The organism is Vibrio gelatinilyticus (assembly GCF_022836845.1).
Taxonomy (GTDB): Bacteria; Pseudomonadota; Gammaproteobacteria; order Enterobacterales; family Vibrionaceae; genus Vibrio; species Vibrio gelatinilyticus.
Genome location: NZ_JAJNNZ010000013.1, coordinates 1 through 56,858 on the forward strand (window position 1 = coordinate 1; position 56,858 = coordinate 56,858).

Genomic DNA, 56,858 nt, shown 5'->3' on the forward strand with positions numbered 1-56,858 from the left:
CGCCCCAGGGCGCTTTTTTTTTATTTTCTTGGTTGGTGTTCGTCTTCGGGGCTTTCTATAACACCGTGCTTTTTTTTCCATAGCTCCCAACGCTGGTACGCGAGCTCCTGCATATCAGTGTTTTTATCCGCTTCATCAATAATCTCTTGGCCGAGTAGATGCTCAAACACATCTTCGAGTGTAATGATCCCTTGAATTGTGCCGTATTCATCGACAATTAGGGCTATGTGCAGGCGGTTTGCCATCATTTTCTCAAACACCTTAGGTAACATCGAAGTGTTCAAAAAGACATGAATTGGGCGCATCACGGAGCCCAGCGACTTCTCTCCACACCCTTGCTGCTGCAGTCTAAATAACTCCAGGCGGTGGACAAAACCTAAGATGTTGTCTTTCTGCTGACTGTAAATCAGTGGCCTTGAGAACGGTGTATCACGGTGAGTTTTAAGAAATTCATTAATGGTCATTTCCGCCTCTACGCGAAACACGACCGGGCGTGGTGTCATCACATGGGTGACTGCAATCTGCTGTATGTCGATCACGTTGCGCAATAGCGTTGATTCACCTTCGGCAAACTCACCACTTTCTTTGGCAAGTAGGGCCATTGCTGACAGCTCATCGCGCATTTTAGGTGCTTGGTGCCCACGAGACATTCGTTTGGTGATTTGGTTAGAGAACCAAACAAAGGGCGTTAACAGCCACACCATCCAACGCAAGGTTGATGCTGAAATGGGTGCAAGTTGGCGCCAATATGTCGCACCGAGAGTTTTCGGAACAATCTCAGACAAAATCAGTATGGCTAGGGTAAGCACGGCAGAGAACACCCCTAACCATTGACTGCCGAATACTTTCGCAGCTTGTGCGCCAGCACTGGCAGCGCCAATTGTATGAGCGATGGTATTTAAGGTCAAAATAGAAGCCAGTGGGCGATCAATATCCGCTTTGAGTTTGGCTAATTTATTGGCTGCAGGGTGACCATTCTGTCTGAGCTGGGCTATGTAGCTTGGGGTGATACTTAATAATACAGCTTCCAGTACCGAACAGATAAAAGAAACGCCAATTGCGACCGTTATATAAACAGCTAAAAGAAACATTCGAGTCTCATTATGTACGCACATCAACCTAACTTTGCTCAATGTTTAGCCTGGGGCATTGTTGGTGAGTGCTGGTAATCAGTTCCAATGCTAACCGATTTGTCAGGCTTATCGGTTAGGTGGCGGTTCATTTATGAGAGCTAATGAGTCAAATTGCAAGCACTGAATTCTTTGAGTCATCGAACAAATTGTGAGTTGATGCTCATATTACGGTTAAAACTACGTCATTAGTAACAAAGATCTGCCACAAACCTTTGCCAGATGGGGGCTTTATGATTTAGAGTGAGCTGAATTCGATAACAAATGAGAAGGGAAACCTAATGAACAAGACCCAATTAATCGACTTTATTGCTGAGAAAGCAGATCTGTCTAAAGCGCAAGCTAAAGCTGCCCTAGAAGCAACTTTGTCTGGAGTTACTGAAGCGCTAACAGACGGCGACCAAGTTCAACTAATTGGTTTTGGTACATTCAAAGTGAACCATCGTGCGGCGCGCACTGGTCGCAACCCTAAAACGGGTGATGAAATCCAAATCGCAGCGGCAAATGTACCAGCATTCGTAGCAGGTAAAGCTCTAAAAGACGCAGTGAAATAATTGACTGGCGCCAGGGGAAACCTTGGCGCAGTTTCTATATGAAAAAGATTCTTACGTTAGCTCTAATAACACTGACTACTGTCGGTTGCTCTTCAACACCGTCACCAGCAGTGAGCCAGTTCTCAGAATACACGGGTGGGCAATCCCTTGGGGATGCAACCAGCTTCTACTGGCTAACGGAAAGGTTGACTCAACCAAGTCGGGCAGCTGACTACGTCGATATGAATGATTATGGATGGTACAAATCCGATTATCGATGGAGCAGTGGTAACCTGAGAGAGTTTGTCCGAGAAGGCGTTCAGAGCGACCTCGCTGGGGGATCCATTTCCTATAGAATTCATGTTCGCTTCAACAAAGATGGCGAAGCCATTTATCAACAGTACCGCAGAGATAGCAAGGTACTGCCAATCAAAAAAGAGCAGTTAGAAAACTATCAGCGCGAATCCGCGATGCTTGTTGAGAGAGTGAAAGAGCAGGATCGTTCTGGGCTCGAATTGATTCAGGGGCATTGGGATGGTGAGACGCTCGCGACCTGCACTGGCATCGATTTCCAGAAGATTAAGTTTGAACAAACCCTTCCTGACTTTGTTGTACAGAGATTATCGTCAGTAGAAAGTTATGTGGCATTTTTAGGCAGTACACGTTTGACTGGCGCTCGAGTAGAGCAGCTATTGATGCTATCGGATGGAACTACTGACTGTATCGAACGACCAAATCTCATCGAAAAATAAAAAAGGCGCTCATAGAGCGCCTTTTTGCTAGCCACCGAATTGTTAAGCAAACGGCTTTCTTTGTAATTTATTTCTGTTGCTCACGCGCAATAGCACGGTAGCCAATATCATTGCGGTGGAACATGCCATCCCAGCTGATTTTCTTGGTTAGCTCGTAAGCGCGAGCTTGAGCTTCAGAAACCGTATTACCCAGTGCCGTTGCACAAAGAACACGGCCGCCGTTAGTCACAACGTTACCATCTTTATCTGTCGTGCCTGCGTGGAAGACTTTCTCGCCTTCAACTTCTCTTGTTGGTAGGCCAGAAATAACGTCGCCCTTGTTGTAAGACGCTGGGTAGCCGCCAGCCGCAAGAACGATACCGATGGATGCACGAGGATCCCACTTCGACTCCACTTGATCTAGCTTCTTGTCGATGGCTGCTTGGCAAAGCTCAACCATGTCTGATTGCATGCGCATCATGATTGGCTGTGTCTCTGGGTCACCGAAACGGCAGTTGTATTCGATAACTTTAGGCGTACCATCTTTGTCGATCATTAGACCCGCGTATAGGAAACCTGTGTATGGGTTACCTTCTGAAGCCATACCGCGAACTGTTGGATAGATAACTTCTTCCATGATGCGGTTATGGATTTCTTGAGTCACTACTGGAGCAGGCGAGTAAGCGCCCATGCCACCTGTGTTCGGGCCTGTGTCCTTATCACCAACACGTTTGTGGTCTTGGCTCGTTGCCATTGGCAATACGTTTTCGCCATCAACCATCACGATGAAGCTGGCTTCTTCGCCGTCTAGGAACTCTTCAATAACCACGCGGCTACCAGCGTCGCCAAATGCGTTGCCAGCTAGCATGTCTTTGATTGCCTCTTCTGCCTCTTCTAGCGTCATCGCAACGATAACACCTTTTCCAGCAGCAAGACCGTCAGCCTTAACCACGATCGGAGCACCTTGCTCGCGAACGTATGCCAGTGCTGGCTCGATTTCAGTGAAGTTCGCGTAAGCGCCTGTTGGGATAGCGTGACGAGCAAGAAAGTCTTTGGTGAACGCTTTTGAGCCTTCTAGCTGAGCTGCAGCTTGAGTAGGACCAAAGATCGCTAGACCTGCTTCTTGGAATGCATCAACAACGCCAATCACAAGCGGTGCTTCAGGACCCACAATCGTTAGCTCAATGTTTTTCTCTTTGGCAAACGCAACCAGACCTTGAATGTCTTCAACGTCAATCGCAACGTTTTCTAGTTTAGGCTCAAGCGCAGATCCTGCGTTACCTGGTGCAACGAAAACAGTTTCAACATTTGGATTCTGAGCCACTTTCCAACCCAGAGCGTGCTCACGACCACCAGCACCAATAATTAGAACGTTCATTTAATAATCCTTTCAAAGTTTGGAGTACTCTAAGCAGTTGGTGTTGTAGCAAGGCTGTGCTTGAATTCATCCCGGGAGCATAGCTCTGCTATGTGACCGGGGTGAATGGGAGCGTTAACGCGGCTACAGCGCCAAATGCGACGAGTAATTAGTGACGGAAGTGGCGCATGCCTGTAAAGATCATCGCCATGCCGTGCTCGTCAGCCGCAGCGATAACTTCGTCATCACGCATAGAGCCACCTGGTTGGATAACGCACTTGATGCCAGCTTCTGCTGCCGCGTCAATGCCATCACGGAAAGGGAAGAACGCATCTGATGCCATGACGCAGCCTTCAACCTGTAGTCCTTCGTCAGCAGCTTTGATACCAGCAATTTTTGCAGAGTACACGCGGCTCATTTGACCAGCGCCTACGCCGATAGTCATGTCGCCTTTCGAGTAAACGATCGCATTTGATTTCACGTACTTAGCCACTTTCCAGCAGAATAGCGCATCTTTCAGCTCTTCTTCGGTCGGTTGACGCTTAGAAACTACTTTAAGGTCATCAAGTGATACCATGCCTTGGTCGCGGTCTTGAACCAGAAGACCACCGTTAACGCGCTTAATGTCAAAACCAGTTGTCTTAGTTGTCCACTCGCCACACTCTAGTAGGCGAACGTTTTTCTTAGCTGCAACCACTTCTACTGCTTCAGCTGAAACAGAAGGTGCGATGATCACTTCCACAAATTGACGCTCTACAATCGCTTTCGCTGTTTCTGCATCTAGCTCTTGGTTGAAGGCGATGATGCCGCCAAACGCTGACGTTGGGTCAGTTTTGTATGCGCGGTCATACGCTTCAAGAATGTCTTTACCTAGTGCAACACCACAAGGGTTAGCGTGCTTAACGATAACGCAAGCTGGCTCATCAAACTCTTTCACACACTCAAGCGCTGCGTCAGTGTCGGCGATGTTGTTGTAAGACAGGGCCTTACCTTGAATTTGGCGAGCTGTAGACACAGACGCTTCTTCTGGGTTTGCTTCTACGTAGAATGCAGCGTCTTGGTGGCTGTTTTCACCGTAGCGCATGTCTTGCTTTTTCTCGAACTGTTGGTTGAACGTACGAGGGAATTTAGACTCAGCATCGCCTTCTTTGTTCTCACCGTAAGATGGAACCATAGTGCCGAAGTAGTTAGCGATCATGCCGTCGTAAGATGCCGTGTGCTCGAACGCTGCGATAGCGAGGTCGAAACGTGTCTCTAGGGTTAGAGATTTCTCATTTGCGTCCATTTCTGCAATAACGCGGTCGTAGTCGTGTGCGTTTACAACGATAGTCACGTCTTTGTGGTTTTTCGCTGCAGAGCGAACCATTGTTGGCCCACCGATATCGATGTTCTCAACGGCGTCTTCTAAGGTGCAGCCTTCTTTTGCCACTGTTTCAGCAAATGGGTACAGGTTAACCACAACCATATCGATAGGATTGATACCGTGCGTTTGCATTACGTCATCGTCTTTCCCACGGCGGCCTAGAACGCCACCGTGAACTTTCGGGTGCAATGTTTTGACGCGGCCATCCATCATTTCAGGAAAGCCAGTGTAGTCAGATACTTCAGTGACAGAGATGCCTTTCTCAGCCAATAGGCGAGCAGTACCACCTGTTGATAGAATATCAACACCACGTTGTGCTAGCGCTTGGGCAAACTCAACAATACCAGTTTTGTCAGATACGCTGATAAGAGCGCGGCGAATAGGACGAGCGTTATTCATGCTTCGGTCTTCCTCAAAGTCACAGAGTTAAGGTTTAGGCTTTGCAGCCAGCCATGCCGGGCTTACTGCAGTTCAAAGAGTTTTACGAAAATGAAGCTAGCCACACATTTACCGTCAGTGCTATCTTCAACTTTGGAAAATCCTTTGAGCAAAAAAACAGCCAAATTGCCATTGGCGCGTATTCTAACCAATCTATTACAAAAAAGCTCGCGCAATCGTTTGGCATCGCAAAAAAAAGTGCAAAAAAAGGCTATCCAGGCACAAACTGTAACGAAGAGGTTAAATTGAAGGGTTATGTTTCAGATCGGTGAGTTAGCAAAGCGCTGCAAAGTTACGGCGGATACGTTGCGGTTTTATGAGAAAAACCAACTTATTAAACCAGCTGGAAGAAGTGAGTCCGGTTACCGCCTTTATGATGACCACAATCAAAAGCAAGTTCTGTTCATCCTGAAGGCGAAGTCTTTGGGGTTGAGCCTAGAGGAAATCAAAGAGCTGTTAGAAATCAAACTAGAAGCAACAGAACATAGCTGTGCTGAAGTGAAGTCGATCACCTCAGCGAAACTGGCTTCGATTGATGGCAAGCTCGCTGAGTTGACTAGGATCCGCAACGCGCTAAAGAAAATCAATGATGCTTGCTGTGGTCACGATAATGACGATGCTAGTCACTGTTCTATACTCGGAGCACTGGGCAGCGAGTAATGCGGTTCATATTGTGTTCGATTTGACCGTTGCTTGCTAAAAGCTAATCCCAGCTCTATTTTGTTATCGAGGTGAGATTAGCTTGAACTAATTAGTTCGCGACGTCTTTGTGCACTTTAAATGAGGCAAAACTGTCCACCATCTTCTGGCCGTCGTTGAGTAAGGACTCACTGGCTTTGGCAAGTTGCTGAGCCTGTGAAGTGGACTGTAAACCATGATCGGCTATTTGAGTGAGGTTGTGGCTAATTTCATTTGTCGCTTCTGTTTGTTGCGAGCTTGCTTGTGCTATTTGCTCATTGAGACCCAAAATATGACGAATTTGAGTATCGACTTCTGCCAAAGAGTGTTTGGCACTTGTAGCGCGCTCAAGAGTTGCGTCAGATTGAACTCTAGTCTGTGCCATGGACTGACTAACATCACTGGCTCGATTTTGTAATTTGGATATGATCTGCTCGATTTCATCAGTGCTGCTTTGAGTTCGCGTTGCTAAGGTGCGAACTTCATCGGCAACAACGGCAAAGCCTCGACCTTGTTCTCCAGCTCTTGCCGCTTCAATTGCTGCGTTTAAAGCTAATAGATTGGTTTGCTCAGCAACACCTCGAATAACATCAAGAACCGAACCTACGTGCTGGGTTTCGTCTGTCAATTTGTGGATATTGATTTCCGTTTCTGAGAGCTGCTCCGATAATGAGAGCATCAGCCCTGATGCTTCTTCAATGATTTTTGCACCTTGGATCCCATTGGCGCTCGCTTGCTTTGCAGCCTCTGCAGCGTAATGAGCTGAATTGGCCACTTCCTGATTGCTTGCATGCAGTTCGTTCATTGCACAGGCTACGGTGTCAACCGCTTGCTGCTGCTGCAGGGCTTTCCCTGAGCTATGTTGGGCGACTTTGTTAAGTTCTATGGCCGAATGGGTAATGCTTTCAGTGACGGGCTGTATCTCTTGAATTATCACTCGAAGCTTGTCAGTAAAGACATTAAATGCAGTGGCTATTTTACTCAGTTCGTCTTTGCCTTGTTCTGGGAGCCTGCGGCTAAGGTCACCCTCCCCACTGGCTATATCTTGTAAGGCCAGAAGAGTATTTTTGCACGGGCTGACGATACTGCGGCTTAATAGCGTGGCCATGGTCAGCATGAAGAGCAGACAAGCCGCGACTGTTAGTAGCGTTTGCTTAACTTCGGCCCATATCAGAGCGTTAATATCATCAACATAGACACCAGTCCCAAGTACCCAGCCCCAAGGCTGAAATACCTTAATATAAGAGAGCTTATCGACGGCCTTTTCACTGCCAGGTTTTGGCCACATGTAGTTGACGAAACCTTGACCTTCGCTTTGACCAAGTTCAACCATTTCAACAAAGAGCTTTTTCCCTGAGGGATCGCTAACTTGGCTAAGGTCTTGCCCATTCAGCGCTGGCTTCATTGGGTGCATTATCATCACAGGCGTGAGGTCATTAATCCAAAAATAGTCTGACTGTTCATAGCGAAGAGCCGAAACCGCGCCCTTAGCCGCAGACTGGGCATCCGATTCACTGAGCGCACCTGTGCTTTGTAATCGATAGTAGTGCTCAATCAAGCTATGGGTGTTTTCTACGAGGTGGCGCGTCTTGGTTTGTTTGGCGTTAATAAGATCGTTTTTATAATCACTGATAGTGACGAACAATGGTATCAGTGAGGCGGCAGTGACGACAAAAATAAGTAAAAATAAACGGGTTCGAATACTGGTATGGCGCAAAAATTTGGTATTCATCCTAAAACTCCCTTTGCATAGGCGAATAAAGCTTGAGTTATCTTGGGGTGGCATTTGTAGCTTCTGGTTATGAGTAAACCATACGGGATATGACAACGTAGGTCATTTTGTCGATGGTTAATCTTTGACCTGGATAGGGTTTTTGCAAGAGAAAATGAGGTGGTTGGAGGAGCTTAGGTGAAGGCTGTCCGGGTATAAAAAAGCCAGAGTGAAAACTCTGGCTTTTTCGCAAAAACAAATCAGAAATTGATTAGTTCATGCCGTATTTTTTTAGTTTCTTGCGAAGAGTACCGCGGTTGATACCCATCATAGTAGCTGCGCGAGTTTGGTTACCGCGAGTGTACTGCATGATGGTGTCTAGTAGTGGTTGTTCTACTTCAGCTAATACTAGCTCATACAACTCAGTGACGTCTTGACCATTCAACTGTGCAAGGTAGTTTTTAAGAGACGCTTTGACAGAGTCACGTAGTGGCTTCTGTGTGATTTGGTCTGAAGATGTTACTGTAGTAACTGTCAATGGTTCTGAAGTCAAATTCTGTTCGAACATAATCGGTTTAGCTCTTCTCGTAATTATGATGCAACGTTTTCAAAATAATCCTCTAGCGAATCAAGTTGCTCGTTTGCAACGTCGATAGCGTTAAAGGTACGGCGAAATTCACGGGCTTGTTCATGCTCTTTTAAATACCAGCCAACATGCTTACGCGCAATGCGTGGACCTAAATACTCACCATAAAACTGGTGAAGTGCTTGAACATGACCAAGCAAAATACCTTTCACCTCCTCGAGAGGAAGTTCGGGCATCAGGGTGCCGTTTTCCAAATAGTGTCGGATTTCATTAAAAATCCATGGCCGTCCTTGGGCCGGACGACCAATCATTAAAGCGTCTGCACCTGTATACTCCAGTACATATTTGGCTTTCTCTGGGCTGTCGATATCGCCGTTGGCAATGACCGGAATTGAGATCGCTTGTTTGACCGCTTTAATGCTGTCGTATTCTGCCTCGCCTTTGTACATGCAGGTTCTTGTTCGACCATGAAGGGCGAGAGCCTGAATGCCGCAGTCTTCGGCTAGTTTTGCAATTTGGACACAGTTTTTATTGTCTGTATCCCAACCAGTTCGGGTTTTTAATGTTACAGGAACATCTACTGCATCAACGACAGCCCGCAAGATATCTTCAATGATATTTGGGTACTTTAGCAGTGCAGAGCCCGCCAGCTTTTTATTTACTTTCTTTGCAGGACAACCCATGTTGATGTCGATGATTTGCGCACCGTTCTCTACACTAAATTGCGCCGCGTCAGCCATTAGCTTCGGATCGGCACCTGCGATTTGCACTGAGCGAATGCCCGATTCGCCTTCATGCACCATGCGTTGCTGTGACTTAGAGGTTTTCCATAGTTTAGGATTAGAGGACATCATTTCGCTGACCGCCATTCCTGCACCGTATCGAAGGCACAACTCACGAAAAGGTCTGTCCGTCACTCCAGCCATTGGCGCAACGATTAGATTATTCTTAAGTTGATAGTTTCCGATCTTCAAAACATCGCCACAGTAATACACAAGCAAGGGCGCGCATTTTACGCATTTTTTTGATGCGTGAAAAGACTAATATTTGAGCATTTACAATTTGTTTTCGTAAATTGCCTGTTTTTCAGTCAATTAGAAGTGAAAGTAATCTTTGTTTTAATAAAGTAGTGAGTTCTCTCACCACTTTATTAAGGGGGAGTGCACTACTTTTGACCAGAGATTCGACACCACTCTTGCTGTTCAGCAATCGGGGCTAGCGTGAATTCATCACGATAGTAGCTGGCCACGTCTTCTGCTTGAGTGTCTAACACACCAGACATCGCCAATTGACCACCAGGTTTTACCAAACCCTTAATAATACCAGACAGTTCACGTAGCGGCGCAGCGAGAATGTTGGCGACCACGACATCTGCGAGTAAGCCCTCAGGCTGATCTTGTGGTAAGTAGAGTTCAAGTTGCTCTGCAACTCCGTTACGCTCAGCATTGTCCTTTGAAGCGACCAAGGCTTGCGGATCGATGTCTATCCCTACGACCTTTTCAGCGCCGAGTTTAATGGCAGCGATGGCAAGGATACCTGAACCGCAACCAAAATCGATGACGATTTTACCGGAGAGGTCAATAGACTCAAGCCACTCTAGACACAGTGATGTGGTTGGGTGGGTTCCCGTGCCAAATGCCAGTCCAGGATCGAGCATGACGTTAATAGCATTAGGATCGGGAACATCACGCCAGCTTGGACAGATCCACAAGCGATCACCAAACTGCATAGGGTGGAAGTTGTCCATCCACTCGCGTTCCCAATCTTTGTCTTCAAGTTGCTCTACTTTGTAGGCAAAACCTTCGGCGAACAGGTTGCTGGCTTTAATTTGCTCAATCACTAAATTGGTATCCGCTTCAGCATCGTATAAGGCGACAACATCAATGTCTCCCCACAAACGGGTTTCCCCTGGAAGCGGTTCAAAGATTGGAGTGTCTTTCGCATCTAGGAAGGTGACTGATAAAGCGCCCGCTTCTTCCATTAGCATGTCACTAATTTGTTCCGCATTTTCTTTAGTGGCATTGAGTTTAATTTGTATCCAAGGCATGGCTTGTGACCCATTGGTGAATGAATTGCGCTGAGTGTAGCAGATTCGCAAAAAGAGAGCATAAAAAAAGCCCACGTAAGTGGGCTTAGTGTTATTGAGTAAGTGGCGTGCTATTACAAGCCAAGCTTTTTCTCTAGGTAGTGAATGTTGGCTCCACCGTGCTGGAAATTCTCATCGTTCATGATGGAGAGCTGTAGAGAAGTATTAACGCTGATACCCTCAACAATCATTTCACCCAATGCATTCTTCATACGAGCGATCGCCACATCACGGTTCTCACCGTAGGTGATGAGCTTACCAATCATAGAGTCATAGTGAGGTGGTACTGTGTAGCCAGTGTAAATGTGTGATTCCCAACGAACACCCATACCGCCAGGAGCGTGGAAACGTTGAATCTTACCTGGTGAAGGCAAGAAGCGAACTGGATCTTCTGCGTTGATACGACATTCGATTGAGTGACCGCTCAGCTTGATATCATCTTGAGTATAAGAAAGAGGTTGGCCCGCAGCAATGCGCAGCTGCTCTTTCACCAAGTCGATACCTGTCACCATCTCGGTAATGGTGTGTTCAACTTGAATACGAGTGTTCATTTCAATGAAGTAGAACTCACCATTCTCGTATAGGAACTCAAAAGTACCTGCACCACGGTAATCAATTTCGATACATGCACGAGTACAACGTTCACCGATGTACTTGCGCATTTCCTCTGTGATGCCTGGAGCTGGAGCTTCTTCTACCACTTTTTGGTGGCGACGTTGCATCGAGCAGTCACGCTCACCTAGGTGAATCGCATTACCCTGGCCGTCTGCCAGTACTTGAACCTCGATATGACGTGGGTTTTCTAGGAATTTTTCCATGTAAACCATGTCATTGTTGAAACACGCTTTTGCTTCTGCGCGCGTCATCGCAATGGCTTCAGTCAGTTCACTTTCAGAGCGCACCACACGCATACCACGACCACCACCGCCACCAGAGGCTTTAATGATAACTGGGTAGCCAATGCGTTTTGCGTGCGCTTTGTTTTTCGTTTCGTTGTCATCCAATGGACCGTCAGAACCAGGTACACATGGTACGCCAGCTTTTTTCATCGATGTGATAGCTGACACTTTGTCGCCCATCTTACGAATTGTTTCTGCTTTAGGACCAACGAAAATGAAACCACTTTGCTCTACTTGTTCAGCAAAATCGGCGTTTTCAGAAAGGAAACCGTAGCCTGGGTGAATCGCAACAGCACCTGTTACTTCCGCAGCGCTGATAATGCGAGGAATGTTTAGGTAGCTGTCGATCCCTCGAGCAGGACCGATACAAATGGTTTCGTCTGCAAGTAGCACGTGCTTAAGATCGCGGTCAGCTGTTGAGTGTACAGCGACGGTCTTAATGCCAAGCTCTTTACAAGCGCGCAGAATACGTAGTGCAATTTCACCACGGTTCGCGATTACTACTTTATCTAGCATAAGATCTGCTCCGCTTATTCGATAACAACAAGTGGTTGGTCGAACTCTACTGGCTGTCCGTCTTCAACTAGGATTGCAGTTACAACGCCTGATTTGTCTGCTTCAATTTTGTTCATCATTTTCATGGCTTCAACGATACATAGAGTATCACCAGCATTCACTTGTTGACCCACTTTTACAAATGGTTTGGCATCAGGGCTTGGTGCGCCATAGAAAGTCCCAACCATTGGCGAAAGTACTTGGTGACCAGTTGGCGTGACTTCCGCTTCTGGTGCAGCGGCTGGAGCCGCTGCTGGAGCTGCTGCTGGAGCTGCTACTGGAGCTGGCGCATATTGAACAGGTGCTGCAACTGGTGCTACACCGTGACGACTGATGCGCACTGACTCTTCACCTTCAGAGATTTCTAGCTCAGCAATACCTGATTCTTCTACCAATTCGATGAGTTTTTTGATTTTACGAATATCCATGTTTCTTTCTCTTTTATCTCGTGAGTAAGACAGCTGAGTGTTCAGCCGCAGAGTATTAAGTTTCTTTCAGAGCGCGAATGGCGGCTGAAAGGGCAAATTCATAACCTTGTGCGCCTAGCCCACATATCACCCCTTGCGCCTTATCAGACAGGTAAGAGTGATGACGGAAAGGTTCACGGGCATGAACATTTGATAAGTGAACTTCTATAAATGGAATGGATACGCCTAACAGCGCATCTCGAAGCGCCACACTGGTGTGGGTAAATGCTGCAGGATTGATGATGATAAAATCAATGTTTCCGTGTGCGGCATGGATAGCTTCGATAAGCTCATATTCACGGTTTGACTGAAGATGTGAAAGTTCGACTTGCTGTGCACTGGCGAGTTCTTTTAATGAATCAATAATTTGAGTCAAAGACGCTGAACCGTAATGTCCAGGCTCTCGCAACCCTAATAGGTTAAGGTTTGGTCCATTTAGAACTAGAATTCGTGACTTTGCTGCCATAATGCCGCCATCTTCGTTTAACGTGAAATATTTGCTGAATATTCCAAGTTTACATTCAAATCGGGCAGATTGAGAAGTCTAAAACTGGCCGATTATAGGAAATTGACCAAGATTATAGCTAATTCAAAACATTTAGCAGCAATTTACTGGTCTAATCACTACTAACTATCGTCTGGTTTTGTAACCAATAGCACATTTTGGACTAGAGCAAGCAAAATAGAGCAATAAAAAAAACCGCCAAATTGGCGGTTTTTATTCATTATCTGGTTGTTAAGCAAGCTCGGCTTTTTCGGCAATAAGCTTTTCGACCACGCTTGGATCTGCCAAGGTTGATGTGTCACCGAGGTTGCTGGTGTCACCTGTTGCTATCTTACGAAGGATACGACGCATGATTTTTCCTGAGCGCGTCTTCGGCAATGAATCAGTCCAGTGTAGAACATCTGGTGTTGCGATTGGGCCAATTTCTTTACGAACCCAATCTTTTACCTCTTTGTGCAGCTCAGCCGATGGGAACTCCCCATCATTGAGAGTGATATAAGCATAAATGGCTTGCCCTTTGATGTCATGAGGAATCCCTACGATAGCAGCCTCGGCGATTTTATCGAATGCAACCAGTGCTGATTCAATTTCAGCGGTACCCATACGGTGGCCGGAGACATTGAGAACATCGTCCACACGTCCGGTGATCCAGTAGTAGCCATCTTCATCGCGACGAGCACCATCACCGGTAAAGTACATGCCTTTAAAGGTAGAGAAGTAGGTTTGCTCAAAACGGTCATGATCGCCGTAAACCGTTCGCATTTGTCCTGGCCATGAATCAAGGATAACCAAATTACCTTCTGTCGCACCATCGACAATATTTCCCATATTATCGACAAGCGCTGGTTGCACGCCAAAGAATGGTCGGGTCGCAGATCCTGGTTTTAGTTCGGTTGCGCCTGGTAGGGGCGTAATTAAGATACCACCGGTCTCAGTTTGCCACCAAGTATCGACGATAGGAGACTTTTCATTACCAATTGTTTTGTAATACCACTCCCATGCTTCTGGGTTAATAGGTTCACCCACAGAACCCATGATACGTAAGCTATCTCGTGATGTGCCTTTTACAGCTTCGTCGCCTTTTGCCATCAGTGCGCGAATCGCAGTTGGAGCGGTATAAAGGATATTTACTTGGTGCTTATCGACGACTTCACTCATGCGGCTAGTGTTTGGATAGTTTGGCACACCCTCAAATAAGATGGTTTTAGCTCCGTTAGCCAGTGGTCCATAAACTAGGTAGGTATGGCCTGTGATCCAGCCTACATCGGCTGTACACCAGAAAGTTTCACCAGGCTGATAATCAAACACGTATTTGAACGTCATTGTCGCGTAGACAAGATATCCGCCAGTGGTGTGTAAAACGCCTTTCGGTTTTCCAGTTGAGCCTGAAGTGTAAAGAATAAACAGCGGATCTTCGGCTTTCATTTCTTCGGGTGGGCAATCGTCAGAGACATTCGCCGTTGCTTCATGCCACCATACATCACGGTGTTCATGCCAATCAACCTGGCCACCTGTACGTTGGAAGACGACCACTTTTGAAATAGTTTTCACTTCAGGGTTAGTGAGAGCTTCATCGACATTCTTTTTCAGAGGAACAGCGCGCCCGCCACGAACACCTTCATCAGCGGTGATGACGACTTTTGCGTCCGAGTCAATGATACGACCGGATAACGCTTCAGGAGAAAAACCACCAAAGACCACGGTGTGCACTGCGCCAATACGGGTACATGCTAGCATTGCAATCGCAGCTTCAGGGACCATTGGCATGTACAGGCAGACCACATCGCCTTTATTCACGCCTTGCTCTTTTAGAGCATTTGAGAATTTACACACTTCTTGGTGGAGCTGTTTGAAGGTCAGTGTTTTATCGTCAGCAGGGTCGTCACCTTCCCAGATAATGGCTACGTCGTCACCACGCGTTGCTAAGTGGCGATCAATACAGTTAGCAGAGACATTGAGCGTGCCATCTTCGAACCAACGAATGTCGACATGTCCGGTGTCAAATGAGGTACTTTTAACTTGGGTAAACGGTTTGATCCAGTCAACAATCTTACCGTGTTCACCCCAGAATGCTTCAGGATCAGAAACGGATTGTTGGTACATGGATAGGTAAGTCTCATTATCCGCATGTGTTGTCGTTTTAATATTATCTTTCACCGGATAAACATGAACTTCACTCATTGGTTCTCTCCTTGTTAGTGAGCTGATTTCCTTCTTGGGATGGAAATTCGTATGCCTATAACTCTCGGACAGATTGATGAATTGGGCAATTAGACTTTAGGCGTAGTGAGGTTTTATTATTTAAAATTAGATGGTTATAAGTTTGTTAGCCCGTGACATTGCTCGCATTTGGGAACGTTAGTATCTAATTCTGCGGTCTAAAGGGGGGAAGGTCGCCACGTGTTAGGCGCAGAAACACTAAGGCGGCGGCAATAGCGTCTTGTAGCGCATCGTGTTTGTCCTGTACCGGGATCTGCAAGTGATGACAAATGGCATCCAAGCTAAGATCAAAATAGCCGTTTGGTAGCTGCTTAAGCAGTTTGTCATTGTATATCTGACTGACTTCGATAAGCCGATTGGGCAGAGGGAAACCAAAATGTCTGCGTGTGGCCAGATCAAGAATTCGTTTATCATAACGTATGTGATAGCCCACGAGAGGCCGATTGCCGATAAACGCCAATAGCTGAGAGAGCGCCTCTTTTTCACTGATGCCATTTTGTAAATCTTGATGGCGGATCTTATGAATCTTTACTGAGTCAGAGTCTAGAGACTGCGGTGCTCTTAAACGTACCTCGAATGGTGCGCTGGTAATAATACGATTATCGATTATTTTGGTTGCTGCAATGGTAACCAGCTCGGCTCGTTGAGGGTCAAGGCTGGTGGTTTCGCAATCTAAAGAGACAAATTCGCCTGTTTGCGGAGCACAAAAGAGGGACTGATAGGCCGAACCTTTCAGTTTCATGTGCCAGAATTGCCGTATCAGAAAATTCATTGAATACTCCAAAGTAACATGGTCAATTAGTCTCGAATTTGATAGTGATAGCCGAGAAATTGTTTAAATTTCTTTACGACATGTAGGCTATGGCGCAACAGATCCCGCTCGGTGCGTTCGAGATGATTGAGGTCGATTTTATTAGAGCTGTTATGCATTGATAGCTGCTGCGATAAGCGTAGTTTGAAAAATAGCTTGAGAGCCTCGCTTAAGTTGTCCGCCGTTTCTGGTTCTAAGATGCGCTTGGCTTGGAGTTGTTTTATTCGCTCGAAGGTGTTTTTTTCACTAAGGGCATATTCCAATGACAGGGCTCGGATGCCGTGTACAATCGGAAAAATGCCTCCACCCTTAATATCTAAACCTTCTTTATTTCGTTTGACGTTGCCAAACAGTGTTAGCGGAATCGAAAACTGTAGAGCCGGACGGGTAAATTCTTGCAGTACCAGCATCTTGTTTTTCATCAACTGATGTAAGTGGTTACTGACCTCAACGAGTAAGTCTCGATTACCCGCTACAGCATGGGCATCTGCCATGATAGCGAGATCCATGACATGTTCTGGCTTCGCGCCCTGAATCCAACTCGTGACGGTGCTTTTCCATTGCTGTTGAGTCTTGACCCATTTGGGGTTATTGACCATGACTTTGCCTGGGCAGAGTGGGTAGCCGAGCTGCTGTAGCGTATGGGTCAGCTCATCCATCACGGTCTGGCAGTTTGGCCATTCAAGGCCGTCTTCAACAATCAGTGCGTTGTCCTGATCCGTTTTTAGAATTTGCTCTCCACGCCCCTCCGAACCCAGAACGATTAAGCAGCAGTGATCGTGAAGTGCGGGGGGAACGACTAACTCGAAGGCTTTTTCGATGATCTGCTCGTTGACAGCGGAGATCAGTTCCATAATAAAGCGGGTGCGAATGCCGTTACCCAGTAAGCTCTCGACTAAGTGTCTTTGTTTGTTGGAGGCGAGAGCCAACTCCTCAACACTGCTTGCTCTGGCAATACTTAGGGTGAGTACGTGCGAGTGAGTCGAGAACGCACTTAGGATCTGCGTCATATCAAGCATTCCTACCGCGTCTTTACCATCACACACCATCAAGCGCTTCATTCTGTTGCGCGTCATGGTAATCATGGCATTAAAGAGAAAATCACCGTCATCAATATGCAGTACCGGGAAGGTTGCAATCGTATTGATTGGAGTATCTAAAGGGTGGTTTTCTAGCATCACTGCGTGCAGCATATTGGTACGAGTGACGATGGCGTAAGGGTGTGCTGTTGGACTATCAAGCAAGCGAGGATCATCGTCTGAGAGCTTTACTAATGCGGAATCAAGCCCATTTTCTTTTAGTTGTAATGCAACCTCATTAAGAGGCTGCTCGGGCCTTAGGATCATCGGTGGATGATAGATGGAATGATCGACTTTGTTGAGAATAAACTCTGCCAGGTTTTGTTGTTGCTGAGCGGCGTCGATGAGAACCTGACGCTTCTTCAAGTTGTTGTTGAAGTAGGCGGCAAATTGGCCGTTGGCTTCATAAAGTTCAATAAACACAGCCTTGGGCAATAAATACGACAGGGTATCTTCTAGAGCGACGTACTGGTGGCGTACTTCGCCTTCAAACAGCGCCCGAACATCAAACATATCATCGTTGGCGTAGTGTGCGTAGATTTCAGAGCCATCGGCAGCGCGCTCTTCGACCGCACCGTTGATTAAGATGTGGAGATGCTCACAGCTTTTTTGAGGTTGTAGGATGACATCCTTATCACGGAAATAGGCAACGTCGAGAGAAGAGCGCAAATGATGCTGCTGTTTTTCGGTTAAACGATCAAAAGGCGGAGATTGCATGTTAAATTTGTCTGGCATCACCTTTCCTCTTGGCTAATGTTTACTCTATTAGTGTGACAAATTTCGCCATAACCTCCAGACGACTTTGGTCTAATCTCCACAGCCGCAACTCTAAAATAGGGAAAGCCAAGTACCTTAATTCTTCCCTTTTACCGAACGGTGAATAGATGCATAATTGGCGCGCTTTGTGAGTGTTCGAAGCGATTTGGCTTTTTTGCTTTTTTTATTAGGTTGTTGTCATGTTCAAACCGTCCCCATTTGGCTGGGTTTCTCAGTATTTTATTGGCTTTTTCTTTGCGTACGGTGTCTATTTACCGTTCTGGGCTCTGTGGTTCGAAGGTCAGGGTATCTCAGCGTCAGACGTGGGTTTGTTAATGGGACTTGGCTTTGCAACGCGTTGTGTGGCCAACCTAATTATCACACCGAGAATCCATCGAGTTGAAAGCTTATTACCCGCGCTGCGTTGGGCAACGCTCGCTTGTACTATTTTTATTGCTTGTCATTTGTTTGCCGGTGCGAACTTTGCGTTGCTGGCCTTGGTGACGGTGCTGTTCAATTTGAGTTTTGGCCCTGTGGTTCCTCTGTCAGATGCGATGGCAAACCACTACTCGGGCAAGCAGATGCTGGACTATGGTCGTACGCGCTTGTGGGGGTCGGTCGCATTTGTTGGTGGCTCAACTGCTGTGGGGTATCTTGCGGCGCAGTTTGGTGCCAATATGATCGTCTATACTGCGCTGGCAGGATTTATCTTGTCGATGTTGTTTGTGCTGCGCAACCCTAACCCAATGCCGATTTCTGACACCCATATCGCGACCCAGCGTCCCAAGCTGTCGCTGTTGCTGCGTGAATGGCCAGTGGTGAAATTTTTGGCTTTGATTGCGCTTATTCAGGGCAGTCACGCAGCCTACTACAGCTTTAGCTCCATCTATTGGAAGGAAGTCGGACATCCAGAGAGTTTGATCGGCTATTTGTGGAGTTTAGGGGTGATCGCAGAGGTTGCTGTGTTTGCATTTAGTAAACGCTGGTTTAATGGCTGGTCTTTGCGTTCGCTGTTCTTGATTTCTTCATTGGGTGTGATTGTCCGTTGGGCATTAACGGCGTCAACGACGGAAGTGTATGCGTTGGTTGTGATTCAATTGCTGCACGGTGTGACCTTTGCGATGGCGCATATCGCTGCAATTCAATACATCCAGAAATCGGATGCCAGTAAAATGGTGGCGCTCCAAGCGTTATATAATGCAATTCCTTTGGGCGCATTTATCGCATTGATGATGGCTCTGAGCGGGTGGGGTTATGAGTTGTGGGGGGCTAATATTTTTTGGGCAATGTCGATCATGGGTATCTTTGCTTTGTTTATCAAAGTGGAGCCTAGTTCGCGAGCACCAGTGTCTTCCGATGCAATTTCGGATCATGAAGCACAAAACTGAGGCACATGAATTGAGTTATTTAGTCATAGCCTTTTAAATATCATTATGAAAATAAAAGGATATGACTGATGCAAGGATGGATCGTAGTACCGGTTTCTCTCGCTTATCTTGGGATACTGTTCCTAATAGCTTGGTATGGCGATCGTCAGAAGCGCTGGTTATCTAATTGGCGCCCCTGGATCTACAGCTTATCCATTGCCGTTTACTGCACCTCCTGGACCTTTTATGGCACCGTAGGCCAAGCCAGTGTTAATCCCTGGGCATTTCTACCGATTTACTTAGCGCCCATTCTGGTTTTCACTTTGGGGTGGCGTGTCATAGCTCGCCTGATCATCATTGCCAAACGCGAACACATCACCTCGATTGCCGATTTTATTGCCGCGCGGTATGGCAAATCACAAGGGCTGGCGGTTGCGGTCACTCTGATAGCCGTTGCCGGTATTCTTCCCTATATTGCCTTGCAATTGCGCGGCATCACCATGGGTCTTGAGGTCGTTGCGCCGAATCTGGCAGTGGATTTTGGTTATCAGGAAAAGCACATCTCGTGGTTTGTGGTGGGTGCGTTAGCCATGTTTACCATGCTTTTTGGTACGCGGCATATCGACAATACCGAGCATCATCGAGGTATGATGATGGCGGTTGCTTTTGAGTCGATAGTCAAGCTGGTGGCGTTTCTGGTGGTTGGTGTCTTCATTTTGTACCTGGCCTGGCAAAGACCGGACATTCATCTTGTTGAGTTAGCACAGCAAACCTATCAATCTCCCAATATTGCGACGTTACTGATCCACACCGCTTTGACGATGATGGCGATTATTTGTTTACCTCGTCAGTTCCATACGATGGTGGTAGAGAATGAACGTGCGCAAGACCTACATACCGCTCGTTGGTTGTTTCCTATTTATTTGGTGTTGATGGGGCTATTTGTTCTTCCAATTGCATGGGTTGGCCAGGGCTTATTGATGGGAAGCTCGCCAGATACCTATGTTATCAGTATCCCTAAGTTTGCAGGAGCTAATGACATTGCCTTATTGGCTTTTCTAGGAGGGACATCTGCGGCCAGTGGAATGGTGATCGTATCGACCATTGCTTTAGCCATTATGGTCTCTAACGATTTGGTGATGCCACTGTTATTGCGTCGTATTAAGTTGGCACATCGTTCCCACCGTCATTTATCGGGCTTGTTATTAATTATTCGTCGTGCCCTTATTTGCCTATTACTGTTTGGTGCCTGGCTTTTCTATCAGGCGCTGGATTCTATTCATTCTCTGTCAGCTATCGGCTTTCTCTCATTTTCCGCCATTACACAATTTGCCCCCGCTTTGTTTGGTGGTATGTATTGGCGCCTTGGTAATCGCAAAGGGGTCTATGTTGGCTTACTGGTTGGTTTTACCATCTGGCTTGTTACCCTGATGAGTGAAACTGGGCTGTTAGCGGGTACTGCTGACAATAACTTCCTGTTGTGGGTGATCACGCCACCGGCTTTAATTGAAAATTGGCAAATCAACAGCTCTGATTGGGGAATGTTACTCAGTGTAGTGCTCAATGCGGTGAGCTTTGTTGTTATTTCATTGGCTACCCGGTCCAGTTTAACAGAGCGACTGCAGTCGGCTTCTTTTGTAGGCGCACCGCTTCCGGAAAGTGAAAACATCAGTTTGTATCAAAGTCGCGTCACGGTAGCAGAGCTGGAGATGTTGGCGTCAAGATTTGTGGGTAGAACTCGCGTGCGCAGTGCGTTTCGACATTACTGGAGTCAACAGAATCATCAAGCGTTACCCAACCAACAAGCGCCATCAGGGTTAATTCGTCATACTGAAAGAGTTCTCGCGGGTGTGTTTGGAGCGTCGTCCGCCAAACTGGTTTTGACCTCCGCTCTGCAGGGCCGCAATATGCAACTTGAAGAAGTAGCCACTATTGTTGATGAAGCCTCAGAGTTGTATCACTTCAGTCGAAGCTTACTACAAGGGGCTATTGAACATATTGGTCAGGGGATTGCTGTTGTCGATAAACAATTAAGGTTGGTGGCTTGGAATCGTCGCTACTTGGAGATGTTTACCTTCCCGACTGGTTTGATCCAGGTAGGTCGTCCGATAGCTGATGTCATTCGGCATAATGCAGAGTTGGGTTTATGTGGCCCGGGTGATCCCGACGAACACGTACGAAAACGTATTTATCATCTAGAGCAAGGCTCTCGACATACGTCTTCGCGAACGCGTTCAGACGGCAGCGTGATCGAAGTTCAGGGTAACCCCATGCCTGGTGGTGGCTTTGTGATGAGTTTTTCCGATATCACCGTGTTTCGTCAGGCTGAAACTGCCCTACGTGATGCTAACGAGATGCTTGAAGATCGCGTGATGGAAAGAACCCAAGAACTGGAGCAACTTAACCAGCGTTTGGTGTCCGCCACGCAAAAGTCAGAGTCAGAATCTCAGTCGAAGATGCGTTTTCTTGCCGCGGTTAGCCATGACTTAATGCAGCCACTTAATGCGGCTCGATTATTTGCATCGTCACTCTCAGAAGCCAGTCGAGATGATGAAACTTGTAAACTGTCTTCACACATCGAAAGCGCGCTGGGCGCAGCAGAAGAGCTTATCGGTGATCTGCTGGATATTTCGCGTTTGGAGTCAGGTAAACTGCAAGCCAATGTTAGGGGATTTGAGCTATCGGATGTGTTTGACAAATTGCAGGCCGAATTCAGTGCAATATCGATAGGACAACACATTCACTTTAAAGTGGTGAGCTCGTCACTGTTAGTAAACTCGGACCCCAAGCTTTTACGTCGAGTACTGCAAAATTTTCTTACCAATGCTTTTCGATATAACCCAGAAGGTACTGTATTGCTTGGAGCAAGAAGGGTGAAGGGGCAAGTGCGGATAGATGTCTGGGACAACGGGATTGGTATTCCAGATGATAAGCAAAAAGAAATTTTCAACGAGTTTACTCGAGTGGATCAAGCTCGAGCCGATCAAGGCCTTGGGCTCGGGTTGGCAATATCTCGTGGTATCGCACTTGTCTTAAATCACAAAATATCACTGCGTTCATGGCCAAACAAAGGCAGTGTATTCTCCATTACATTGGATAAAGCCGAGACCATCACGCCGTTACCTTCACCCGCCAAAATTACGGCTAACGAGTCTTTAAACCATCTCAAAGTGCTGTGTGTTGACAATGAAGCAGAGATTTTAGTTGGCATGGAAACATTGCTTAAGCGATGGGGGTGTGAGGTTAAGACTGCGCTCGGTTTGGTGGAAAGCCTCAAACACTTGGAGTCAGGCTGGGTGCCTGATGTGATCTTGTCAGATTACCGTCTCGACAATGGCCGAACAGGGCTGGAAGTTCTGCAGCAATTTCGATTGCGCTTGGGTGATTCTTTTGCTGGCGTCATCATCAGTGCTGACAGAACAGACTCTATGTTAGAAGGCATTAAATCTAATGGCTTCAAGTTTATTCCCAAGCCGATTAAACCGTTAAAACTGAGAGCGCTGTTAACTCGATAGCAGCGCATTAATACAGCGGCGAAGTTGCCGCTGTACGTCTTCATTCATCTTTACACAATATTACACAACTTGACGTCCCTTTACCGGCTAAGCGCTATTATCTCAGTATCAACTCTACGAACAACACCAATATTACAATCGCTTTTGATGAGAAGGTTCTATTGGCGAATATAAATACACTGTTAAAACATAAGGTTAATTTTTAAAGCAAAGAAATGCTTTGGATGAAATAAAACAACACTCTCGCGGGTCTATAATTACTAAGCAAACAGGTTTTTCATTACATATTGCTTGGCTGTGTCAACAACAATAATTGAAGGATACTACCGCGCTTAATGATAATGAGAATCTTTGTGATAGTCATTGGCTCTTTTATTTTTAAGGTAAGTAACACTGTTCGTAGTAGGGTCAGTAGGTAGAGCGTTGCAGTCGATGCGCTCATTATGTCAGGCATGTGCTGATGCACATATTGATGAGATGAAGATTATGAAAAAATTACTAACTATGGCAGCTATTCTGTCAGTCATGCCATTTTTGGCAAACGCAGACGTCAATAATATTTATGGTAACGGTGGCGTTGAAACCGCAGCTTTTGCAACCGAGGCTGAGGCAATATCTGCAGCCAATAATGAGATGGCGAAGATTAAAGACATGACGTCTGAGGATCTCGCTTATGTATTAAGAACACCTCATAAAAATTTACGTCATGATAGCCTCGAACTTGTCGGCACTGAAGTGAAAACTCGTGAGAAAAACGGTCAGTACACAGGCTTTGTCGATGTAGAGTATCGCTTTTCTCGTATCAATAAGTAGTGATTCTAGGGTGATCTCCTAACAAGCAGGCTCATGTAGCCTGCTTTTTTTGTATTTGAACCTTTTCGACAGATGTGCGTATTAAACGGTGATGTTGGAAGGGCGTGTTGCAATTTTTTACTCGCTGAAAATAAACGTGCGAAAGCACATCGTTATGAGAATAAAATTATGAAAAACAAAATCACTGTTTCAGCTTTACTGGCTCTGTTCCCCCTGACTGTGAATGCTTATGTCGATAACATTTATGGCAACGGCGGCGTCGAAACCCAAGCTTTTTCCACCGAAGCAGAAGCGATTTCTGCGGCTAATATAGAAATGGAGAACTTAAAAGAAATGAGTCCCGAAGAGCTTGCTTTTACGTTGAGAACGCCTCACAAAAACTTGAAATACAACAGCGTTGAGATTGTTGATACCGAAGTGAAAACCCGAGAAAAAGATGGTCAATTCAAAGGCTTTGTTGATGTCGAGTACCGCTTTGCACGTATCAACAAGTAGCACGGGGTTCGCTTCCCAGGAAACAGAAGTCAGAGTAAATGTTTAGAGCAGGCTTAAATCAAGCCTGCTCTATTTGTTTGGCTATATTGATGTCAGTGGAATGCGAGAGTCTATTGCTCTTTGTTTAGCAGCGTTTCGTAAGTCACGAAGATAGTTTGAGTATCACCGTAGTAATAGGTGTCATTGGCCTGGGCTGCAACTCTTAGCCAATTCTCGTCTGAGGTTGGGGCTGGTAATGTCAGGGTCCACTTGCGATCACTATCATCTAGACGTTGCATGTCTAGTGGTGTACCACTGTCTTGCAAATCTTCGACTAAAGAAAGCTTGATGCCTTGCAAAGGCAGCTTCGAGCTTAAGGTCAGGAGCAAATGCTCTTTAGTGACGCTTTCTGAACGAAATTGAATTTTGAATTCACCGTTTTCCATATCACACAAGCCACTAGTGTAACGGCAGTTGGACTTACTTAGGAGCTTATACGCTTCTCCTTTTTTGGCCGCATGAGGCTTTTCACTAAGGGCTAAGTCGGTGCCAAGGTACGCAAGAATCGAGAGAACGGGTGCGACGAGTAAAGCAACGATGAAGTGCTTATTTTTAAACATTTTGGCTTCCTTGCAGCTAAAGACGTTGTATAGATTAGTTAACTAATTGTAATAAGAGATAAAGTACATCATTGGGCAGAATAAAAAAGCCCCCGAAGGGGCTTTTGTGGTTCAGGTTAAAAATTAATGGTCAACGGCATCACCAGCGCCAACGGGTACACGAACGTGTTCAACAAGGTCTTTGACTTCTTGAGGTGTTTCTGCAGTTACGCGTGACACACCGAAAGCTACGACAAAGTTAAAGACTGCACCAATTGCACCGAATGCGTTTGGTTCAATACCTAGGAACCAATTACTGCCCCAGCTCTGTAAGAATTTCCAGTCAGCGACAAAGAGAATGCCTTTGTGCTGGAATACGTAGAACAACGTGATAGTGATACCTGCAACCATACCTGCGATAGCACCTTCTTTATTGATAGTCTTGCTGAAGATGCCCATCATCAACGCAGGGAAGATGGAAGAGGCGGCGAGACCAAAGGCAAGGGCAACGGTACCCGCGGCAAAGCCTGGTGGGTTGAGTCCCAAATACCCCGCAACACCGATCGCAACAGCCATGGATATCCGACTGGCGAGTAACTCCTTCTTCTCGGAAATATTTGGATTTATTACCCCTTTTATCAAGTCATGAGATATCGAGGATGAGATGGCTAATAGTAAACCTGCAGCGGTAGATAACGCCGCAGCTAGACCACCGGCAGCAACAAGTGCGATAACCCAGTTTGGTAATTTGGCAATCTCAGGGTTAGCCAGTACCATGATGTCACGGTCAACTTTTAGCTCGTTGGTTTCTTTGTTCGACGTGTACTGGATTTGACCGTCGCCATTGATGTCATCAAAGCCAAGCAGTCCTGTTTTTTCCCAGTTCTTAAACCAATCTGGTCGTTCGTCATAGGCTAGGTACTGACCTGGGCTTGGGTTCACCGTATCCATAAGGTTTAGGCGAGCCATCGCTGATACAGCAGGTGCTGTTGTATAAAGAATAGCAATGAACACTAGCGCCCAACCTGCAGATGTACGAGCATCGCGTACTTTTGGTACCGTAAAGAAACGGATGATTACATGCGGTAAACCTGCCGTACCAATCATTAATGACATGGTGTACACAAACATGTTTAAGGTGTCACCCCGAACTTGGGTGGTGTATTCGGTAAACCCGAGTTCGGTCACGACCTGATCGAGCCGGTCAAGCAGATAGACATCGGTTCCGACCATGGTACTCCCAAGACCGATTTGCGGTAGTGGGTGACCTGTTAATTGCAGAGAGATAAAGATTGCTGGAATAGTGTAAGCTAAAATGAGGACGCAATATTGAGCAATCTGCGTGTAGGTGATGCCTTTCATTCCGCCCATTACAGCGTAAATGAATACGATACACATACCAATAACAAGACCGGTTGAGTAGTCAACTTCCAGGAAGCGACCAAATGCTACGCCAACCCCTTTCATCTGGCCGATAACGTAAGTCACGGAAGCAATAATTAAACAAGCAACGGCTACAACACGCGCTGTCTTAGAATAAAAACGCTCACCTACAAACTCAGGTACCGTAAACTTACCAAACTTACGTAGGTAAGGTGCTAGAAGTAGGGCTAGTAGTACATAGCCACCCGTCCAACCCATTAGGAATACTGAACCGCCGTAACCCATAAAGGCGATCAGGCCTGCCATCGAAATAAACGAAGCGGCTGACATCCAGTCTGCTGCGGTTGCCATTCCATTTGCGATAGGGTGTACACCACCACCAGCAACATAGAACTCTTTGGTTGAACCAGCACGTGCCCAGATGGCGATACCGATATAAAGGAGGAATGTGGCACCTACAACAAGATAGGTGATAGTTTTCAAGTCCATCTGACGTGTTCCTTATTCGTCTACATTAAATTCGCGGTCGATCTGTCTCATTTTCCACGCGTAATAAAAAATGATGGCTAAAAATGCATAAATAGCCCCCTGTTGAGCAAACCAGAACCCGAGCTTATAACCGCCTATTTGAATTTGGTTCAGAACATCAACAAATAATATTCCGCAGCCGAACGATACTAAAAACCAGACTGCCAGAAGGCTGAGCATCAGTTTTACGTTCTTGTCCCAGTAGGCCTTGGCGCGATCTTCGCTTTCAAATGCCATTGCCGTCTCCTTATAATGAGTGTTGTTAACGAGTTGTTTCATTTATTACACTAGCAAGGAGTGGGTCAATGTTCATTGCAACTTTAGTCGAGCAAAATAAAACCTAAAACTGTTGAAAAATAAGGAAAGAGTAGGATTATGCATTTGAAGTGTGATGTTAATTCAATGTTAAATTAGCCAAAAGTCTAACGTCATTGCCACAATGGGCTGCCGCCTTCTCTTGCGAAGCCTGCTTTATTTGCACAGTTGTCACAAATTACCCACATTCATTCATGTGCTTTATGTTTTAATGGGGGTGACCTTTGCTGAATAGATAGGGGAGATCTAACTAGGTGGATGCAAACACGATTAATAGTCTATTTTTGACCGGTGCATTATTGGTTATCGTCAGTGTTCTTTTTAGTCAGGTATCAGCAAGACTCGGTGTCCCGATCTTAGTCATGTTTTTACTCGTTGGTATGCTGGCTGGAGAAGATGGACCTGGTGGTATCGATTTTGATAATTACTCCATTACTTACCTTGTCAGTAATTTGGCTTTAGCGATCATTTTGCTTGATGGTGGGATGCGTACTAGTGTAGCCAGTTTTCGTGTTGCATTTTGGCCCTCAATTACCCTTGCGACAATAGGCGTGGCGTGTACCACGACAATTACTGGGCTAATGGCCATGTGGTTGTTTGACTTAGAACTGCTGCAAGGGATCCTAGTTGGTGCCATTGTCGGCTCGACCGACGCAGCCGCTGTGTTTTCGTTGCTAAAAGGGCGACAGCTCAATGAGCGCGTAGGGGCGACCTTAGAAATAGAGTCTGGGACCAATGACCCTATGGCGGTCTTTTTAACCGTCACCCTGATCGCTGTACTCGGGAGCTCCACTGCTGAGTTGAGCGGTGTATTTTTACTAAAGAGCTTTCTGATGCAATTTGGCATCGGCACTATAGTAGGCCTTGCTGGTGGCTGGGGTCTATGGAAGGTTGTTAATCGTACCCAGCTGCATGAAGGACTCTATTCTATATTGGTGATAGGTGGTGGTATTGCCTTGCTAGCACTGGCTAATCATATTGGCGGCAGCGGTATCCTATCTATTTATTTGGTGGGGCTAATATTAGGTAATAAACCAACACGTTCACGTCATTCTATTCTTAGCGTGCTCGACGGCATGACCTGGCTAAGTCAAATTGTGATGTTTATTGTACTTGGACTGTTAGTCACACCTTCAAGTTTGATCGATATTATGTTTCCGGGCTTTGCCTTAGCGTTTGGTATGATCTTCTTCGCTAGGCCTATTGCCGTATGGCTTGGGCTATCATTGTTTAAGAGCTTTGGAGCTCGGGATAAGTGGTTCATCTCTTGGATAGGGCTCAGGGGTGCGGTGCCGATTATCCTCGCGGTATATCCAATGATGGCAGGACTGCCAAATTCACAACTTTACTTTAATATCGCCTTTTTTGTCGTGCTGGTCTCATTGATCGTCCAAGGGGGAACCCTGATGAAGGCCGCTGCAATGGCCAAAGTGGAGCTACCACCGAAACCTGAACCGGTTTCGCGCTCAGCTGTTGAGATTTTTCCGACCAGTGAGTGGGAGTTGTTTATTTACAAACTTAAGCCCGAAAAGTGGTGCGTTGGCGAGCCGCTGAAAAAGTTGAAAATGCCCGAAGGCACACGCATCGCTGCCCTGTTTCGACAAGATAAATTACTTCATCCATCCGGAAGCATGCAGTTGTGTGCCAATGATATCTTGTGCGTTCTGGGGCAAGCTCGCGATCTTGATGCGTTGAGCTTATTGTTTAGTGAAGCGCCTGAAGATGAATCTCTCGCTCGCTTCTTTGGTGATTTCTTTTTAGATATTGACGCTAAGCTTAGTGATATTTCGCTTTTTTATGGAATAGAATTTCACAGTATCCATGAAAATATGACTCTTGCTGATTTGGTTGAGCAGCAGTTGGGGGAGAAAGCGGTATTGGGTGATAGTTTTGAATGGCACGACCTACAATGGGTGGTAGCTGAAGTTGCAGAAAATAGAGTGACTAAGTTAGGACTGTGTTTACCGGAAAGTGAAGATAAAGATTAAGAGCGCGATGCTGGGCGCTCTAGTCTCACTCGTGATTATTCGTTGGCGTCATTGAGAAGTATTACCGCCTGGGTTCGGTTTTTAACCCCTAGCTTGCGAAAAATCGCCGTCATGTGGGCCTTAATCGTGGCTTCCGATACGTTGAGGTCATAGGCGATTTGCTTGTTGAGTAGACCGTCCGAAAGCATCCCTAGTACTTTATATTGTTGGGGCGTTAATGCCGCAATTCGCTCTGCTAGGTCGTGACTCTCGCTACTTTGAGAGAGAAGTTCCACAGGGAAATAGGGTTCGCCTTCTAATACCTGGCTGAGCGCTCCAATTAGGGCTCTCATGTCACTCGATTTTGGGATAAAGCCAAATGCCCCATGGGTCTTCACCTGAGATACAATGCTAGGCTCTTCACTAGCCGAAATAACGACGATCGGGATCTCGGGGTGGTCAGCTCGAAGATGGATAAGACCAGACATGCCATTGGCTCCGGGCATCTTGAGGTCCAACAAGATGAGATCGGGTTCTTCACTCTTTTCGAGCAAGTTAAGCAACGATTCCAAAGAGTCGGCTTCTAAGAGGTTTGCACCACTAAATGCCATGTGCACAGATTGAAACAAGGCATTGCGGAACAATGGGTGATCATCTGCGATAACGATGGTGTAGGTCGGTTCCATAACGGCTCTGCTTTTTACAGTATTGTTAACTAATATTATTGGTTCTATTGAGCCTTTCAACAACCCACTAGGCTTAAAAGTCTGAGGCGAATCGCCTTTTCTCTATTGCATCAAATTGTTTGATTGTAAATGACGTACAAAATCTTCAGCGGGTACGAAGCCTGTCAGGCGAGCTTGAGGTTGAGGTTCACCCTGACTATCCCAAAACTCGATAGTTGGAAGGCCAAGGACTCTCATGCTCTGCAACAGTTGAATGTCTTGAGGTTGGTTCTTCGTCACATCGGCTTGCAGTAATACAAATTTCTTTAGGATAGGTTCGACACTCTTATCGTGGAAAGTGTATTTCTCGAATTCTTTGCAGGCCACACACCAATCAGCATAGAAATCTAACATCACTGGTTTTCCGGCTTGTTTGGCCAGTACTAACTGTTGGTTAAGCTCCTCAATATTGTTGATGGCGATAAACTCAATGCGTGATTCCTTTATGACATTGTTTGCGCTGTCAGAAAACCAGTAATTGAGCGCCGGTTGCGCTGATGCCAATAATCCCAGTATCGCCACGATACCCACAAAACTTTGCTTCCAGCCACCAAACGGTAAGGTATTCTTTTGATGGTACAACCATCCAAAGGCCGTTAACCCCAACAGTGACCATAGTATTGTCGCCCAAAATTCAGGAATAATTCGTTCAAGCAAAAACAGTGGCGCAGCCAACAGCACGAATCCAAAAAGAACTTTCACGCGATTCATCCAGCCACCTGCTTTTGGCAGTAAGTGATTACCGAATACGGCGGCAGCAATGAGTGGGATCCCCATGCCGATAGCCAGTGAGTAGAGAGCCAGTCCACCGGTTAGCAAGTTGCCACTTTGCGCGACATACAAAAGCGCGCCAGAAAGCGGTGCCGTAGTGCACGGAGAGCATACTAGGCCAGAAATGGCTCCCATCAAAAACACCCCAAGCAAACTGCCCCCTTTTTGCTTATTGCTAAGGTTGTTGAGCCAAGTCTGTAATGAACTTGGTAGCTGAAGGGTAAACGCACCAAACATGGAAAGAGCGAGAGCGACAAACAATATGCTCAAAGACAACAATACATAAGGGTGTTGCATTGCCGCTTGAAATTGCATACCAGCAGAAGCGACGATCAGGCCTAACAAGGTGTAGGTTAATGCCATTCCTTGAACGTAAATGAATGATAAACCGAGAGCTTGTCTTTGAGTCCGCTTTCCGCCGCCGAGCACGATACTGGTCAAAATGGGGTACATCGGCAGCACGCAAGGGGTAAACGCAAGGCCAATACCGAGTATAAGAAACAGTAATGGTGTCCACCATGTTTCGTCGAGCTGATTGGCAAGGTCATTGCCACTGCTGTTCGATGTTGGCGCACTGATTGCTGGCTGTACGGTGCTTTCTGGAGAAGTGACTGTATTGCTAGGAGAGGAAGGATGAGTGAATGAAAACGGTGCGATATCAATAATGCGTGTTTCTGGTGGGTAGCAAAATCCAGCTTTAGCACAACCTTGATATTGAACGATAAGTCTCGCACCCGATTGATAGTCACTCAAAGGAACTTCAACAAAAAGAGGTTGGGTGTAAATGTTGACGTCGCCAAAAAACTCATCTTGATAAGGTGTACCGTCTTCCATCTGTATTTCGCCAAGTGACACATTCTCAGCGGATATCGAGATGCGTTCCTGATAGAGGTAGTATTGCTCTTTGACTTGCCAATCGATAAAGACTTTGTTGCCTTGCTGATAGTAATTGAGTGGGAAAGCTTCATCGACAGGTACAAATGTGTTGGCGCTGCTTGGCGTAAAGGCGCTGTTGGACTCAGCTTGGCCAAAGAGGGCGAAGCTAGACCAGGACATGAATGTTAACGAGAGAAGAACTAATTTTACTACGGTGCGCATCATTTTATTATCAGCTTTTGATCGAAAGAACCGGAACGTCCTAGTGAAACATCTAAGACTCATCTTAACCTAAGACAGGATGATGGGAAGTTTTGTTTCAATACAAACCAAAAAAAGAGCTGCTAAATCAGCAGCTCTTTGAGTTCAACACGGAAAGTCGCACGATGCTTATCCGATCAGTAGGCCACCGAAAGCAAAGCCCAATGCCACAGACGTCGAAATCGTCACCACGCCTGGAATAAAGAATGGGTGATTGAAAACGTAGCGGCCAATACGCGTTGAGCCCGTATCGTCCATCTCTACAGCAGCAAGTAGCGTTGGGTAGGTTGGTAGTACAAACAATGCACTGACTGCAGCAAACGATGCGACAGCGGTAAGAGGAGCGACGCCAATCGCCAGAGCAGCAGGCATGAGAGCAACCGTGGTAGCGCCTTGAGAATACAACAACATGGAAGCAAAGAAGAGTACCAGAGCGAGCATCCAAGGATAGTCAGACAATAAAGCGCCAGCGACATCTTTAATCTCATCAACATGAGAGTTGACGAAAGTAGAACCTAACCAAGCGACACCCAGTACGCAAACGCAAGCTGTCATACCAGATCGGAAAGTCGCGGCTGAAGGGATCTGTGATGCATCGATTTGCGTGACCATAGTGATTGCGGCGGCAGCGGCCAACATCACTGTCATGATCGCCTCATTACGACCCAGTGCTGGATTTTCGATTAAACCGATGGAACCTGAAATAGCCGCAGCGTAACAAACCACGAATGCGATCGCGCCTAGGAAAATATAGGTGGCCGTTTTCGCCGTCGGCAAGATCTCACGTTTTTGCTCGGTATTAAGTTTGATCAGCCCTTGCTCGAGGCGTTCTTGGTAGATTGGATCATCTGCCAATTCACGCCCCATAAAGTTGGCAACGAATGCTCCGACCATACAAGCAATAAAGGTAGTCGGGATGCACACGGCAAGTAGCGTTAAGTAATCAACACCCATAGGGGCTAGCATTGCTGCAAAGGCAACGACCGCCGCCGAAATAGGGGAGGCCGTAATCGCTATTTGAGACGCAACAACAGCGATTGAAAGCGGGCGAGATGGTCTAACGCCCTGGCCTTTAGCAACCTCTGCAATCACAGGCAGTGTCGAAAACGCCGTGTGGCCGGTTCCCGCCATCAGCGTCATAAAGAAGGTGACAATAGGGGCATAGAAAGTAATGCGCTCAGGGTGCTTACGCAAAAAGCTTTCTGCCACTTGCACCAACCAATCCATACCACCAGCGACCTGCATAGCAGCGATCGCGGTAATGACAGACATAATGATGAGAATCACATCAACAGGAATAAAGGCTTGGCTAGTTGGTACGCCCAAGCCCAGAGATAGAACAATGACCCCAGCACCACCGGCAAAGCCAATGCCAATTCCGCCAATACGTGCCCCAATAAAAATAAAGAGCAAAACGACAGCGAGCTCTATAGCTATCATAGTATTTCCTCGTAGAGTGTTTCGATTTTGTAAGCGTTGTAAGCTTACTCGTTAAAATAAGTCATGATTAAAATATTATTTTGCAAAACTGTTAACTCGTCATATAAATCACTAAAAAGGCTCCCTAGACGGGAGCCTTTTTAGTTTATTCGTAGCGCTTGGCTTTATACTGAGGTTTCATGAGATTGTCCACCGAGAATATGTCATCTAACTCACCTTCAGACAAAAGCCCTCTCTCAAGTACCACCTCTCGAACACTTTTCCCCGTTTCCGCGCATATCTTACCGACGACATCACCTTCATGATGGCCAATGTAGGGGTTGAGGTAAGTGACAATACCGATGGAGTTGAAGACATGGCCTTCACAAATTTCTTTATTAACAGTGATGCCATCAATACACTTATCGCGAAGGTTAATACAGGCGTTATTGAGAATCTCCATCGACTCAAACATGCTTTGAGCAATAACGGGTTCCATGACATTTAATTGCAGTTGCCCACCTTCTGCAGCGAAAGAGACAGTATTGTCATTCCCCAGTACTTTAAAACAAACCTGATTGACCACTTCAGGAACAACAGGGTTTACTTTTGCTGGCATGATAGACGAACCTGCTTGTAGCTCTGGTAAGTTAAGTTCATTTAGGCCTGCGCGAGGACCTGACGAAAGTAGCCGTAAGTCATTACAAATCTTGGACAGTTTAACCGCCAGGCGCTTGAGTGCGCCGTGCGTCATGACGTAAGCACCGCAGTCTGACGTTGCTTCAATCAAATCTTCAGCAGGTACGCAAGGTAAGCCTGTCACCTTTGCCAGATGCTTCACCGCCAGATCTTGGTAACCCTCAGCCGCATTCAAGCCTGTGCCAATTGCAGTTGCACCAAGGTTAACCTCTAACAAAAGTTTGGATGTGTAATCGAGGTTACGGATCTCTTCATTAAGAGTGACGGCCCAAGCGCGAAACTCCTGGCCCACCGTCATAGGAACAGCGTCTTGAAGCTGTGTTCTACCCATTTTAAGAACCGTCGAAAATTCTTGGCTTTTGGCCTCAAATGCCCCTTTTAGGTATTCGATTGATTCAACTAACTGACACACGCTGTTGTAAACCGCAATGCGAAAGCCTGTAGGGTAGGCGCAGTTGGTGGACTGACTTTTATTGACGTGATCGTTTGGGTTGATAAATTGGTATTGGCCTTTTTCCTTGCCCATTAGCTCAAGAGCGACATTGGCAATCACTTCATTGGTGTTCATGTTGACTGATGTGCCAGCACCGCCTTGAAAAACATCCGATGGGAATTGGTCCATGCATTTGCCCGTTTCTAAGATCACGTCACAAGCTTCAATTATGTACTTGGCGATATCTTTTGGTAGCACTCCCAACTCTCGGTTGGCTAAGGTGGCTGCTTTTTTTGTCATCACCATCCCTCGAATGAATTCAGGGACATCGGAAATAGTGCTGCTTGAAATATTGAAATTCTCGATAGCGCGTAAAGTATGAATGCCATAATACGCGTCTGCTGGAACATGACGTTGGCCTAATAGATCTTCTTCAATGCGTGTGGCTTGATTGGCTGCAATAGGTGCACAAGGGGGAGTAGCCATAGGTTGGATCCTTAGATAATTATTCTATTAAAAAACGATAATTCGGGGCCATATCTGCTTTAAGAATCCATTCGTCAGAATTATTGGCTAAATAGTGTGTCCTGACTTACAGGGTCTATATTACTGAAAGTAGCACATAAAAATAGTAGCCAGATCACTATTTTTAGCAAATCTTTACAAATTGCAATGGAGAATATCGGGAGAGTGATAGCGAGATAAAATGTGCTGCTATCTATTGTTTAGTAAATCAATATTGAGAGGTCAATTATCAATATGAGACAATCGTTTGAGCTTTTAACACTATTGAGCGTACACTGACAAAATCAGCTACTTATGGCCTTACCAAGAATGAATGTCGTTTGAGCCATCTGGAATTCGTGGCTTTCGATCAAGGAGGAACTGTGTTCCCTATATTATTGCTTCTATTTATTTTCGTACCAATTGTCGAAATTGGCCTTTTTATTCAAGTGGGTGGGTTTTTAGGATTGTGGCCTACTATCGCGTTGGTACTAGTTACCGCGTTTGTCGGAGCCTCTTTAGTGCGTAGTCAGGGGTTGCGTACGTTAATGACGGTACAACAACGTTTACAGCAAGGTGAAATGCCAGCACAGCAAATCTTAGAGGGTGTCATGCTGGCAGTGTCAGGCGTGCTCTTGTTGACTCCTGGATTTATGACGGATGCGCTCGGTATGCTGGTACTATTACCTGCTCCCCGTGCTGCTATTGCTCGTTACTTAATGAGTAAGGTTGTGGTCAGTAATATGTCTGGCAATTTCCAGAATCATCACTTCCACGGTCAAGATCCATTTCAACAAGACCCTTTTCAATCACATCAAGATAAAGGGGATACCTTTGAAGGTGAGTATGAGCGCAAAGATGGCAAAGACGATCACAACAAGCTTAACTAACTCGAGTTATTGATTATGCTGTCTCGCTTACGACTGTCTCGACGACGTTGGAATACGGTGCTTATTTTTGCGGTGATGGGCTTTATCCTAGTGATGTCAGCCCCATCGCTGATTAAGCAATATTTGCTTCCGGAAGAACAAGCGGCTAGCTCTTTTATTCTCGATCCTAAGCTACGAGTCACTCAGTTGCATTTACCAAAGGTTTCACTGACGCTGTCATCAACACAGTGGCGCAGTAATAAGGCTCTTGAGCTGGTAGGAGAAGAATTGGTTGCGCGCTGGGTGTCCCTAAAAGGAACATCAGTGTCGAATGAGCTTTTTAGTCGTTTAAAGCCAACCTTACCAGCACCGGTCACTATTGAGGTCTGGTATCAAGCGACGGAAGAGCCACAACGTATTACAGCGTATCAAACGAACGACTTCTGGTTGTTTTCCAGCTATGAAAAACAATGGGTAGCGGTGTCATTTGAGAGCAATTACCTGTTTCCCAATCCAAATTAGTAGTGAAGATATTATGCCTGAATTGCCTGAAGTAGAAGTCAGCCGCATGGGGATCTCACCTCACCTCATGCATCAAAAAATTGACAGAATTACCGTTCGCCAACGACAGTTGCGTTGGTTGATCCCCGATGAATTGCATCAATTAGAAGGGCAGGTGATTACTTCGGTGCGGCGCAGAGCGAAATATTTACTCATTGATACCGACGCAGGTACCGCCATTATTCATTTAGGCATGTCAGGCTCACTGCGTGTATTGGAAAATGCACCTGCAGCCGAAAAGCACGATCACGTTGACCTCATATTATCCAATGGCAAAGTGCTGCGATACAACGACCCGCGACGCTTCGGAGCCTGGTTGTGGTGTCCACCAGGGGAATCTCATCAAGTGATTGACAATTGTGGTCCCGAACCACTCAGTGATGATTTTGATGCCGATTGGATGGCGCAGCGTGCTCGTAATAAAAGTGTGGCGGTCAAAACCTTTATCATGAATAACGCCCATGTGGTCGGAGTGGGTAATATATACGCCAGTGAATCGCTTTTCTCGGCGCAAATTCATCCGAAAAAACCGGCGGGGCAATTGTCAGCAAAGCAGTGGCGTCGTTTGGTATCTGAAATCAAGCTGGTGCTGACTCGTGCGATTGAGCAAGGGGGCACGACGCTAAAGGATTTTTCGCAAGCCGACGGCAAGCCGGGGTACTTTGCTCAGGAACTGTTGGTTTATGGTCGGGCCGGAGAGCCGTGCAAGGTCTGTGGACAGGTTATCTCTGAGATGAAGATTGGCCAGCGCAATACCTTCTTTTGTGAAAAGTGTCAGGCCATATAGTGGTTTGGTTATAGCCATTAAAAAAAACGAGCACCTTGGCGCTCGTTTTTTTGTTATTGATAGATGCGCGAACCGTCTCGCTGTGTTTCGAGTAGATAGAGGTTCCACATGTATTGCTCTGGTTTGTCGTGCAGCAATTGTTCGATGGCGTGATTCATCGCTCGGGCATCTTGTTCCTCATCACCTGACGGAAACTGCTCCAATGCAGGCAAAATATGCACTTCGTAGCGGCAGGTTTTGTCATTGTAGGCCGGAAGTACGGGAACTACTTTGGATTTTGACAATCGCGCCATTTTTCCAAATCCTTTCAGGGTGGCTTTCTCTGTCGCAAAGAAAGGAACGAAGACGGAGTTTTGTGGCCCATGGTCTTCATCGGGTAACCAATAACCGATATAACCATCTTTGATCGCGCGAACAAACGGCTTGATCCCGGCACTACGTGCGAAAATACGGCCACCATATTGCATACGTTGTACATGCATCAGCCAGTCACCAATGGGGTTATTCTGAGGCTTCATAATGGTCGATACTTTATAACCTTGAGCTGCTAGCATCACCGCAGGATAATCTACAGCCCATGCGTGGGGCGCAAGAATGATCACATTTTCGCCAGCGTCGAGCAGTGGCAATAGATTGTTTTCCCCAATCATTACACCGCGTTTTTGGTTGTGTTTAGTCGAGCGAATTAAAAACTCAGAATAGCCGAGCATATACTGGGCAGCTTTGGCAAAGGTCTCTTCAACGATATGTTGGATTTCTTGCGGTGATTTCTCAGGAAAACACTTTTCTAGATTAACCCTTGCTCGACGAACAACACGACCATTTTTTTTGACAATAAACGTCGAGACATAACGTGCAAAGCTGTCGCGCCATTTTGGAGGCATGAATGCCAGTAATGCTGCAAATAAAATGCCTAGCCAAGTCCCCCAATGCTTCGGATGCAAAAAGGCCCATTGAAATTTTGGGTCATAAAGGTGCTTGTCGGTGTTGTTTTGGTTACTCATGGTGACCTACTAATAAGATTACTGGTAGCGGGAGTCAGTTAGTGCTTTGTCGGGAAGAGACTTGAAGCGCTTGTGTAACCACATCCACTGTTCGGGTGCGCGCAGTATAATCTGTTCTACGTATTTATTCATATACGCGGCTGCAGCTACCTCGTCTTTTTGAGGGTACTTGTCTTCGATGGACTGATCAGCAATGATTTCATACTTCCCTTCGGCGGTGCGGAACCCCGACCCCGGTACTATCGCGCATTTGCTGGTATACGCCAGAATACTGGTTCCTGTGGTAGTACAGGCTTGTTGCTCGGCGAAGAAAGGCACAAAAACTGACTTGTTGTGGCCATAGTCTTGATCCGGCAGGTAAAATAAGCGATGCCCTTTACGCATAACCCGGATCATCTGCTTGAGATCAGTACGGTAGATCAGCTGGTTACCATTGCGAGTACGGCCTCGGAATTGAATGAATTCATAAGCAGGGTTACTGTGTGGTCGATAAGCGCCATAGCCAGGTAATCCAAGGACCGCGAAAGCGCGTGCCGTGATCTCCAAATTGAGTGCGTGTACACAGCACAGCAATACCCCTTTGTTATCCGCTTGGTGCTGTTCGAGCGCAGACAAGTTTTTAGCCACGAGAATCTTTTTAAAGCGCCAGGTAGGCCAAAACCAGGTAATGCCAGTTTCAATCAGTGCCATGCCTGAGTTTTTAAAATTTTCTTCAACAAAAGCGTTATTGTCATCAGCGGATTTTTCTGGGAAACATAGCTCAAGGTTACGACGAGCGATATGGGCGCGTTTCTCACCAAATTTCATACCAAACTTACCGATGGAACGGCCAATTTTTAGAAGCGCTGGATAAGGCAGTAAATTGACAAGCAGAGCCAATAAACCAAAGCCAAGCCATACACCCCAGTATTTAGGATGAAGCAGGGAAACTGAAAACTGGGGTTTTAATTCTTTACTCATAATCTTTATTGAATTTGTGCACTCAGCAGTGCCCAATACTCTTCGAAGTTTGATGTGGGTTGATATTTAAAGTCAGAGCGGACGAATCGGTTTAAGCTGCCCTCCACTTGACCAAGTAACTGAGCCGCCAAGATCTTTTCATCCACAGGGAAAGATTTACCTTCGCGCAATTTACGCTCACGCAAGATTTGACGCAACGATGTCTCAATTCTTTCGTAGAGCTGATTGATTCGTTCTCGTAATCGTTCATTCTCAAACATGAGAGCGTGACCTGACAGTATACGACTGAGACCCGGATTTCGCTCGGAAAATGCCAAAATCAGATGAAGAACCATTTGAATACGCATTAGAGTGTCTTTTTCTTCATCGAGAATACGATTGATTCGAGACATGAGAGACTCTTCAATAAACTCGATAAGGCCTTCAAACATGCGTGCTTTGCTAGGGAAGTGGCGATAGAGCGCCGCTTCGGAAACTCCGACCTGTTTGGCCAGCTTCGCAGTAGTAATGCGAGATGTGCCTTCATTGGACTCAAGCATGTGTGCCAATGCTTGAAGTATTTCTTCTTTTCGGTTCGACTTTCTCGTGCCGGACATAAACGAGGTTCCTTGTGATTACAACCTACTCAAACGGGGGGAGTCAGCCTAGCGAGGCAGATGGACCCAACTGTGGGTCTCAGTGTACCTAACTCCCATGTTAGAGCGTAGCCAAACGGTATAAATGATTGACCTTGATTACAAATATTACCTATTACTTTACGGCATTTTTCTCTAATTGCTGCTGAATTTCAGACAAAATCTCATGGGCGAGCGCCGATTTACTTGCGGTGCCCAAAGGCAGACTTCCGTCAGGCCAATAAAGGGTAATCGCATTGTCATTGCTGTTAAAGCCAATAGTGGTATCGGAAACATCGTTGGCGCAAATCATATCAAGGTTCTTGTTAGCCAGTTTTCCTTTGGCATAGCTTTCGACATCTTGGGTCTCAGCAGCAAAGCCGACAGTAAAAGGCCGTCCTTCATCGAGTTTAGCGACAGTGGCAATGATGTCTGGGTTCTTCACCATGGTGATATTCATCACCTCGTGGCCAGCCATTTTTTTGATCTTCTGTTCGGCAATATTGGCGGGTTTGTAATCGGCCACGGCAGCACAACCAATAAAAATATCATGTTGTGTGACGTTAGCCATAACGACATCGAGCATCTCCTCAGCACTTTTTACTGAGAGAGTTTCCACGCCTTGTGGTGGTGTCAATGCCACAGGACCGGAGACGAGCGTAACACGAGCGCCCATTTTCTGGGCGACATTGGCTAATGCATACCCCATCTTACCAGAGCTGTGATTACTGATGTAACGCACCGGATCGATGGCTTCCTGGGTAGGGCCTGCGGTAATTAATATCGATTTACCCTGTAGCGCTTTTGGTTGAAAGTATTGCTCGCAACGAGCAACGAGATCCATGGGTTCGAGCATGCGACCTAAGCCAACATCGCCACAAGCTTGCTCACCTGAGGCTGGGCCCCAAATTAACATCCCTCTGCGGCGCAAAGTAGAGAGGTTCTCCTGGGTAGCAATATTGCGGTACATCTGTTGGTTCATTGCTGGTGCAATCGCAATAGGAGCCTCCGTAGCTAATAGCAGAGTGGTGAGCAGATCATTGCCCATACCAGCACTGGTTCTTGCAATAAGATCGGCGGTTGCTGGAGCAAGCAATACAAGGTCAGCCCACTTCGCGAGCTCAATATGCCCCATAGAGGCCTCTGCAGCAGGATCCAATAAACTGTCGGACACAGGTCGACCAGAGACGGCTTGCATTGTAAGTGGGGTGATAAACTCTTTCGCTGCTTTGGTCATTACGACTTGAACTTGAGCACCGCGCTCAGAAAGTCGGCGAGTGAGCTCTGCGCATTTATATGCGGCAATGCCACCACTGATCCCGAGCAAAATCTTTTTACCAGACAAGGTTTGCATGACAGATTCCTTCAATTTAGCTGCCGCTAAGATATCAAATGCGACCGCAACGCGCTAGGACAGGGCGAAAAGGTCCCGTTATTTAGCTAGTAATAAGCAGCGTTCTTACACAATCTTTTGCTTTGAGTCGTATTGTCGTCAACGCTGCTTGTGTCAATTGCGCTTTATTATCAGAAATAGATCTCCTATCAGCAACAGAGTGAATTCTTGTGTCTTTAAAGCAATTACCTACTGAATCTATGCCAAGAGAGAAACTGCTGCATCGCGGAGCTGAGTCGCTGAGTGATGCTGAATTATTGGCCATATTTCTACGCACCGGAACGCCAGGCATGAACGTAATCGCGTTGGCTGATATGTTAATTAAAGATTTTGGGTCGCTCAGAGCATTGTTCATGGCGTCGCAAGCGCAGTTTTGCCAGCATAAAGGGCTAGGCGTCGCAAAGTATGTTCAGTTACAAGCCGTACTAGAGATGTCGAGTCGATATTTGTCGGAAAGATTGCAACGAGGAGATTCGCTTACCAGCCCTATGTTGACCAAGCATTACCTGATGACCATGCTGAGGGACCGCCACCGTGAAGCTTTTTATGTACTATTTCTAGATAGCCAGCATCGGGTTATTCAAGATGAAGTCTTATTTGAAGGTACAATAGACGCTGCTAGCGTTTACCCAAGAGAGGTGGTTAAGCGAGCCCTGCATTACAATGCCGCGGCACTGATACTGGCACACAACCACCCGTCTGGTATCGCTGAACCTAGTCAGGCTGATCGCAGAATTACCCGACGCTTGCAAGAGGCGCTAAATCTAGTGGATATGAATGTGCTCGATCATTTTGTTGTGGGTGATGGTGAGGTTGTCTCGTTTGCGGAGCGGGGCTGGATTTAACCGTCTAGATAGATGAAAAGAACTTTTATAGTAATTACTCAAAGAGAAGACTTTTGTTTTGCGTTTTTTCTGCTATTATTCGCGCACTAAATTTGCAACTAATATCAGCTCAGTGCAAAAAAAGATCACCAAATCCTAAAAAAGGATCTGTTCGGGTCTTGAGCAATGCACATCAAGTTAGTATAATGCGCGACCTTTGATAGCCTTGTATGGGTTTTCCATAACGGTTCTTTACCTCTAAACTTGAGGTTCGGCCGCCAAGGTTGATATCGAGCTGAAACGATTTGGAGAGACATTCATGTCCCGAGTATGCCAAGTAACTGGTAAGCGTCCTGTAACGGGTAACAACCGTTCACACGCACGAAATGCTACTAAGCGTCGTTTTCTGCCGAACCTACAAACTCATCGTTTCTGGGTAGAAAGCGAAAAACGCTTTGTTAAACTACGTCTAACCGCTAAGGGTATGCGAATCATTGATAAGAAAGGCATCGATGCTGTTCTTGTTGATATCCGTGCTCGTGGCGAGAACGTATAAGAGGAATTAAGCAATGGCTAAAGGCATTCGTGAGAAAATTCGTCTAGTATCTTCTGCAGGTACTGGTCACTTCTACACTACTGACAAAAACAAGCGTAACATGCCAGGTAAATTTGAGATCAAGAAATTTGATCCAGTTGTTCGCCAGCACGTTATGTACAAAGAAGCTAAAATCAAGTAATTGATTGGTTTCTCTTTGTTATGTATTGAAAACCCAGCTTTTTAGCTGGGTTTTTTATTGCCTGAAATTCTGACTTTTTTTTAAACCGCCCCTGAAAAGTCAAACTGGCGCCACGCTTCATAGGCGATAATGGCTACCGCATTAGAAAGATTCAAGCTTCTTGCATCGGCCATCATTGGAATGCGGATCCGTTGTTCCATCGGCATGCTTTCGATCAGCTCAGCTGGCAGCCCACGAGTTTCTGGACCAAACAGCAATATATCCCCCTCTTGAAAACGCGCATCAGTATGATGTCCCGTGGTCTTTGTCGTGCAGGCAAAGATCCTCGCTTGCGGTTTGTGTTTAGCCATATAATCTAGGAAGGCCTGGTAATTGGCATGGCGCTTCACGCGTGCTAGATCGTGATAATCTAAACCCGCTCGGCGAACTTTCTTTTCTTCTAGATCAAAACCTAGAGGCTCAATTAGATGCAGGTTAGCCCCACAGTTGGCACATAGGCGAATAATATTACCAGTGTTGGGCGCGATTTCTGGCTCGTAGAGGGCGATATCAAACATAGGATAACTCTGACTTTGAAAATATGTCAGAGTATACCTGATGTTGATGTTAGGCGGATAACTTAGTCATTGGTTAATGGCAGAGAAATACTCATTTTCAATCCGCCTAAAGAGCTGCATGACGCAACGATTGTTCCACTATGTTGCAAAATAGCGCTTTGTGTTATGGCCAATCCTAGCCCGGTGCCACCAGAGTCACGATCTCTAGCGGTCGAAACACGATAAAATGGTCGAAAAATATCGTTGAGTTCAGTATCGGGGACACCGGGGCCATCGTCTTCGACGATAATATGGATGTGGCTTTGACTGCTACGCATGCTGACCTTAATTTGTTGACGACCATAATGGACGGCATTGCGCACAATATTCTCTACCGCACTCATCAATAATTGTGGGCTACCTGACACAAGCACCTCAGGGATTTTGGGGTAGTGAAGTACTTTTCCCAATTGCTCGGCTTCGAATTGAGCATCACTGAACACTTCTTCCCAAAGACTGGTCGCTGGTTGAGTTTCGCGATTGGCATGGCTGTTGGTACTCATTCGTGACAGTTCAAGTAATTCATTGATCATTTGTTCTAAACGTTGAGCTTCTGTATCTATTCGCTCAAGTTCACTACTGGCGCCTTGCTTGCGCGTTGCGAGCGCTGTGGCCATTCTTAATCTGGTCAGTGGCGAGCGTAACTCATGTGAAATATCCGATAGTAGTCGCTGCTGTCCGGAAACCATCTGGTTAACGGCTTTGACCATCTGATTGAAGCTAGCGCCGGCTTGACGAAATTCGGATGTGCCCTTCTCTAGGCTAGGATCTGGTGTAAATGCCCCTTTTGCGACACGTTTAGCGGCACGCTCTAATCGACGGGCTGGCTGGCTCAGCGCCCAGGCTAACCAGAGCAAAAATGGTGTGCTGACTATCATGACCACGAGCAGCAGCTGTAATGGTTTGTCGAACATTCTCAGTAAGAAAGGCGGCGGTTGGTTCCATCTGATAGCGACGTATAAATGCAAATTACGATTAGCGAGTTCAATAGGGACGGGACCAATTAGCATATATCGGCCGTAAAGGCGCTGCATTGGTTTGCTTGGTGACTCTACCGTGGTAATGAAATTTTTAAGCACCTTGGTTTTAAAGTCATGATGATTTTGCGTTTGTAATATGTTGCCTTCAACGTCGGTTAGGAACAGTCGCGGCAATTCTGAGTCTTTTGGTGAACTGGCGCGGCGTCGGTTGTTATTTTTAACGCCTTGTAACACTTGCTGTATGTCGTTACTGGCACCATAACGCTGCTCAAGATTGTCGCGCAGTTGATATATGCGATCGAGTTGCTCTCGTTGGGTCTCTCGCGCTACGCGAGGATCAAGGTGAGGAAGGGCGAGTACGGCGATCAGCACCACCAACATGGTGAACCAGAAGATAGCAAAAATGCGACCATACAAACTAGTAATGTTCGGGAACTTCATGATGCGTCCTTAACAAGCAAGTAGCCTCGTCCGCGTAACGTTTTGATTCTTGGTTTGTCATCACTGCGGGTTGGGAGCTTTTTACGCAAGTTAGATACGTGCATGTCAATGGCACGGTCAAATGCAGACAGCCTCTTGCCAAGAACATCAAGGCTGAGAGTTTCCTTGGTCAATGTTTCGCCAGGGTTCTCAATGAAATGCTGTAACAACGCTAACTCTGTAGTGGTGAGCTCGAGAAGTTGCCCCTGACAAAAGGCCTCCTGTCGGCCGGGATAAACCTGAATATCATCGTATTCAATGACGTCACTAGACGGTGTCGCTACAGTTTGAGTTCGACGCAGAATCGCTTTGATTCGAGCCAGTAATTCTCTATCACTGAATGGTTTAGGCAGGTAATCATCGGCGCCAAGCTCTAGACCAATCACTCGGTCTATCTCTTCTCCCTTAGCTGTCAACATAAGCACGGGAGTTTGCCAGTGTTCCCGCAGTTTCTTAAGAGTATCCATCCCGTTAAGTCTTGGCATCATGACATCGAGAAGTACAAGGTCAGTGTCGTCATTAAGAGCCTCTAAACCAGCAATACCATCATTGGCTTCAGAGACCGAAAAACCTTCATAACTGAGAATATCTTTAAGCAGTCCCGTTAGTTCGGTATCGTCATCGATAATCAAAATGTTTGCCATCTTCCAATGTCCTTTAACAAAATTTTAGTGCTGGTGGTAATAGTAAAGCGGACCGCTAGGAAAAAGGTGATCTTTACGATTCTTTACGCTCTCTGTACGTTGGTTTACCTTGTAATCGTTATTCTATTTTCAAGCGCTGTGCAGACAGCAATGACAAATGAATATAAGGGTCCAGATTATGAAATTAGCGAAAAAAGTGGTTATTGCAGCATTGGTTCTTCCGTTAACTGTCGCCACAGCGTCGGCATACGCTTTCGGCGGTGGTAAAGGTCATCACAAAGGTGACTTTGATCGTTGTGGTGGCCTAGACAAAAAAGTGTTTCGTCAGCTCGATTTAACCAGTGAACAACAAGTTCAACTTAAGCAGATGCGCGAATCAAGTCGTGAAGAAATGAAAGCACAATTCCAGAGCAACTTCGAGTCTAAGCGTGCTGAAATGCAAGCGAGCCACCAAAAAATGCAGGCGTTGGTACTAGCTGACACCTTTGATGCGCAAGCGGCTAATGAGCTGGCACAAGAGATGGTGGCACAACAAGCGGAAAGACGAGTCGGTATGCTTGAACAACGACACAAAATGTTGTCTATTTTAACCCCAGAGCAGAAAGTTAAATTGCAAGAACTGCAAGCTGAGCGAATGGATAATTGCCTGACTAAAATGCAGTCTCGCATGTCAAAATAATCGGTGTTTCTTATTCCTTATTTGAAGCGGCCTTGGCCGCTTTTTCTATTTTTCTCGACGGTTATGAGTATACTTGTCGTCAATTAGAAAAATTGTGCTGCTTAAACTATTAATAGGTTAGGTGAGCATTCATGAAATAAGACAAGGCAAAATGTCACGGAATATGAAGGACAACTACGCTAAATGGGTAACGGCTGCTGCTTGGACAGCGACGACCGTTGCAACGATACTACTTATCGCCAAGATGATTGTTTGGTGGGTCACAGGTTCGGTTAGCTTGCTGGCCTCAGTGTTTGACTCACTGCTTGATATCGCCGCCTCAGCCGTTAACTTGGTGGTTGTTCGTTACGCACTGCAGCCAGCAGACAAAGAGCACACCTTTGGCCATGGCAAGGCTGAGTCTTTGGCCGCTTTGGCTCAATCTATGTTCATCTCAGGTTCTGCTTGTTTCTTGATCCTAAATGGTATTGATCGCTTTTTCCGTCCTCACGAATTGAATTCTCCAGAGCTGGGGATCTATGTTAGTGGATTTGCATTGGTGGTGACCTCGGCGTTAGTCGCCTTTCAAAAGCATGTTGTTAGAAAAACCGGTAGCCAAGCCATTGCAGCAGACTCATTGCATTACCAAACAGATTTGTACATGAACGCGGCTATCATGGTTGCGCTAGGCTTAAGTTGGTATGGCATTGAACAAGCGGATTCCGTATTTGCAGTAGCTATCGGGATCTTTATTTTAGTGAGTGCATTCAAAATGGCTTATGACGCGGTGCAATCACTTCTTGATAGACAGTTACCCGAAGAGGAGCTCAGCAGGATCCGTATTCTTTGTTTAGAGGTCGAAGGTGTTCTTGGAGTGCATCAACTTCGAACTCGAATGTCTGGGCCAGTGCGTTTTATCCAACTTCATCTAGAGCTAGATGACAATATGTTATTGATTGATGCTCATCGCATTGCCGATGAAGCCGAAGATCGATTAATTGAAGCCTTTCCAAGAGCAGATGTATTGATTCATCAAGACCCTTACTCGGTTGTGTTAGTCGCTGAAAAGGAACAAAAACAGCAAGGTTGGTAGCTTGTGTTTACAATTTTGTTGAATAAAAGTAACAAAGCATCACCGTTATGGATTGTCTATTACGTTACTGCGTGATAAAAAAGTGCAATTCTGATGTGAATCAACGTAATAAAAGAGATAAACTGTAATACTCTTACATAAGTAAAAATAAATTACGTGATGGCGTGTGATGCTGCAGCCGTAAAGTCAGTACACAGGCTCACAAAAAATTTCGTATGATGCAAAATGCGCCATACTATGATTTATATATTTAGATTGCCAAATCGAGGGTAAACATGATTAAAAAAATCGGTGTTTTGACAAGCGGCGGTGACGCACCCGGTATGAATGCCGCAGTTCGTGGTGTTGTTCGTACTGCGTTGTCTGAAGGCTTAGAAGTTTACGGTGTATATGACGGCTACTTAGGCCTTTATGAAGATCGTATCGAAAAGCTCGAACGCTCCAGTGTTTCTGATGTGATTAACCGCGGTGGTACATTCCTTGGGTCCGCTCGTTTCCCTGAGTTTAAACAAGTGGAAGTTCGCGAAAAGGCGATTGAAAACCTACAAAAACATGGCATCGAAGCGCTTGTTGTTATTGGTGGTGATGGTTCGTACATGGGTGCGAAGAAATTGACTGAAATGGGTTACCCATGTATTGGTCTTCCAGGCACAATCGATAACGATATTGCGGGTACAGATTACACTATTGGTTATCTAACAGCCTTGAACACCGTCATTGATGCAATTGACCGTTTACGCGATACCTCATCGTCTCACCAGCGTATCTCGATTGTTGAGATCATGGGGCGTCACTGTGGTGACCTAACATTGATGTCTGCGATTGCGGGTGGTTGTGAATACATTATTACGCCTGAAACTGGCCTGAAAAAAGACGAGCTTATCGCAAGTATTCAAGCGGGTATCGATAAAGGTAAGAAGCACGCAATTATTGCCTTGACCGAGCTGATGATGGATGCTAATGAACTGGCAAAAGAAATCGAAGAAGCCACGGGCCGTGAAACACGTGCAACCGTTTTAGGCCATATTCAGCGTGGTGGTCGACCTACGGCGTTTGACCGAGTGCTAGCGTCACGTATGGGTAACTATGCCGTCCACCTACTAATTCAAGGTCAAGGTGGCCGCTGTGTTGGTATTCAAAAAGAAGAACTAGTGCACCACGATATTATCGATGCTATTGAAAACATGAAGCGTCCTGTTCGTGATGACCTGTTCAAAGTTGCAGAAGAGTTGTTCTAAAGAAAACGAACTTTCGAATACAGAGCTTGAATAAAGAAACCGCTGCCATTGCAGCGGTTTTTATTTGCCTTGATATTAGCGGTTCAAGCATAAAAAAAGCAGGATCATGAGAGCCTGCTTTTCAGTCTTTAGATAATCGATTACTTCGCTTTTGCTGCCGCAGCTGCTTTAGCGATAGCTGCGAAGCTTTTCGCGTCTAGAGCAGCACCACCAACGAGAGCACCGTCAATGTCTGGTTGTGAGAAGTATGCTTCAGCGTTTTCTGGCTTAACAGAACCACCGTATTGGATGATGACTTGCTCAGCAACAGCTGCGTCTTTGCTCGCGATTAGAGCACGGATAGAAGCGTGGATGCGCTGTGCATCTTCAGCTGTCGCTGCTTTACCAGTACCGATAGCCCAGATTGGCTCGTATGCGATGATCGCGCCGTTTAGTGCTTCAACGCCGTATGCGTCGATAACAGCGTTGATTTGACGTGCACATACCGCTTCAGTTTCACCTGCTTCGTTTTGAGCTTCAGATTCACCGATACAGAAAACTGGCTTAAGGCCATTTTCTTGTAGGAAAGCGAATTTCTTAGCGATAAACTCGTCAGATTCGTTGTGGTATTCACGACGCTCAGAGTGGCCGATGATGATGTGAGAAGCACCAAAGTCTTTTAGCATCTCTGGAGACATGTCGCCAGTGAATGCACCGCTGTTGTTTAGGTCTGTGTTTTGTGCACCAAGAATGATCTTGTTGCCGCCTTCAGCGATTACGCGTTCTGCTAGGTCGATGTATAGTGCAGGTGGAGCTACTGCCACGTCTACACCAGTTACGCCTTCAAGTTCAGCGTTTAGACCAGTTAGCAGTTCAGTTACCATTGCTTTGCTGCCGTTGAGTTTCCAGTTACCCATAACTACAGGTTGACGCATGAGATTTTCTCCAAAATCAATGAATGTAAAAAATAAACGAGATTACGAAAGAATATAACAGAATAATTCATCCAGATCATGATTGTCGTCATGTCTTTCTCGCTTCGTTATAAATGCTGGCCCAAGTCATTGACTTGTTGGGGCTCAAGTTACCAATAAATGACGTGACTTGACGGCCGAGCAGTGATCCAGTAAACAAAATAATAGTTTAATTCTCGGATTTTTCTTACGGACTTGCTATATGTTGTCCTTCACGAGCAAATGCTAGGAAATGGAAATGCCAAATTTAGTCATGGAGTACTCAAATCGCGTTGATGAGCGTTTGAATGTTCAAGGGTTGTTAGCAGAATTGCATCAGGTAACTCTGGACTCTGGTTTGTTTGATAGGTGTGCCGTTAAGTCTCGAGCCTTGCGATGTCACCATTGGCTCATAGGTGACTTTGCGGATAATGAAGACTTTGTTCACATTAGTTTTGAGCTATTATCAGGAAGAAGTGAAGAGCAAAAACGTGACCTGTCTCGTCGTTTGATGGATGTGTTACGCGACAAGGCCAGTCAAGTTAAGAGCTTAACCGTCAATGTCCGTGACATGGACAAAAGCAGTTTTCAGAAAATTATGAATTAGTATTTAGGTAAGCAATGTCGATAAAATCACTACTTTTTTCTTTTCAAGGCCGAGTGAATCGCAAAACATTCTGGATTTGGAATGTCTTGTACTATTTGGCGATCATGGTGTGTTCACAGGGCATCAACTTTTTGTATCCGTCGCTCGTACATGTTCTCCTTCCTATCATTTTATTGGGATTGCTCATCCCTGATTTAGCCATTACCGCCAAGCGCTGGCACGATAGAAATAAATCGACATGGTGGTTGCTACTTAATATTCCACTGGTCATCGGTCGCTTAAGCTTGCCAACATTTGATCCTGCCGTTGCGGCGCAACCGTCATTGCTGCAAAGTCTGATATCTATCTCAGCCTTGGGCTGTGGTTTATGGGTATTAGTTGAATGTGGCTTTATGAAAGGCTCTGAAGGAGAAAATCGTTTTGGTTCTGAGCCAAAGTAGCTTATTGGTTGGCGCGATGTTCAGCGCCAACTTTCTTTAGTAGGAAAACGGATCACTGTTGCATTTGTTGCTTGCTCATTTTCTTCTCCTCTCAGGGCCTGGGAGAACTTAACGATTTGACGGTGTAGCTCTTGGCGTAACAACACATTAGCGTGAATGGGGTTTTTGGCTTTACTCAGTACTCGATCTATATGAGTTTGTTGAGCTTCTAAGCGAGGTTTCATCTCTTCAGAGCTGGTGTCAATCAGTTGACGGCACAGCTCTTTCTTTAACGTATCAAACTGCTCTGGGTTATCGCTGGCCAGTATCATCAGTTCATCAAAAGAGGGTATGTCTAAACATGCCTGGTTTGCCGCTTGTCTGAATTGCTTCATGCTCATCTCCTCGCACCTGTTATGTTTAATGCCGGAAATACCGCGCATCAAATGTGCTCACAGGACTTAGCTTAGGAAGTGATATGGGGGATGAACAGTGTAAGGTGGGAAGAGTCTCAGCTATGAGACGGATTACCAACAATGAAACACATGGAAAGTACGGTGTTATTGAGCTGTGGTGATCTTGTAGCTGCAACGACGCTGGCCGCTGATGATGTGCTCTGTTCGTATAATGCTGTAGTTGCTGCCAAGCAGTGTTTTGAAAATAGTCAGTTCTGATTGGCACAGCATGTCACAACGTGTTGCTGCTTTGCATATCGGGCAGTGATTTTCGACGAGTGTATAGCCATCGCTATCAACAAATAACTCGGCAATATAGCCATCTCGTTCTCTGAGCATCACCAGTGCGTTTAATTTTTCTTCGATATTGGTGATTGCAGACAGTTGTTCTTGGTAAGCATCGAGAGTTCGCTCTGAACGAAGTAGGGCGACTTTATTAAGCCCGTCTTCGCCATACAGTTCTTCTATAGCATCGATGAACTGCACCGTTAAGTCGCCGTGTCTGTCAGCAAAGTGGCTATGCCCTTTCGCGGTGAGCGACCAATGGCGATTAGGGCGCCCGACTTTAACTTTTACATCTTCAAAGCGAAGCAATCCTTTGTCTTGTAGTTGCTGAAGATGCTGACGTGCCCCCATTGAGGTGATGTCCAACGCCGTTGCGATGCTTTTTGCGTTGGCAGAACCTTCTCGTTTGATGATTTGCAGAATCTGTTCCGTGGCTTTCATTGATCCGTCCATATTGGTTTCGGCTTTATTATGGCGGATGAGGTTAATAAAGCAAATTATTTACTTAGTTAAAGCCCATGGATAAAAAAAGCGCCGTATGAGACGGCGCTTTCCAATCAAATCGATATTAGAGAATGATATCTCTAACTTCGGGATCTTTACGCTCTAGGTAGTGGATCGACTTAATGCGACGAATAGTGCGACAACGACCACGAATGAGTAATGTTTCGGTGGTGGCGATATTGCCTTGACGGGTAATGCCCTCGAGCAGGTCGCCCTTAGTGATCCCTGTTGCTGAAAACACCACGTTATCACTTTGCGCCATGTCTTCCATACGTAATACCACGTTGACCTCAACGCCCATTTCTTTACAACGTTGCAGCTCCAATTCGCCGTGTGCACGGTTTTCGTCGCTATCGCCTTTCACTTGATGGCGAGGCAGTAAGCGACCGTGCATGTCGCCATCCAGTGCGCGTATAACCGCTGCTGATACCACACCTTCTGGAGCGCCACCGATGCAGTACATCGCATCCACTTCGCTATCTGGCATGCAGGTAAGTATTGAGGCTGCTACATCACCATCTGGTACTGCAAAGACTCGTACACCCATAGCTTGCATTTCGGCAATCACGGCGTCGTGACGTGGTTTTGCGAGAGTGGTCACTACTAAGGTATCGATTGATTTACCGAGTGCAGCTGCAATGTTTTCCAAATTTTCTTTTAGTGGGCGGTGCAGGTCAATAACCCCCTTAGCTCCGGGCCCAACAACTAGCTTTTCCATATACATGTCAGGTGCTTTCAGAAAGCTGCCTTTTTCACCTGCCGCGAGTACAGCTAATGCATTTGACTGACCCATAGCGGTCATACGGGTGCCTTCGATTGGGTCGACAGCGATATCAACGCAGTCGCCACCTAAACCTACATTCTCGCCAATATACAGCATCGGTGCATCGTCGATTTCACCTTCGCCAATCACGATCTCACCACTGATGTCCGTTTTGTTCAGTAGGCTGCGCATGACTTCAACAGCTGCATTATCGGCAGCATTTTTGTCACCTCGGCCAAGCCATTTATAGCCGGCCAATGCGGCACCTTCAGTTACTCGTGAAAAGGCCATTGCTAAATCGCGTTTCATACTGACTCCATAGGAAGAAAATGAGGAAAAGTTAACGGCGCGAATTCTAGCATATTCTAAAGAAAACGTTTGCTTTTTTGCGCGTTCCTTAGAAACAAATTCATGCTGTCAATGGGTTTGTATGGTGAGGAGGTAGGGTAGTGTTACGGGAATGTTTCACCTGATAGGCTATTCAAATCCAATATGAATGAATCTAAGGCCAATCTAGGTGAGTGTTGTGTTATGCCTTGGCTGTTTTTTGACCGAATGGTGAAAAAATTGCAATATAGAGCGTGTCTATCTTCTCTAGGCTGAGTAGAATGAGGCAATATAGAATGAAATGAATTTCATCATCATCGAATCAATATAGGTAGGCCAAGATGTCTTTTGAAGTATTAGAACAATTAGAAGCGAAAATACAAACTGCAGTTGACACCATTGCGCTTCTTCAAATGGAAGTGGAAGAGTTAAAAGAAGAAAAGTCACAGTTGGCGTTACAGGCTGAAGAGCTACGAAATGGCCGAGAAGAGCTGCAACAAAAGACAGAGAATATGCAACGTGAGCACGCTCAGTGGCAAGAGCGCATTCGCGGTCTGCTTGGCAAAATGGACGAAGTTGAGTAAAAAAGTGTCTCCAACAGATTGATTAAGCACTCATTTTTGAGTGCTTTTTTTTATTTTGGCAACCTCGTAGTCGCCCTGAGTCTGTTTATCATCTATTGTAAAGTTATGCTTGGTTTGGTCTAACCAGCGCCTCAAGTATTTCACTTGATGGTATTGGACGTATACTGATGTAAATTGTTGAGAGGAAGTTTGTCAAAATGAAAACCCGAGAGAAGATTGTGCATGCGGCATTAGAGTTATTTAACTCGAGTGGTGAACGTAATGTGACCACTAACCATATCGCTGCACATATTGGGATCAGTCCTGGCAACCTTTATTACCATTTTCGCAATAAGCAAGAAATCGTACGAGAGATCTTTGCTTTGTATTCCCGGGAGTTAATTGAGCGCTTTACTCCACTACAAGGACAGCAGGAAAGCCTTGTTTTATTGAAGCATTATCTCGATTCTATTTTTACGCTGATGTGGAAGTATCGCTTCTTCTACGCCAACTTACCGGAAATCTTACAAAGAGATCCGGTATTGCATGATGAGTACATCCAAGTGCAAAATCGATTGCAAGTAAACTTGGTGAATATCCTTAAAGCATTTGTGGAGCTAAACTTACTGGATGTCGATGACGCTGAATTGAATTCACTAGTGACAACACTGCATATGATGGCCGCAAGTTGGTTAAGCTATCAATCTTCTATGTCGCCAAAAACCCAAATAACCGAGCAAGTGATCCAGCAAGGCATGTTACACATGATTAATATCGTTAAACCGTTGGCGACTCAAAAAGGGCGTGAGCAACTCTCTTTGCTTGAAGATGGCGTGAAAATGATGTCGGCATCGATTTAGAAAGCATGTCTTATAGCAAATAGGCATTTTACCCAGACCCTACTCTCAGAGTAGGGTCTTGTTTATTGTGGCGATGAAATGGGAATTTGTTGTGCATTATGATGTGTTTAACGGCGATGCAGATGGCATTATTGCCTTGCTGCAGCTAAGGCTCAATGAGCCGAGAAAGTCTCAACTTATCACCGGTGTTAAGCGTGATATACAGCTACTTGAGCGAGTGCCAAAAGATGATGTAAGTAGTGTAACGGTATTGGATGTATCATTAGATAGAAACAGTGTGGCGCTCGAGCAGCTGCTTGATGCGAAAGTACCCGTCACCTATATCGATCACCATCTTGCGAGCTTGTTGCCACGTTCTGAATACCTGACCAGTCATATTGATTTATCCGCCACCACGTGTACTTCATTGATCGTTAACCGGTTGCTCAAAGGGGAGTTTCAAAACTGGGCCATCGCCGCGGCGTATGGGGACAACCTTGTCGATGTTGCCATTCGGCTTAGCAAGGCGTCGGGGCATTCCGAAGAGCAAGATAAGCAACTTAAGCAACTGGGGAAGCTGATTAATTACAATGGTTACGGTGAAAGCCTTGATGATTTGCACTTTCATCCGATGGCGCTCTATCAAAAGCTTTTGGCCTACCATGATCCTTTTGATGTAATCGCAGACCAGTCTTCGCCATATCACCAGTTGGTTGAAGGCTATCAGTGTGATTTACTAGCGGTTGAGCAAGCTGAAACCTTATATCAGTCGTCGATACTCGAAGTGTGTCTTTTGCCTGATTCCTCCTCATCAAGAAGGATTATCGGCGAATACAGTAATCAGTTAGTGCGTCAGCAGCCAGACAAAGCACACATTATCTTGTCAAAGCGAACGGCTAATGGAGAAAAGGATGAGCCACAATATACCTTATCATTACGTGCTCCTTTGAGTCAGCCGCACAGCGCTGGTGCTATCTGCAGTGTTTTTGTCAGCGGCGGCGGAAGGGAGATAGCAGCAGGTATCAACACCTTATCCTTGAGTGGCCTCAATGACGTGATTGCACTGACCGAGAAAACCTACTTAAATGGCCCGGTGCAGACTAGCGGGTGAGCCACTGCTTCGGGTTTTGGGCTTTACTGTTACGGCGGATCTCAAAGTACAGAGATGAACTTGATTGTCCGCCAGTATCTCCAGCTAGCGCCAACGTTTCTCCGGCACGCACCCGATCGCCTTCTTTTTTGAGCAAAGTTTGGTTGTAGCCATAGAGCGTCATATCCCCTTTACCATGATCAAGCAGAACCACTAAACCGTAGCCTCTCAGATATTCCGCAAACACCACCGTCCCAGAGTACACTGCTTTGACGGATTGGCCATATTGCGCCTTGATCACCATACCCTTCCAGGTGATTTGCCCTGTTTGTTTGGTGCCAAAGCGATGCATTACCTGACCTTTGAGAGGCCAAGGTAGCTTGCCTTTCTGTCGTGCCAGACCGTCCATCGGCACGGTATTGCGCTTCGCCGCTTTTGCGATCTCAGCCTTTAGGCGTGTTTCATTGCGCTGTAACTCGGCCAAATAATTCTTATCACCAGAGATGCTTTTATTAATTTTCTTGATCGTCGATTTTCGACTTGTTTGATTCTTAGTAAGCTTCTCTCGTTTGGCTTTTTGTTCTTTTAGCAATTGAGCGATTTGATTTCGCTCTAATTCCAGTGCTCGCTCACTTTGTTCTAGTTGCTGCTTGGTCTGCTCTAATTCCGTAATGGCATTGGCTCTCGCTTTGGCCAGGTGTTGATAGTACTGGCTGACTCGGTCTTCTTTTTCGTCATTGCTAAATAGGTTGCGATTGGCGCTGTTGGTGGTCATCACATAATAGGCATGCACCAAGTCAGCCAAGATTTTCTGCTGCTGGTGTTTTTGTGTTTGCAGAGAGTCAACTTGTTGGTGCAGTTCATCAATATTTTTGTTTGCCACCGCAAGATCGGTACTGCTGCGTTTGATGTCGTTTTCGGCTAACGAGATAGTCAGTTCTTGATCTCTTAATGATTTTTGTAGTGCATTCAGTTGTTTCTGTTGTTTGGACAAGGATTGTTTTTGACGATCAATTTCATTTTTGACGCCAGACAATTCGTTTTGATTGGCGAAGACACTGTGCGTAAAAAAAATCGCGCTAAGCGCAACTAATAAGAAAGTAACGTAATGAAGGTGCTGGTTTTTTTTAAAGTTGAGCATTACAGATCCATTGCGTTATGGCGAAAATGAGAGCATGACTTACTTTATTGAAAAGCACCTAGAGGCGCAAGCAAACAAAAACGCCGATGCGTGAGCACCGGCGTTTTTAACGTGATCTTGACTCAATTACTTAGTCAGGATTTCACCTGTCATCTCAGTCGGGATGTTCATGCCTGTTAGTGACAGCATGGTTGGAGCTAAGTCAGACAGTTTTCCACCTTCTTTAAACTCAACCGCTTCCTCGCCAATGTAGATAAGAGGTACTGGTAGGTTGGTGTGAGCAGTGTGAGTACCGCCTGTTTCAGGATCTACCATCATTTCCGCGTTACCGTGGTCAGCTGTAATAAGCATTTGACCGCCGACTTGCTTAATCGCTTCAACAACTTTGCCAACGCTTGCGTCTAGTGCTTCGATCGCTTGCTCTGCCGCTTCGTATACACCGGTGTGACCAACCATGTCAGCGTTAGGGTAGTTACAGATAATCGTGTCGTATTTACCCGACTTGATCGCTGCGACCATTTTTTCAGTGAGCTCTTCTGAGCTCATTTCTGGCTGTAGGTCATAAGTAGCAACCTTAGGGGAAGCCACTAAACTACGTTCTTCGCCGTCAAATTCAGCTTCCACGCCGCCATTAAAGAAGAACGTCACGTGTGCGTATTTCTCTGTCTCAGAGATACGCAGTTGAGTTTTCCCTTCTTTGGATAACCACTCACCGTACGTGTTTTCTAGTGACGCTGGTGGGAATGCACATAGCAGAGGAATGTCTGCTGCGTATTGAGTCAGCATAACAAAGTCTACGGCCGGGAATACTTTGCGCTCGAAGCCTTCAAAGGCAGGAACGAAAGCACGTGTGATTTCACGAGCACGGTCAGCACGGTAGTTCATAAAGATAACCGCATCGCCTTCAACAATCGCGGCAGACTCTTGACCTTCAGTACGAA

General features: G+C 46.0%; 56 protein-coding genes (1 of these 56 running past the window's edge). 23 read left to right on the plus strand and 33 right to left on the minus strand.

Annotated elements, in window-relative coordinates:
• Nucleotides 1–20 precede the first annotated feature (20 nt).
• A complete protein-coding gene (locus LNL84_RS14690) occupies nucleotides 21–1,091 on the minus strand; it encodes a CNNM domain-containing protein (protein ID WP_244358318.1) in 1,071 nt (356 codons plus the stop codon).
• A gap of 320 nt (nucleotides 1,092–1,411) precedes the next feature.
• On the opposite strand from LNL84_RS14690, the gene hupA reads away from it, so the two are divergent.
• Together hupA and LNL84_RS14700 are read left to right on the plus strand one after the other, a co-directional pair.
• Nucleotides 1,412–1,684, plus strand: a complete 273-nt coding sequence (gene hupA, locus LNL84_RS14695) for a nucleoid-associated protein HU-alpha (protein WP_244358319.1) — start codon at nucleotides 1,412–1,414, stop codon at nucleotides 1,682–1,684.
• 38 nt (nucleotides 1,685–1,722) lie between these two features.
• A complete protein-coding gene (locus LNL84_RS14700; RefSeq protein WP_244358320.1) occupies nucleotides 1,723–2,415 on the plus strand; it encodes a DUF1481 domain-containing protein in 693 nt (230 codons plus the stop codon).
• Nucleotides 2,416–2,482: 67 nt separating this feature from the next.
• Here LNL84_RS14700 and purD read toward each other — a convergent pair whose 3' ends face one another.
• Nucleotides 2,483–3,772 carry a phosphoribosylamine--glycine ligase gene (purD, locus tag LNL84_RS14705; RefSeq protein ID WP_244358321.1) on the minus strand — a complete coding sequence of 430 codons (1,290 nt, stop codon included), beginning with the start codon at nucleotides 3,770–3,772 and terminating at the stop codon, nucleotides 2,483–2,485.
• A gap of 148 nt (nucleotides 3,773–3,920) precedes the next feature.
• Nucleotides 3,921–5,513 (minus strand): bifunctional phosphoribosylaminoimidazolecarboxamide formyltransferase/IMP cyclohydrolase, encoded by a 1,593-nt coding sequence (purH, locus tag LNL84_RS14710; protein WP_244358322.1) that lies wholly within the window; start codon nucleotides 5,511–5,513, stop codon nucleotides 3,921–3,923.
• 41 nt (nucleotides 5,514–5,554) lie between these two features.
• Here purH and LNL84_RS14715 point away from each other — a divergent pair, with 41 nt between their 5' ends.
• Together LNL84_RS14715 and zntR are read left to right on the plus strand one after the other, a co-directional pair.
• The gene (locus tag LNL84_RS14715; RefSeq protein ID WP_244358323.1) at nucleotides 5,555–5,824 is read left to right on the plus strand and encodes a hypothetical protein; all 270 of its coding nucleotides are present in this window, start codon (nucleotides 5,555–5,557) and stop codon (nucleotides 5,822–5,824) included.
• Nucleotides 5,808–6,212 carry a Zn(2+)-responsive transcriptional regulator gene (gene zntR / locus LNL84_RS14720; RefSeq protein ID WP_244358324.1) on the plus strand — a complete coding sequence of 135 codons (405 nt, stop codon included), beginning with the start codon at nucleotides 5,808–5,810 and terminating at the stop codon, nucleotides 6,210–6,212. Before LNL84_RS14715 ends, zntR begins: the two co-directional genes overlap by 17 nt.
• 91 nt (nucleotides 6,213–6,303) lie before the next feature.
• On the opposite strand, the gene LNL84_RS14725 is transcribed toward zntR, so the two are convergent.
• The 10 genes from LNL84_RS14725 to LNL84_RS14770 all read right to left on the minus strand — a co-directional run bounded on the left by LNL84_RS14725 (nucleotide 6,304) and on the right by LNL84_RS14770 (nucleotide 17,884).
• Nucleotides 6,304–7,962: a methyl-accepting chemotaxis protein gene (locus LNL84_RS14725; RefSeq protein WP_244358325.1), complete on the minus strand. Its 1,659-nt coding sequence runs from the start codon at nucleotides 7,960–7,962 to the stop codon at nucleotides 6,304–6,306.
• Between the two features lie 250 nt (nucleotides 7,963–8,212).
• Entirely contained in the window at nucleotides 8,213–8,509 is a 297-nt protein-coding gene (gene fis / locus LNL84_RS14730; RefSeq protein WP_042478607.1) for a DNA-binding transcriptional regulator Fis, read from the minus strand.
• Nucleotides 8,510–8,532: 23 nt separating this feature from the next.
• A complete protein-coding gene (gene dusB, locus LNL84_RS14735) occupies nucleotides 8,533–9,501 on the minus strand; it encodes a tRNA dihydrouridine synthase DusB (protein WP_244358326.1) in 969 nt (322 codons plus the stop codon).
• A gap of 191 nt (nucleotides 9,502–9,692) precedes the next feature.
• Nucleotides 9,693–10,574, minus strand: a complete 882-nt coding sequence (gene prmA / locus LNL84_RS14740; protein ID WP_244358327.1) for a 50S ribosomal protein L11 methyltransferase — start codon at nucleotides 10,572–10,574, stop codon at nucleotides 9,693–9,695.
• Between the two features lie 113 nt (nucleotides 10,575–10,687).
• Nucleotides 10,688–12,028: an acetyl-CoA carboxylase biotin carboxylase subunit gene (gene accC / locus LNL84_RS14745; RefSeq protein ID WP_244358328.1), complete on the minus strand. Its 1,341-nt coding sequence runs from the start codon at nucleotides 12,026–12,028 to the stop codon at nucleotides 10,688–10,690.
• A 14-nt stretch (nucleotides 12,029–12,042) separates the two neighbouring features.
• Nucleotides 12,043–12,495, minus strand: a complete 453-nt coding sequence (accB, locus tag LNL84_RS14750) for an acetyl-CoA carboxylase biotin carboxyl carrier protein (RefSeq protein ID WP_244358329.1) — start codon at nucleotides 12,493–12,495, stop codon at nucleotides 12,043–12,045.
• A 55-nt stretch (nucleotides 12,496–12,550) separates the two neighbouring features.
• Entirely contained in the window at nucleotides 12,551–13,000 is a 450-nt protein-coding gene (aroQ, locus tag LNL84_RS14755) for a type II 3-dehydroquinate dehydratase (RefSeq protein ID WP_244358330.1), read from the minus strand.
• 270 nt (nucleotides 13,001–13,270) lie between these two features.
• The gene (gene acs / locus LNL84_RS14760) at nucleotides 13,271–15,220 is read right to left on the minus strand and encodes an acetate--CoA ligase (RefSeq protein ID WP_244358331.1); all 1,950 of its coding nucleotides are present in this window, start codon (nucleotides 15,218–15,220) and stop codon (nucleotides 13,271–13,273) included.
• 184 nt (nucleotides 15,221–15,404) lie between these two features.
• Entirely contained in the window at nucleotides 15,405–16,031 is a 627-nt protein-coding gene (locus LNL84_RS14765) for a 3'-5' exonuclease (protein ID WP_244358332.1), read from the minus strand.
• A 26-nt stretch (nucleotides 16,032–16,057) separates the two neighbouring features.
• Complete coding sequence (locus tag LNL84_RS14770) at nucleotides 16,058–17,884, minus strand: DUF294 nucleotidyltransferase-like domain-containing protein (protein ID WP_244358333.1); 1,827 nt, start codon at nucleotides 17,882–17,884, stop codon at nucleotides 16,058–16,060.
• 221 nt (nucleotides 17,885–18,105) lie between these two features.
• Here LNL84_RS14770 and LNL84_RS14775 point away from each other — a divergent pair, with 221 nt between their 5' ends.
• The 4 genes from LNL84_RS14775 to LNL84_RS14790 all read left to right on the plus strand — a co-directional run bounded on the left by LNL84_RS14775 (nucleotide 18,106) and on the right by LNL84_RS14790 (nucleotide 24,095).
• Nucleotides 18,106–19,293, plus strand: coding sequence for a 3-phenylpropionate MFS transporter (locus tag LNL84_RS14775; RefSeq protein ID WP_244358334.1), 1,188 nt, complete (start codon nucleotides 18,106–18,108; stop codon nucleotides 19,291–19,293).
• A 68-nt stretch (nucleotides 19,294–19,361) separates the two neighbouring features.
• On the plus strand, nucleotides 19,362–22,787 hold the full coding sequence (locus tag LNL84_RS14780) for a hybrid sensor histidine kinase/response regulator (protein ID WP_244358335.1): 3,426 nt from the start codon (nucleotides 19,362–19,364) through the stop codon (nucleotides 22,785–22,787).
• Between the two features lie 486 nt (nucleotides 22,788–23,273).
• Nucleotides 23,274–23,600, plus strand: a complete 327-nt coding sequence (locus LNL84_RS14785; protein WP_244358336.1) for a DUF3316 domain-containing protein — start codon at nucleotides 23,274–23,276, stop codon at nucleotides 23,598–23,600.
• A gap of 168 nt (nucleotides 23,601–23,768) precedes the next feature.
• Nucleotides 23,769–24,095, plus strand: coding sequence for a DUF3316 domain-containing protein (locus LNL84_RS14790; protein ID WP_244358337.1), 327 nt, complete (start codon nucleotides 23,769–23,771; stop codon nucleotides 24,093–24,095).
• A gap of 110 nt (nucleotides 24,096–24,205) precedes the next feature.
• Here LNL84_RS14790 and LNL84_RS14795 read toward each other — a convergent pair whose 3' ends face one another.
• The 3 genes from LNL84_RS14795 to LNL84_RS14805 form a co-directional block, all read right to left on the minus strand.
• Complete coding sequence (locus LNL84_RS14795) at nucleotides 24,206–24,694, minus strand: hypothetical protein (RefSeq protein ID WP_244358338.1); 489 nt, start codon at nucleotides 24,692–24,694, stop codon at nucleotides 24,206–24,208.
• Nucleotides 24,695–24,817: 123 nt separating this feature from the next.
• A complete protein-coding gene (locus LNL84_RS14800; protein ID WP_244358339.1) occupies nucleotides 24,818–26,545 on the minus strand; it encodes a sodium:solute symporter family protein in 1,728 nt (575 codons plus the stop codon).
• A gap of 12 nt (nucleotides 26,546–26,557) precedes the next feature.
• Nucleotides 26,558–26,821, minus strand: a complete 264-nt coding sequence (locus tag LNL84_RS14805; RefSeq protein WP_244358340.1) for a DUF4212 domain-containing protein — start codon at nucleotides 26,819–26,821, stop codon at nucleotides 26,558–26,560.
• A 332-nt stretch (nucleotides 26,822–27,153) separates the two neighbouring features.
• Here LNL84_RS14805 and LNL84_RS14810 point away from each other — a divergent pair, with 332 nt between their 5' ends.
• Nucleotides 27,154–28,887, plus strand: coding sequence for a potassium/proton antiporter (locus LNL84_RS14810; RefSeq protein WP_244358341.1), 1,734 nt, complete (start codon nucleotides 27,154–27,156; stop codon nucleotides 28,885–28,887).
• A 35-nt stretch (nucleotides 28,888–28,922) separates the two neighbouring features.
• Here LNL84_RS14810 and LNL84_RS14815 read toward each other — a convergent pair whose 3' ends face one another.
• From LNL84_RS14815 to aspA, 4 genes are all read right to left on the minus strand, one after another.
• Complete coding sequence (locus LNL84_RS14815) at nucleotides 28,923–29,552, minus strand: response regulator transcription factor (RefSeq protein ID WP_244358342.1); 630 nt, start codon at nucleotides 29,550–29,552, stop codon at nucleotides 28,923–28,925.
• A gap of 102 nt (nucleotides 29,553–29,654) precedes the next feature.
• Nucleotides 29,655–31,460, minus strand: coding sequence for a protein-disulfide reductase DsbD (locus LNL84_RS14820; protein WP_279611049.1), 1,806 nt, complete (start codon nucleotides 31,458–31,460; stop codon nucleotides 29,655–29,657).
• Between the two features lie 168 nt (nucleotides 31,461–31,628).
• Entirely contained in the window at nucleotides 31,629–32,939 is a 1,311-nt protein-coding gene (locus tag LNL84_RS14825; protein WP_244358344.1) for an anaerobic C4-dicarboxylate transporter, read from the minus strand.
• A gap of 145 nt (nucleotides 32,940–33,084) precedes the next feature.
• Nucleotides 33,085–34,536: an aspartate ammonia-lyase gene (gene aspA, locus LNL84_RS14830; RefSeq protein WP_244358345.1), complete on the minus strand. Its 1,452-nt coding sequence runs from the start codon at nucleotides 34,534–34,536 to the stop codon at nucleotides 33,085–33,087.
• Between the two features lie 401 nt (nucleotides 34,537–34,937).
• On the opposite strand from aspA, the gene LNL84_RS14835 reads away from it, so the two are divergent.
• From LNL84_RS14835 to mutM, 3 genes are read left to right on the plus strand one after another with little or no spacing between them, the layout of a single operon-like run.
• Nucleotides 34,938–35,444, plus strand: coding sequence for an FxsA family protein (locus LNL84_RS14835; RefSeq protein WP_244358346.1), 507 nt, complete (start codon nucleotides 34,938–34,940; stop codon nucleotides 35,442–35,444).
• A gap of 15 nt (nucleotides 35,445–35,459) precedes the next feature.
• On the plus strand, nucleotides 35,460–35,945 hold the full coding sequence (locus LNL84_RS14840; RefSeq protein ID WP_244358347.1) for a hypothetical protein: 486 nt from the start codon (nucleotides 35,460–35,462) through the stop codon (nucleotides 35,943–35,945).
• Between the two features lie 13 nt (nucleotides 35,946–35,958).
• A complete protein-coding gene (gene mutM, locus LNL84_RS14845; protein ID WP_244358348.1) occupies nucleotides 35,959–36,771 on the plus strand; it encodes a bifunctional DNA-formamidopyrimidine glycosylase/DNA-(apurinic or apyrimidinic site) lyase in 813 nt (270 codons plus the stop codon).
• 53 nt (nucleotides 36,772–36,824) lie between these two features.
• Here mutM and lpxM read toward each other — a convergent pair whose 3' ends face one another.
• From lpxM to coaBC, 4 genes are all read right to left on the minus strand, one after another.
• Complete coding sequence (gene lpxM / locus LNL84_RS14850) at nucleotides 36,825–37,775, minus strand: lauroyl-Kdo(2)-lipid IV(A) myristoyltransferase (RefSeq protein ID WP_244358349.1); 951 nt, start codon at nucleotides 37,773–37,775, stop codon at nucleotides 36,825–36,827.
• Between the two features lie 18 nt (nucleotides 37,776–37,793).
• Complete coding sequence (lpxL, locus tag LNL84_RS14855; protein ID WP_244358350.1) at nucleotides 37,794–38,735, minus strand: LpxL/LpxP family Kdo(2)-lipid IV(A) lauroyl/palmitoleoyl acyltransferase; 942 nt, start codon at nucleotides 38,733–38,735, stop codon at nucleotides 37,794–37,796.
• Between the two features lie 5 nt (nucleotides 38,736–38,740).
• A complete protein-coding gene (gene slmA, locus LNL84_RS14860; RefSeq protein WP_244358351.1) occupies nucleotides 38,741–39,331 on the minus strand; it encodes a nucleoid occlusion factor SlmA in 591 nt (196 codons plus the stop codon).
• Nucleotides 39,332–39,485: 154 nt separating this feature from the next.
• The gene (coaBC, locus tag LNL84_RS14865) at nucleotides 39,486–40,703 is read right to left on the minus strand and encodes a bifunctional phosphopantothenoylcysteine decarboxylase/phosphopantothenate--cysteine ligase CoaBC (protein ID WP_244358352.1); all 1,218 of its coding nucleotides are present in this window, start codon (nucleotides 40,701–40,703) and stop codon (nucleotides 39,486–39,488) included.
• A 209-nt stretch (nucleotides 40,704–40,912) separates the two neighbouring features.
• Here coaBC and radC point away from each other — a divergent pair, with 209 nt between their 5' ends.
• From radC to rpmG, 3 genes are all read left to right on the plus strand, one after another.
• A complete protein-coding gene (gene radC / locus LNL84_RS14870) occupies nucleotides 40,913–41,587 on the plus strand; it encodes a RadC family protein (protein WP_244358353.1) in 675 nt (224 codons plus the stop codon).
• Between the two features lie 298 nt (nucleotides 41,588–41,885).
• Nucleotides 41,886–42,122: a 50S ribosomal protein L28 gene (gene rpmB / locus LNL84_RS14875; RefSeq protein ID WP_004728407.1), complete on the plus strand. Its 237-nt coding sequence runs from the start codon at nucleotides 41,886–41,888 to the stop codon at nucleotides 42,120–42,122.
• Between the two features lie 13 nt (nucleotides 42,123–42,135).
• Nucleotides 42,136–42,303: a 50S ribosomal protein L33 gene (rpmG, locus tag LNL84_RS14880; RefSeq protein ID WP_002535344.1), complete on the plus strand. Its 168-nt coding sequence runs from the start codon at nucleotides 42,136–42,138 to the stop codon at nucleotides 42,301–42,303.
• Between the two features lie 80 nt (nucleotides 42,304–42,383).
• Here the strand turns inward: rpmG and trmL are convergent, their stop codons facing one another.
• From trmL to LNL84_RS14895, 3 genes are all read right to left on the minus strand, one after another.
• Entirely contained in the window at nucleotides 42,384–42,860 is a 477-nt protein-coding gene (trmL, locus tag LNL84_RS14885; protein WP_244358354.1) for a tRNA (uridine(34)/cytosine(34)/5-carboxymethylaminomethyluridine(34)-2'-O)-methyltransferase TrmL, read from the minus strand.
• Nucleotides 42,861–42,922: 62 nt separating this feature from the next.
• Nucleotides 42,923–44,320, minus strand: coding sequence for an envelope stress sensor histidine kinase CpxA (gene cpxA / locus LNL84_RS14890; RefSeq protein WP_244358355.1), 1,398 nt, complete (start codon nucleotides 44,318–44,320; stop codon nucleotides 42,923–42,925).
• Nucleotides 44,317–45,003: a response regulator gene (locus LNL84_RS14895; protein ID WP_244358356.1), complete on the minus strand. Its 687-nt coding sequence runs from the start codon at nucleotides 45,001–45,003 to the stop codon at nucleotides 44,317–44,319. Before LNL84_RS14895 ends, cpxA begins: the two co-directional genes overlap by 4 nt.
• Before the next feature lie 178 nt (nucleotides 45,004–45,181).
• On the opposite strand from LNL84_RS14895, the gene LNL84_RS14900 reads away from it, so the two are divergent.
• From LNL84_RS14900 to pfkA, 3 genes are all read left to right on the plus strand, one after another.
• On the plus strand, nucleotides 45,182–45,682 hold the full coding sequence (locus tag LNL84_RS14900; RefSeq protein ID WP_244358357.1) for a CpxP family protein: 501 nt from the start codon (nucleotides 45,182–45,184) through the stop codon (nucleotides 45,680–45,682).
• Between the two features lie 163 nt (nucleotides 45,683–45,845).
• Nucleotides 45,846–46,754 (plus strand): CDF family cation-efflux transporter FieF, encoded by a 909-nt coding sequence (gene fieF, locus LNL84_RS14905; RefSeq protein WP_244358358.1) that lies wholly within the window; start codon nucleotides 45,846–45,848, stop codon nucleotides 46,752–46,754.
• Between the two features lie 275 nt (nucleotides 46,755–47,029).
• Entirely contained in the window at nucleotides 47,030–47,992 is a 963-nt protein-coding gene (pfkA, locus tag LNL84_RS14910) for a 6-phosphofructokinase (protein WP_244358359.1), read from the plus strand.
• Nucleotides 47,993–48,132: 140 nt separating this feature from the next.
• Here pfkA and tpiA read toward each other — a convergent pair whose 3' ends face one another.
• Nucleotides 48,133–48,906 (minus strand): triose-phosphate isomerase, encoded by a 774-nt coding sequence (gene tpiA / locus LNL84_RS14915; RefSeq protein ID WP_244358360.1) that lies wholly within the window; start codon nucleotides 48,904–48,906, stop codon nucleotides 48,133–48,135.
• Nucleotides 48,907–49,183: 277 nt separating this feature from the next.
• Between tpiA and LNL84_RS14920 the strand changes: the two genes are divergently transcribed.
• Both LNL84_RS14920 and LNL84_RS14925 read left to right on the plus strand, forming a co-directional pair.
• Nucleotides 49,184–49,531 (plus strand): 5-carboxymethyl-2-hydroxymuconate Delta-isomerase, encoded by a 348-nt coding sequence (locus tag LNL84_RS14920; protein WP_244358361.1) that lies wholly within the window; start codon nucleotides 49,184–49,186, stop codon nucleotides 49,529–49,531.
• 14 nt (nucleotides 49,532–49,545) lie between these two features.
• Nucleotides 49,546–49,971: a DUF805 domain-containing protein gene (locus LNL84_RS14925; protein WP_244358362.1), complete on the plus strand. Its 426-nt coding sequence runs from the start codon at nucleotides 49,546–49,548 to the stop codon at nucleotides 49,969–49,971.
• Between the two features lie 20 nt (nucleotides 49,972–49,991).
• On the opposite strand, the gene LNL84_RS14930 is transcribed toward LNL84_RS14925, so the two are convergent.
• The 3 genes from LNL84_RS14930 to glpX form a co-directional block, all read right to left on the minus strand.
• Nucleotides 49,992–50,345, minus strand: a complete 354-nt coding sequence (locus LNL84_RS14930; protein WP_244358363.1) for a DUF3135 domain-containing protein — start codon at nucleotides 50,343–50,345, stop codon at nucleotides 49,992–49,994.
• A 165-nt stretch (nucleotides 50,346–50,510) separates the two neighbouring features.
• The gene (locus tag LNL84_RS14935) at nucleotides 50,511–51,131 is read right to left on the minus strand and encodes a helix-turn-helix transcriptional regulator (RefSeq protein ID WP_244358364.1); all 621 of its coding nucleotides are present in this window, start codon (nucleotides 51,129–51,131) and stop codon (nucleotides 50,511–50,513) included.
• A 127-nt stretch (nucleotides 51,132–51,258) separates the two neighbouring features.
• Complete coding sequence (gene glpX, locus LNL84_RS14940; RefSeq protein ID WP_244358365.1) at nucleotides 51,259–52,266, minus strand: class II fructose-bisphosphatase; 1,008 nt, start codon at nucleotides 52,264–52,266, stop codon at nucleotides 51,259–51,261.
• A gap of 359 nt (nucleotides 52,267–52,625) precedes the next feature.
• On the opposite strand from glpX, the gene zapB reads away from it, so the two are divergent.
• The 3 genes from zapB to LNL84_RS14955 all read left to right on the plus strand — a co-directional run bounded on the left by zapB (nucleotide 52,626) and on the right by LNL84_RS14955 (nucleotide 54,797).
• Complete coding sequence (zapB, locus tag LNL84_RS14945) at nucleotides 52,626–52,868, plus strand: cell division protein ZapB (protein ID WP_244358366.1); 243 nt, start codon at nucleotides 52,626–52,628, stop codon at nucleotides 52,866–52,868.
• A 197-nt stretch (nucleotides 52,869–53,065) separates the two neighbouring features.
• The gene (locus LNL84_RS14950) at nucleotides 53,066–53,707 is read left to right on the plus strand and encodes a TetR/AcrR family transcriptional regulator (protein ID WP_244358367.1); all 642 of its coding nucleotides are present in this window, start codon (nucleotides 53,066–53,068) and stop codon (nucleotides 53,705–53,707) included.
• Between the two features lie 91 nt (nucleotides 53,708–53,798).
• Entirely contained in the window at nucleotides 53,799–54,797 is a 999-nt protein-coding gene (locus tag LNL84_RS14955) for a DHH family phosphoesterase (protein WP_244358409.1), read from the plus strand.
• Here LNL84_RS14955 and LNL84_RS14960 read toward each other — a convergent pair.
• Both LNL84_RS14960 and gpmM read right to left on the minus strand, forming a co-directional pair.
• Nucleotides 54,787–55,917, minus strand: a complete 1,131-nt coding sequence (locus LNL84_RS14960; protein WP_244358368.1) for a murein hydrolase activator EnvC family protein — start codon at nucleotides 55,915–55,917, stop codon at nucleotides 54,787–54,789. The genes LNL84_RS14955 and LNL84_RS14960 overlap by 11 nt on opposite strands.
• 126 nt (nucleotides 55,918–56,043) lie before the next feature.
• Nucleotides 56,044–56,858 carry the 3' portion of a 2,3-bisphosphoglycerate-independent phosphoglycerate mutase gene (gene gpmM, locus LNL84_RS14965; RefSeq protein ID WP_244358369.1) on the minus strand. 718 nt of this gene lie beyond the right edge of the window, so 815 of the gene's 1,533 nt are visible here — the last part of the coding sequence; its start codon lies beyond the right edge, outside the window — the gene reads right to left on this strand; its stop codon occupies nucleotides 56,044–56,046.

Bases quoted from the DNA above. Each gene is read 5' to 3' on its own strand.
- zapB (WP_244358366.1), top strand. From the start codon at position 52,626: ATGTCTTTTGAAGTATTAGAACAATTAGAAGCGAAAATACAAACTGCA.
- rpmB (WP_004728407.1), top strand. From the start codon at position 41,886: ATGTCCCGAGTATGCCAAGTAACTGGTAAGCGTCCTGTAACGGGTAAC.
- LNL84_RS14815 (WP_244358342.1), bottom strand. From the start codon at position 29,552: ATGGAACCGACCTACACCATCGTTATCGCAGATGATCACCCATTGTTC.
- trmL (WP_244358354.1), bottom strand. From the start codon at position 42,860: ATGTTTGATATCGCCCTCTACGAGCCAGAAATCGCGCCCAACACTGGT.
- LNL84_RS14765 (WP_244358332.1), bottom strand. From the start codon at position 16,031: ATGAATTTTCTGATACGGCAATTCTGGCACATGAAACTGAAAGGTTCG.
- purD (WP_244358321.1), bottom strand. From the start codon at position 3,772: ATGAACGTTCTAATTATTGGTGCTGGTGGTCGTGAGCACGCTCTGGGT.
- rpmG (WP_002535344.1), top strand. From the start codon at position 42,136: ATGGCTAAAGGCATTCGTGAGAAAATTCGTCTAGTATCTTCTGCAGGT.
- LNL84_RS14690 (WP_244358318.1), bottom strand. From the start codon at position 1,091: ATGTTTCTTTTAGCTGTTTATATAACGGTCGCAATTGGCGTTTCTTTT.
- fieF (WP_244358358.1), top strand. From the start codon at position 45,846: ATGAAGGACAACTACGCTAAATGGGTAACGGCTGCTGCTTGGACAGCG.
- LNL84_RS14930 (WP_244358363.1), bottom strand. From the start codon at position 50,345: ATGAAGCAATTCAGACAAGCGGCAAACCAGGCATGTTTAGACATACCC.
- LNL84_RS14960 (WP_244358368.1), bottom strand. From the start codon at position 55,917: ATGCTCAACTTTAAAAAAAACCAGCACCTTCATTACGTTACTTTCTTA.
- LNL84_RS14795 (WP_244358338.1), bottom strand. From the start codon at position 24,694: ATGTTTAAAAATAAGCACTTCATCGTTGCTTTACTCGTCGCACCCGTT.
- lpxL (WP_244358350.1), bottom strand. From the start codon at position 38,735: ATGAGTAAAGAATTAAAACCCCAGTTTTCAGTTTCCCTGCTTCATCCT.
- mutM (WP_244358348.1), top strand. From the start codon at position 35,959: ATGCCTGAATTGCCTGAAGTAGAAGTCAGCCGCATGGGGATCTCACCT.
- LNL84_RS14790 (WP_244358337.1), top strand. From the start codon at position 23,769: ATGAAAAACAAAATCACTGTTTCAGCTTTACTGGCTCTGTTCCCCCTG.
- aroQ (WP_244358330.1), bottom strand. From the start codon at position 13,000: ATGGCAGCAAAGTCACGAATTCTAGTTCTAAATGGACCAAACCTTAAC.
- LNL84_RS14895 (WP_244358356.1), bottom strand. From the start codon at position 45,003: ATGGCAAACATTTTGATTATCGATGACGATACCGAACTAACGGGACTG.
- lpxM (WP_244358349.1), bottom strand. From the start codon at position 37,775: ATGAGTAACCAAAACAACACCGACAAGCACCTTTATGACCCAAAATTT.
- LNL84_RS14925 (WP_244358362.1), top strand. From the start codon at position 49,546: ATGTCGATAAAATCACTACTTTTTTCTTTTCAAGGCCGAGTGAATCGC.
- LNL84_RS14840 (WP_244358347.1), top strand. From the start codon at position 35,460: ATGCTGTCTCGCTTACGACTGTCTCGACGACGTTGGAATACGGTGCTT.
- LNL84_RS14775 (WP_244358334.1), top strand. From the start codon at position 18,106: ATGTTCAAACCGTCCCCATTTGGCTGGGTTTCTCAGTATTTTATTGGC.
- prmA (WP_244358327.1), bottom strand. From the start codon at position 10,574: ATGCCTTGGATACAAATTAAACTCAATGCCACTAAAGAAAATGCGGAA.
- accB (WP_244358329.1), bottom strand. From the start codon at position 12,495: ATGGATATTCGTAAAATCAAAAAACTCATCGAATTGGTAGAAGAATCA.
- LNL84_RS14950 (WP_244358367.1), top strand. From the start codon at position 53,066: ATGAAAACCCGAGAGAAGATTGTGCATGCGGCATTAGAGTTATTTAAC.
- zntR (WP_244358324.1), top strand. From the start codon at position 5,808: ATGTTTCAGATCGGTGAGTTAGCAAAGCGCTGCAAAGTTACGGCGGAT.
- coaBC (WP_244358352.1), bottom strand. From the start codon at position 40,703: ATGCAAACCTTGTCTGGTAAAAAGATTTTGCTCGGGATCAGTGGTGGC.
- LNL84_RS14770 (WP_244358333.1), bottom strand. From the start codon at position 17,884: ATGCCAGACAAATTTAACATGCAATCTCCGCCTTTTGATCGTTTAACC.
- LNL84_RS14900 (WP_244358357.1), top strand. From the start codon at position 45,182: ATGAAATTAGCGAAAAAAGTGGTTATTGCAGCATTGGTTCTTCCGTTA.
- LNL84_RS14800 (WP_244358339.1), bottom strand. From the start codon at position 26,545: ATGGACTTGAAAACTATCACCTATCTTGTTGTAGGTGCCACATTCCTC.
- LNL84_RS14825 (WP_244358344.1), bottom strand. From the start codon at position 32,939: ATGATAGCTATAGAGCTCGCTGTCGTTTTGCTCTTTATTTTTATTGGG.
- slmA (WP_244358351.1), bottom strand. From the start codon at position 39,331: ATGTCCGGCACGAGAAAGTCGAACCGAAAAGAAGAAATACTTCAAGCA.
- LNL84_RS14805 (WP_244358340.1), bottom strand. From the start codon at position 26,821: ATGGCATTTGAAAGCGAAGATCGCGCCAAGGCCTACTGGGACAAGAAC.
- cpxA (WP_244358355.1), bottom strand. From the start codon at position 44,320: ATGAAGTTCCCGAACATTACTAGTTTGTATGGTCGCATTTTTGCTATC.
- hupA (WP_244358319.1), top strand. From the start codon at position 1,412: ATGAACAAGACCCAATTAATCGACTTTATTGCTGAGAAAGCAGATCTG.
- acs (WP_244358331.1), bottom strand. From the start codon at position 15,220: ATGAGTGAAGTTCATGTTTATCCGGTGAAAGATAATATTAAAACGACA.
- tpiA (WP_244358360.1), bottom strand. From the start codon at position 48,906: ATGCGTCAACCTGTAGTTATGGGTAACTGGAAACTCAACGGCAGCAAA.
- accC (WP_244358328.1), bottom strand. From the start codon at position 12,028: ATGCTAGATAAAGTAGTAATCGCGAACCGTGGTGAAATTGCACTACGT.
- LNL84_RS14780 (WP_244358335.1), top strand. From the start codon at position 19,362: ATGCAAGGATGGATCGTAGTACCGGTTTCTCTCGCTTATCTTGGGATA.
- LNL84_RS14700 (WP_244358320.1), top strand. From the start codon at position 1,723: ATGAAAAAGATTCTTACGTTAGCTCTAATAACACTGACTACTGTCGGT.
- LNL84_RS14920 (WP_244358361.1), top strand. From the start codon at position 49,184: ATGCCAAATTTAGTCATGGAGTACTCAAATCGCGTTGATGAGCGTTTG.
- fis (WP_042478607.1), bottom strand. From the start codon at position 8,509: ATGTTCGAACAGAATTTGACTTCAGAACCATTGACAGTTACTACAGTA.
- aspA (WP_244358345.1), bottom strand. From the start codon at position 34,536: ATGGCTACTCCCCCTTGTGCACCTATTGCAGCCAATCAAGCCACACGC.
- LNL84_RS14820 (WP_279611049.1), bottom strand. From the start codon at position 31,460: ATGCGCACCGTAGTAAAATTAGTTCTTCTCTCGTTAACATTCATGTCC.
- purH (WP_244358322.1), bottom strand. From the start codon at position 5,513: ATGAATAACGCTCGTCCTATTCGCCGCGCTCTTATCAGCGTATCTGAC.
- pfkA (WP_244358359.1), top strand. From the start codon at position 47,030: ATGATTAAAAAAATCGGTGTTTTGACAAGCGGCGGTGACGCACCCGGT.
- LNL84_RS14785 (WP_244358336.1), top strand. From the start codon at position 23,274: ATGAAAAAATTACTAACTATGGCAGCTATTCTGTCAGTCATGCCATTT.
- LNL84_RS14935 (WP_244358364.1), bottom strand. From the start codon at position 51,131: ATGAAAGCCACGGAACAGATTCTGCAAATCATCAAACGAGAAGGTTCT.
- glpX (WP_244358365.1), bottom strand. From the start codon at position 52,266: ATGAAACGCGATTTAGCAATGGCCTTTTCACGAGTAACTGAAGGTGCC.
- LNL84_RS14725 (WP_244358325.1), bottom strand. From the start codon at position 7,962: ATGAATACCAAATTTTTGCGCCATACCAGTATTCGAACCCGTTTATTT.